The organism is Zunongwangia mangrovi (assembly GCF_900112105.1).
Lineage (GTDB): Bacteria > Bacteroidota > Bacteroidia > Flavobacteriales > Flavobacteriaceae > Zunongwangia > Zunongwangia mangrovi.
The window spans coordinates 862986-920656 of sequence record NZ_FOKV01000001.1 but is presented as its reverse complement, the minus strand read 5'-3'; the positions used below and the strand labels follow the sequence as shown (position 1 = coordinate 920656).

Annotated in this window: 57 protein-coding genes (2 of these 57 cut by a window edge); 18 read left to right on the top strand and 39 right to left on the bottom strand. The window is 36.4% G+C overall.

Features of this window, described 5'->3' with window-relative positions; genetic code table 11:
• Together leuS and BM201_RS04215 are read right to left on the bottom strand one after the other, a co-directional pair.
• A protein-coding gene (gene leuS / locus BM201_RS04220) for a leucine--tRNA ligase (protein WP_092540113.1) crosses the window boundary here: on the bottom strand, nucleotides 1-2233 show its 5' portion. Its footprint begins 584 nt before the window's first position; only the first 2233 of its 2817 coding nucleotides appear in the window; its start codon is at nucleotides 2231-2233; its stop codon lies off the left edge, out of view.
• 360 nt (nucleotides 2234-2593) lie between these two features.
• Complete coding sequence (locus tag BM201_RS04215) at nucleotides 2594-3520, bottom strand: ketopantoate reductase family protein (RefSeq protein WP_092540112.1); 927 nt, start codon at nucleotides 3518-3520, stop codon at nucleotides 2594-2596.
• Between the two features lie 180 nt (nucleotides 3521-3700).
• Here BM201_RS04215 and BM201_RS04210 point away from each other — a divergent pair, with 180 nt between their 5' ends.
• The 4 genes from BM201_RS04210 (at nucleotide 3701) to truB (ending at nucleotide 6484) form a co-directional block, all read left to right on the top strand.
• Nucleotides 3701-4579 (top strand): cell division protein FtsX, encoded by an 879-nt coding sequence (locus BM201_RS04210; protein ID WP_092540111.1) that lies wholly within the window; start codon nucleotides 3701-3703, stop codon nucleotides 4577-4579.
• Nucleotides 4580-4596: 17 nt separating this feature from the next.
• Nucleotides 4597-4851 (top strand): DUF3098 domain-containing protein, encoded by a 255-nt coding sequence (locus tag BM201_RS04205; protein WP_092540110.1) that lies wholly within the window; start codon nucleotides 4597-4599, stop codon nucleotides 4849-4851.
• A gap of 3 nt (nucleotides 4852-4854) precedes the next feature.
• The gene (locus BM201_RS04200; RefSeq protein WP_092540109.1) at nucleotides 4855-5649 is read left to right on the top strand and encodes an undecaprenyl-diphosphate phosphatase; all 795 of its coding nucleotides are present in this window, start codon (nucleotides 4855-4857) and stop codon (nucleotides 5647-5649) included.
• Between the two features lie 115 nt (nucleotides 5650-5764).
• Nucleotides 5765-6484: a tRNA pseudouridine(55) synthase TruB gene (truB, locus tag BM201_RS04195; RefSeq protein ID WP_092540108.1), complete on the top strand. Its 720-nt coding sequence runs from the start codon at nucleotides 5765-5767 to the stop codon at nucleotides 6482-6484.
• On the opposite strand, the gene BM201_RS04190 is transcribed toward truB, so the two are convergent.
• A complete protein-coding gene (locus BM201_RS04190; RefSeq protein WP_092540107.1) occupies nucleotides 6481-7032 on the bottom strand; it encodes a DUF3575 domain-containing protein in 552 nt (183 codons plus the stop codon). The two genes, truB and BM201_RS04190, sit on opposite strands and share 4 nt — an antisense overlap.
• Nucleotides 7033-7269: 237 nt before the next feature.
• On the opposite strand from BM201_RS04190, the gene BM201_RS04185 reads away from it, so the two are divergent.
• Together BM201_RS04185 and BM201_RS04180 are read left to right on the top strand one after the other, a co-directional pair.
• The gene (locus tag BM201_RS04185; protein ID WP_092540106.1) at nucleotides 7270-7983 is read left to right on the top strand and encodes a hypothetical protein; all 714 of its coding nucleotides are present in this window, start codon (nucleotides 7270-7272) and stop codon (nucleotides 7981-7983) included.
• Between the two features lie 3 nt (nucleotides 7984-7986).
• Complete coding sequence (locus BM201_RS04180) at nucleotides 7987-8565, top strand: DNA-3-methyladenine glycosylase I (protein ID WP_092540105.1); 579 nt, start codon at nucleotides 7987-7989, stop codon at nucleotides 8563-8565.
• Between the two features lie 4 nt (nucleotides 8566-8569).
• Here BM201_RS04180 and BM201_RS04175 read toward each other — a convergent pair whose 3' ends face one another.
• The 4 genes from BM201_RS04175 to BM201_RS04160 all read right to left on the bottom strand — a co-directional run bounded on the left by BM201_RS04175 (nucleotide 8570) and on the right by BM201_RS04160 (nucleotide 11041).
• Nucleotides 8570-9004: a putative periplasmic lipoprotein gene (locus BM201_RS04175; RefSeq protein ID WP_139219125.1), complete on the bottom strand. Its 435-nt coding sequence runs from the start codon at nucleotides 9002-9004 to the stop codon at nucleotides 8570-8572.
• A 44-nt stretch (nucleotides 9005-9048) separates the two neighbouring features.
• Complete coding sequence (gene aat / locus BM201_RS04170) at nucleotides 9049-9687, bottom strand: leucyl/phenylalanyl-tRNA--protein transferase (protein ID WP_092540103.1); 639 nt, start codon at nucleotides 9685-9687, stop codon at nucleotides 9049-9051.
• A 97-nt stretch (nucleotides 9688-9784) separates the two neighbouring features.
• On the bottom strand, nucleotides 9785-10159 hold the full coding sequence (locus tag BM201_RS04165; protein ID WP_092540102.1) for a DUF3127 domain-containing protein: 375 nt from the start codon (nucleotides 10157-10159) through the stop codon (nucleotides 9785-9787).
• A gap of 6 nt (nucleotides 10160-10165) precedes the next feature.
• Nucleotides 10166-11041: a flavin reductase family protein gene (locus tag BM201_RS04160; RefSeq protein WP_092540101.1), complete on the bottom strand. Its 876-nt coding sequence runs from the start codon at nucleotides 11039-11041 to the stop codon at nucleotides 10166-10168.
• A gap of 117 nt (nucleotides 11042-11158) precedes the next feature.
• Here BM201_RS04160 and BM201_RS04155 point away from each other — a divergent pair, with 117 nt between their 5' ends.
• Nucleotides 11159-12310: a sensor histidine kinase gene (locus BM201_RS04155; protein WP_092540100.1), complete on the top strand. Its 1152-nt coding sequence runs from the start codon at nucleotides 11159-11161 to the stop codon at nucleotides 12308-12310.
• Here BM201_RS04155 and BM201_RS04150 read toward each other — a convergent pair.
• The 3 genes from BM201_RS04150 to greA form a co-directional block, all read right to left on the bottom strand.
• On the bottom strand, nucleotides 12307-12711 hold the full coding sequence (locus tag BM201_RS04150) for an acyl-CoA thioesterase (RefSeq protein WP_092540099.1): 405 nt from the start codon (nucleotides 12709-12711) through the stop codon (nucleotides 12307-12309). The genes BM201_RS04155 and BM201_RS04150 overlap by 4 nt on opposite strands.
• Before the next feature lie 2 nt (nucleotides 12712-12713).
• The gene (locus BM201_RS04145) at nucleotides 12714-13103 is read right to left on the bottom strand and encodes an HIT family protein (protein WP_092540098.1); all 390 of its coding nucleotides are present in this window, start codon (nucleotides 13101-13103) and stop codon (nucleotides 12714-12716) included.
• 109 nt (nucleotides 13104-13212) lie between these two features.
• Nucleotides 13213-13689 (bottom strand): transcription elongation factor GreA, encoded by a 477-nt coding sequence (gene greA / locus BM201_RS04140; RefSeq protein WP_084841214.1) that lies wholly within the window; start codon nucleotides 13687-13689, stop codon nucleotides 13213-13215.
• 292 nt (nucleotides 13690-13981) lie between these two features.
• Between greA and BM201_RS04135 the strand changes: the two genes are divergently transcribed.
• Nucleotides 13982-14431 carry a Rieske (2Fe-2S) protein gene (locus BM201_RS04135; protein WP_092540097.1) on the top strand — a complete coding sequence of 150 codons (450 nt, stop codon included), beginning with the start codon at nucleotides 13982-13984 and terminating at the stop codon, nucleotides 14429-14431.
• Between the two features lie 367 nt (nucleotides 14432-14798).
• Here the strand turns inward: BM201_RS04135 and BM201_RS04130 are convergent, their stop codons facing one another.
• Nucleotides 14799-17198 (bottom strand): TonB-dependent receptor, encoded by a 2400-nt coding sequence (locus BM201_RS04130; RefSeq protein WP_092540096.1) that lies wholly within the window; start codon nucleotides 17196-17198, stop codon nucleotides 14799-14801.
• A 286-nt stretch (nucleotides 17199-17484) separates the two neighbouring features.
• Here BM201_RS04130 and BM201_RS04125 point away from each other — a divergent pair, with 286 nt between their 5' ends.
• The gene (locus tag BM201_RS04125) at nucleotides 17485-19932 is read left to right on the top strand and encodes a hybrid sensor histidine kinase/response regulator (protein ID WP_092540095.1); all 2448 of its coding nucleotides are present in this window, start codon (nucleotides 17485-17487) and stop codon (nucleotides 19930-19932) included.
• On the opposite strand, the gene BM201_RS04120 is transcribed toward BM201_RS04125, so the two are convergent.
• The 7 genes from BM201_RS04120 to BM201_RS04090 form a co-directional block, all read right to left on the bottom strand.
• Nucleotides 19922-21271, bottom strand: a complete 1350-nt coding sequence (locus BM201_RS04120; protein ID WP_092540094.1) for a sigma-54-dependent transcriptional regulator — start codon at nucleotides 21269-21271, stop codon at nucleotides 19922-19924. The genes BM201_RS04125 and BM201_RS04120 overlap by 11 nt on opposite strands.
• Nucleotides 21272-21606: 335 nt before the next feature.
• Nucleotides 21607-21948 (bottom strand): hypothetical protein, encoded by a 342-nt coding sequence (locus BM201_RS04115; protein WP_092540093.1) that lies wholly within the window; start codon nucleotides 21946-21948, stop codon nucleotides 21607-21609.
• Nucleotides 21949-22568: 620 nt separating this feature from the next.
• Nucleotides 22569-22973: an alternative ribosome rescue aminoacyl-tRNA hydrolase ArfB gene (arfB, locus tag BM201_RS04110; protein WP_092540092.1), complete on the bottom strand. Its 405-nt coding sequence runs from the start codon at nucleotides 22971-22973 to the stop codon at nucleotides 22569-22571.
• Nucleotides 22966-24504: a DUF4301 family protein gene (locus tag BM201_RS04105; RefSeq protein ID WP_092540091.1), complete on the bottom strand. Its 1539-nt coding sequence runs from the start codon at nucleotides 24502-24504 to the stop codon at nucleotides 22966-22968. Before BM201_RS04105 ends, arfB begins: the two co-directional genes overlap by 8 nt.
• A 382-nt stretch (nucleotides 24505-24886) precedes the next feature.
• Nucleotides 24887-25516: a nicotinamide riboside transporter PnuC gene (gene pnuC, locus BM201_RS04100; RefSeq protein ID WP_175486973.1), complete on the bottom strand. Its 630-nt coding sequence runs from the start codon at nucleotides 25514-25516 to the stop codon at nucleotides 24887-24889.
• A 4-nt stretch (nucleotides 25517-25520) separates the two neighbouring features.
• Complete coding sequence (locus BM201_RS04095; RefSeq protein WP_139219123.1) at nucleotides 25521-25706, bottom strand: hypothetical protein; 186 nt, start codon at nucleotides 25704-25706, stop codon at nucleotides 25521-25523.
• A gap of 77 nt (nucleotides 25707-25783) precedes the next feature.
• The gene (locus BM201_RS04090; RefSeq protein WP_092540089.1) at nucleotides 25784-26152 is read right to left on the bottom strand and encodes a winged helix-turn-helix transcriptional regulator; all 369 of its coding nucleotides are present in this window, start codon (nucleotides 26150-26152) and stop codon (nucleotides 25784-25786) included.
• A gap of 141 nt (nucleotides 26153-26293) precedes the next feature.
• Between BM201_RS04090 and BM201_RS04085 the strand changes: the two genes are divergently transcribed.
• Complete coding sequence (locus BM201_RS04085) at nucleotides 26294-27181, top strand: SDR family oxidoreductase (protein ID WP_092540088.1); 888 nt, start codon at nucleotides 26294-26296, stop codon at nucleotides 27179-27181.
• 172 nt (nucleotides 27182-27353) lie between these two features.
• Here the strand turns inward: BM201_RS04085 and BM201_RS04080 are convergent, their stop codons facing one another.
• Together BM201_RS04080 and BM201_RS04075 are read right to left on the bottom strand one after the other, a co-directional pair.
• A complete protein-coding gene (locus BM201_RS04080; protein ID WP_092540087.1) occupies nucleotides 27354-28061 on the bottom strand; it encodes a phosphoglycerol geranylgeranyltransferase in 708 nt (235 codons plus the stop codon).
• Between the two features lie 5 nt (nucleotides 28062-28066).
• The gene (locus tag BM201_RS04075; protein ID WP_092540086.1) at nucleotides 28067-28699 is read right to left on the bottom strand and encodes a 4'-phosphopantetheinyl transferase family protein; all 633 of its coding nucleotides are present in this window, start codon (nucleotides 28697-28699) and stop codon (nucleotides 28067-28069) included.
• A gap of 61 nt (nucleotides 28700-28760) precedes the next feature.
• On the opposite strand from BM201_RS04075, the gene ahcY reads away from it, so the two are divergent.
• Entirely contained in the window at nucleotides 28761-30077 is a 1317-nt protein-coding gene (gene ahcY, locus BM201_RS04070; RefSeq protein WP_092540085.1) for an adenosylhomocysteinase, read from the top strand.
• 74 nt (nucleotides 30078-30151) lie between these two features.
• On the opposite strand, the gene BM201_RS04065 is transcribed toward ahcY, so the two are convergent.
• A complete protein-coding gene (locus BM201_RS04065) occupies nucleotides 30152-30604 on the bottom strand; it encodes a hypothetical protein (RefSeq protein WP_092540084.1) in 453 nt (150 codons plus the stop codon).
• Between the two features lie 230 nt (nucleotides 30605-30834).
• On the opposite strand from BM201_RS04065, the gene BM201_RS04060 reads away from it, so the two are divergent.
• Nucleotides 30835-31851 carry a hypothetical protein gene (locus BM201_RS04060; RefSeq protein ID WP_092540083.1) on the top strand — a complete coding sequence of 339 codons (1017 nt, stop codon included), beginning with the start codon at nucleotides 30835-30837 and terminating at the stop codon, nucleotides 31849-31851.
• Between the two features lie 94 nt (nucleotides 31852-31945).
• Here the strand turns inward: BM201_RS04060 and BM201_RS04055 are convergent, their stop codons facing one another.
• The 4 genes from BM201_RS04055 to BM201_RS04040 form a co-directional block, all read right to left on the bottom strand.
• Nucleotides 31946-32290 carry a Dabb family protein gene (locus BM201_RS04055; RefSeq protein ID WP_092540082.1) on the bottom strand — a complete coding sequence of 115 codons (345 nt, stop codon included), beginning with the start codon at nucleotides 32288-32290 and terminating at the stop codon, nucleotides 31946-31948.
• A 261-nt stretch (nucleotides 32291-32551) separates the two neighbouring features.
• Entirely contained in the window at nucleotides 32552-33580 is a 1029-nt protein-coding gene (locus tag BM201_RS04050) for a phytase (RefSeq protein WP_092540631.1), read from the bottom strand.
• A 101-nt stretch (nucleotides 33581-33681) separates the two neighbouring features.
• Nucleotides 33682-36537: a TonB-dependent receptor gene (locus BM201_RS04045; protein ID WP_175486972.1), complete on the bottom strand. Its 2856-nt coding sequence runs from the start codon at nucleotides 36535-36537 to the stop codon at nucleotides 33682-33684.
• A gap of 165 nt (nucleotides 36538-36702) precedes the next feature.
• A complete protein-coding gene (locus BM201_RS04040; protein WP_092540081.1) occupies nucleotides 36703-38265 on the bottom strand; it encodes a tetratricopeptide repeat protein in 1563 nt (520 codons plus the stop codon).
• Between the two features lie 175 nt (nucleotides 38266-38440).
• On the opposite strand from BM201_RS04040, the gene BM201_RS04035 reads away from it, so the two are divergent.
• The gene (locus tag BM201_RS04035) at nucleotides 38441-40636 is read left to right on the top strand and encodes a M28 family metallopeptidase (protein ID WP_092540080.1); all 2196 of its coding nucleotides are present in this window, start codon (nucleotides 38441-38443) and stop codon (nucleotides 40634-40636) included.
• Nucleotides 40637-40762: 126 nt separating this feature from the next.
• Here BM201_RS04035 and rpmA read toward each other — a convergent pair whose 3' ends face one another.
• From rpmA to BM201_RS04020, 3 genes are all read right to left on the bottom strand, one after another.
• Entirely contained in the window at nucleotides 40763-41023 is a 261-nt protein-coding gene (rpmA, locus tag BM201_RS04030; protein WP_092540079.1) for a 50S ribosomal protein L27, read from the bottom strand.
• Nucleotides 41024-41051: 28 nt separating this feature from the next.
• Nucleotides 41052-41531 carry a 50S ribosomal protein L21 gene (gene rplU, locus BM201_RS04025; protein WP_092540078.1) on the bottom strand — a complete coding sequence of 160 codons (480 nt, stop codon included), beginning with the start codon at nucleotides 41529-41531 and terminating at the stop codon, nucleotides 41052-41054.
• 131 nt (nucleotides 41532-41662) lie between these two features.
• The gene (locus BM201_RS04020; RefSeq protein ID WP_092540077.1) at nucleotides 41663-42127 is read right to left on the bottom strand and encodes a DUF4199 domain-containing protein; all 465 of its coding nucleotides are present in this window, start codon (nucleotides 42125-42127) and stop codon (nucleotides 41663-41665) included.
• Nucleotides 42128-42301: 174 nt separating this feature from the next.
• On the opposite strand from BM201_RS04020, the gene BM201_RS04015 reads away from it, so the two are divergent.
• The gene (locus tag BM201_RS04015; RefSeq protein ID WP_092540076.1) at nucleotides 42302-43624 is read left to right on the top strand and encodes a M16 family metallopeptidase; all 1323 of its coding nucleotides are present in this window, start codon (nucleotides 42302-42304) and stop codon (nucleotides 43622-43624) included.
• Between the two features lie 17 nt (nucleotides 43625-43641).
• Nucleotides 43642-45708: a M16 family metallopeptidase gene (locus tag BM201_RS04010; protein ID WP_092540075.1), complete on the top strand. Its 2067-nt coding sequence runs from the start codon at nucleotides 43642-43644 to the stop codon at nucleotides 45706-45708.
• Between the two features lie 60 nt (nucleotides 45709-45768).
• On the opposite strand, the gene BM201_RS18320 is transcribed toward BM201_RS04010, so the two are convergent.
• The 6 genes from BM201_RS18320 to mutY form a co-directional block, all read right to left on the bottom strand.
• On the bottom strand, nucleotides 45769-46323 hold the full coding sequence (locus tag BM201_RS18320; protein ID WP_317039137.1) for a DMT family transporter: 555 nt from the start codon (nucleotides 46321-46323) through the stop codon (nucleotides 45769-45771).
• Between the two features lies 1 nt (nucleotide 46324).
• A complete protein-coding gene (locus BM201_RS18315) occupies nucleotides 46325-46675 on the bottom strand; it encodes a DMT family transporter (protein WP_317039136.1) in 351 nt (116 codons plus the stop codon).
• A gap of 66 nt (nucleotides 46676-46741) precedes the next feature.
• Nucleotides 46742-47308 carry a gliding motility lipoprotein GldD gene (gldD, locus tag BM201_RS04000; protein WP_092540074.1) on the bottom strand — a complete coding sequence of 189 codons (567 nt, stop codon included), beginning with the start codon at nucleotides 47306-47308 and terminating at the stop codon, nucleotides 46742-46744.
• Nucleotides 47305-48627 carry a gliding motility-associated protein GldE gene (locus BM201_RS03995; protein WP_092540073.1) on the bottom strand — a complete coding sequence of 441 codons (1323 nt, stop codon included), beginning with the start codon at nucleotides 48625-48627 and terminating at the stop codon, nucleotides 47305-47307. Before BM201_RS03995 ends, gldD begins: the two co-directional genes overlap by 4 nt.
• A gap of 21 nt (nucleotides 48628-48648) precedes the next feature.
• A complete protein-coding gene (locus BM201_RS03990) occupies nucleotides 48649-49179 on the bottom strand; it encodes a single-stranded DNA-binding protein (RefSeq protein WP_092540072.1) in 531 nt (176 codons plus the stop codon).
• A 100-nt stretch (nucleotides 49180-49279) separates the two neighbouring features.
• Entirely contained in the window at nucleotides 49280-50332 is a 1053-nt protein-coding gene (gene mutY / locus BM201_RS03985; RefSeq protein WP_092540071.1) for an A/G-specific adenine glycosylase, read from the bottom strand.
• A gap of 143 nt (nucleotides 50333-50475) precedes the next feature.
• On the opposite strand from mutY, the gene BM201_RS03980 reads away from it, so the two are divergent.
• Both BM201_RS03980 and BM201_RS03975 read left to right on the top strand, forming a co-directional pair.
• Complete coding sequence (locus BM201_RS03980; RefSeq protein ID WP_013073853.1) at nucleotides 50476-50766, top strand: HU family DNA-binding protein; 291 nt, start codon at nucleotides 50476-50478, stop codon at nucleotides 50764-50766.
• A gap of 338 nt (nucleotides 50767-51104) precedes the next feature.
• The gene (locus BM201_RS03975) at nucleotides 51105-52643 is read left to right on the top strand and encodes an Rne/Rng family ribonuclease (RefSeq protein WP_092540070.1); all 1539 of its coding nucleotides are present in this window, start codon (nucleotides 51105-51107) and stop codon (nucleotides 52641-52643) included.
• A gap of 62 nt (nucleotides 52644-52705) precedes the next feature.
• Here the strand turns inward: BM201_RS03975 and BM201_RS03970 are convergent, their stop codons facing one another.
• On the bottom strand, nucleotides 52706-54139 hold the full coding sequence (locus BM201_RS03970; RefSeq protein WP_092540069.1) for a serine hydrolase: 1434 nt from the start codon (nucleotides 54137-54139) through the stop codon (nucleotides 52706-52708).
• Nucleotides 54140-54196: 57 nt separating this feature from the next.
• Between BM201_RS03970 and BM201_RS03965 the strand changes: the two genes are divergently transcribed.
• Nucleotides 54197-54679: a regulatory protein RecX gene (locus BM201_RS03965; RefSeq protein ID WP_092540068.1), complete on the top strand. Its 483-nt coding sequence runs from the start codon at nucleotides 54197-54199 to the stop codon at nucleotides 54677-54679.
• Nucleotides 54680-54741: 62 nt separating this feature from the next.
• On the opposite strand, the gene BM201_RS03960 is transcribed toward BM201_RS03965, so the two are convergent.
• The 4 genes from BM201_RS03960 to BM201_RS03945 all read right to left on the bottom strand — a co-directional run.
• Nucleotides 54742-55614, bottom strand: a complete 873-nt coding sequence (locus tag BM201_RS03960; protein ID WP_092540067.1) for a cupin-like domain-containing protein — start codon at nucleotides 55612-55614, stop codon at nucleotides 54742-54744.
• The gene (locus BM201_RS03955; protein WP_092540066.1) at nucleotides 55614-56483 is read right to left on the bottom strand and encodes a cupin-like domain-containing protein; all 870 of its coding nucleotides are present in this window, start codon (nucleotides 56481-56483) and stop codon (nucleotides 55614-55616) included. Before BM201_RS03955 ends, BM201_RS03960 begins: the two co-directional genes overlap by 1 nt.
• Before the next feature lie 8 nt (nucleotides 56484-56491).
• Entirely contained in the window at nucleotides 56492-57589 is a 1098-nt protein-coding gene (gene bioB, locus BM201_RS03950) for a biotin synthase BioB (protein ID WP_092540065.1), read from the bottom strand.
• 80 nt (nucleotides 57590-57669) lie between these two features.
• On the bottom strand, nucleotides 57670-57671 hold a 2-nt sliver of the coding sequence (locus BM201_RS03945; RefSeq protein WP_092540064.1) for a beta-ketoacyl synthase N-terminal-like domain-containing protein. The gene runs 1156 nt beyond the window's last position; only 2 of the gene's 1158 nt are visible here; the start codon falls outside the window, past its right edge; only part of the stop codon is in view: it crosses the right edge, with 2 bases visible at nucleotides 57670-57671.

Sequence of the window (57671 nt, the reverse complement as noted above, 5' to 3'; positions counted from 1 at the left end):
GCCCAAGGAACATCTCGTACATTCTTAAAGTATCAGCCCCAAAGTCTTCACAAATATCATCTGGATTAACCACATTATATTTGGATTTCGACATTTTTTCAACCTCTCTACCTACAACATAAGCGCCGCCTTCTTCAGTAATAAATTCGGCATCCTTAAATTCTGGTCTCCAGTTTTTAAAAGCTTCAACATCTAATTCATCCGAAGAATTTACAAACGCTACAGGAGCATGAATCGGCTGCACCGATTCACCGTCAATAAGGCTTTTAGAAACAAATTTATTCTCACCTTCAAGTCTATACACAAATGCACTGGTCCCAAGGATCATTCCCTGGTTGATCAACTTTTTAAAAGGTTCTTCTACTTTTAAATGTCCGCGATCTTTTAAGAATTTGGTCCAGAATCTGGAATATAGTAAATGCCCGGTGGCATGTTCACTTCCTCCAATGTATAGATCTACATTTTCCCAATAATCTAATGCCTCTTCAGAAGCAAAAACATCACCATTACCAGCATCCATATAACGGAATAAATACCAGCTACTGCCAGCCCAACCCGGCATGGTGTTTAGCTCTAAAGGAAATACGGTTTCATCATCAATCTTATCATTACTCACCACTTTATTCGCAGCAGTATCCCAGGCCCAATCGGTCGCGTTGCCTAATGGCGGCTCACCAGTTTCGGTTGGGAGATATTTTTCAACTTCAGGTAGATGCAAAGGCAAATGTTCTAAATCTATCATTTGCGGCAGACCGTTTACGTAATAAACCGGGAAAGGTTCTCCCCAATAACGCTGACGAGAAAATACCGCATCTCTTAATCGATAGTTGGTTTTGCCGTAACCTGCGCCTATTTCTTCTAATTTAAGAATCGCTTTTTGTAGCGCCTCTTTATATTCTAACCCGTTTAAGAAATCTGAATTTGCGATTACCGTTCCTTCTTTTCCGCTATGGGCTTCTTCAGAAATATCGGCGTTTTCAAAAATATCTTTAATCGGGATTTCAAAATGCTTGGCAAAATCATAATCACGTTGATCACCACATGGCACAGCCATTACCGCACCGGTTCCGTAGCCTGCCAACACATAATCTCCAATCCAAATTGGCACTGGTTCTTTAGTAAACGGATGCTCGGCATAAGCCCCAGTAAATGCTCCAGAAATCGTTTTTACATCTGCCATTCGCTCACGTTCACTACGTTTTGCGGTCGCTTCGATATAAGCCTCTACTTCTTCTTTTTGAGCATCTGTTGTAATCTCTTTTACCAGCTCATGTTCTGGCGCAAGGGTCATAAAAGTTACCCCGAAAATCGTATCCGGACGGGTGGTAAATACACCGACTTTATGATCTGTTCCCTGAATTTTAAAATCTACATGCGCCCCAACAGATTTCCCGATCCAGTTACGCTGACTTTCCTTTAAACTTTCTGTCCAATCGATGTCCTCTAATCCTTTAAGCAAACGCTCTGCAAATGCAGAAATTCGCATGCTCCACTGGGTCATCTTTTTACGAATTACCGGATAGCCACCACGCTCTGAAACTCCGTTTACGATCTCGTCATTCGCCAATACTGTTCCCAGTTGTGGGCACCAGTTTACTTCAGTTTCAGCAAGATAAGTCAGCCTGTATTTTAGTAAAATTCGTTGTTTTTCTTCTGAAGAAAATTTGTTCCAAACTTCAGCTGAAAAATCTTCTACATCATCATCACAAGCCGCTTTAATTCTTGTATTCCCTTCCGCAGCAAAGATTTCTTGTAATTCAGAAACAGGTCGGCTTTTATCAGCTTCCAGATCGTACCAGGATTCAAAAAGCTGAATAAAGATCCACTGCGTCCATTTGTAATACTCAGGATTACTGGTACGCACTTCTCTACTCCAATCGAAACTAAACCCAATTTTATCTAATTGCTCACGATATCTTGCAATATTGTCTTTGGTTGTGATCGCAGGATGCTGCCCGGTTTGAATCGCATATTGCTCTGCTGGAAGCCCAAAACTATCATAACCCTGCGGATGCAAGACATTAAAACCTTTATGGCGTTTGTAGCGCGCATAAATATCACTGGCGATATAACCCAGCGGATGCCCAACGTGCAAGCCGGCTCCCGATGGATAAGGAAACATATCCAAGACGTAATATTTTGGCTTATCTGAGGAATTTGATGCTTTAAAAGTTTGGTTTTCTGCCCAATACTTTTGCCATTTGGCTTCAATTTCGTTGAAGTTGTAGTTCATTTTTGTTTATTTCTGAATGTCCTAAACGGACTTTATTTTTATCAGAATTCTACTTGATTTGAATTCCGTAATTATCAATAGTTAACAATGGCTGCAAATTTACAATTTTAAACTAGTCGCAGCAATTAAGTATGGAAATAGGTTTAGCTGGATAGTTGACAGTTTACGGTTGAAGGTTAACAGCTGTTCGTATTAATAATTAGAGAATCTTGATGAGATGCTGAATCAAGTTCAGCATGACAGGGAGATTCAGCATTCTATATTTATAATCATGATTCTTTAAGCTTGTTTCCTTCTTATCTCAAAAGTTTATTTTCTCAAGTCTAAACTCTAGCAGCGCAGCGATCTAAATTCTGAATTCTAACTCCTTCTGGCTTCCTTTTCCATTGGCAATAGTGCACGATAAATAAATTCGTTTACCGGAGTGTCAACACCTAGTTTTTTCCCCTGCTCTACAATATACCCATTAAAATTTCCTAATTCTGAAGGGCGACCTGCCATGATATCTCTTTGTGTGGAAGCAGTAGCCGTTATTCCCTGGTTACCGATAAACTGATACAATTGCGCTACATCTTCATCATTAAAATCTACCCCTTTTGCCTGGGCAATCGCCTGAATTTCGAGTCCGGTTTTCTTTAAAATACCCTGCAAATAATCGTCCTCCCACATTTTACCAATACTCACTCTGGTTAAGCCTCCCAAACCGCTAACGGTAGCAATAAAACTGAATTTCTTCCAAATCGCTTTATGAACATCATCTGGAACAATTCCCTTAAAGCCAGAATTGTTGAAAATTTCCTTCAATTTTAAAACCCGCTTAGATTTTTCATTATCTAGCTCGCCAAAAATGATTTCAGGATCAAATTGGAAGTGATTGATCACTCCCGGGGCTTCTTTTTTACTATAAATTCGGCAAAAACCAGCTAAAACATTCTTTTTAGGCAATACTTCCTGAAGCTTTTCCATATTATCGGCGCCATTTTGCAGTGGCAACACCATAGTTTCTTCAGTAATGATCGATTTTAGATGTTTCGCGGCATCTTTTATTTGCCAGGATTTTAACCCAAAAATCACCAAATCTGGAGATTCAATTTCACTAATATCGTCGGTTGCTTTTGCAGGCTTTATGGTAAAATCACCATTTACACTTTTAACTATTAGTCCGTTTTCCCTTATAGCCTTTAAACTTTCGTTCCTGGCAATAAAAGTAACATCGTGACCCGCCTGTGCAAGCCTACCGCCAAAGTAACCGCCTACTCCGCCGGTGCCGTATACAAGAATTTTCATAGTTTCAATTTTCTTTTTCTAAAATTCGAGTTTCAACTCAAAAATTTAATAGCATTTTCACACAAAATGAATCTTATTCTTCCAAATTTACGCTTATCAGAATAATTAATAAAGTTTGGACGTTAAGAAAGTCTTGAAACCGTTTACTTTATTATTTTTACAAAAAATTGGTAGCTGTTTATGAGCACATCTTTTGAAAGATATCAAAAGCGACGTTTAATTTCATCCTATTTCTCTGTAGTACTAAGTATCGCATTGGTACTTTTTCTATTGGGAATGCTGGGATTATTAGTTTTAAACACCAAGAAAGTAGCAGATCATTTTAAAGAGCAAATCGCCCTTACGGTGTATTTTAACGATGATGCTAAAGATGAGGCCATGCAGAATCTTACTAAAAGTTTAGATACCGCTTCGTACACACGATCGGCAACTTTTGTATCAAAGGAAGAGGCTGCAGAACAAACCAAGGAAGCTATTGGCGAAGATTTTATGGAGTTTTTGGATTATAATCCGCTTCAGAATTCGATCGATGTTTATATGATTGCCGATTTTGTTTCTTCTGAAAAAGTAGAAGAAATTGCTACAAAACTTTCAGAAAATAGTGCCGTAGACGAAGTTGCTTACGATAAGCCATTAATTTCTTTGCTGAATAACAATCTTAAAAAGATAAGTTTCTGGGTATTAATTGTTAGTGCTTTATTCACTTTTATAGCAGTCTTACTTATTAATAGCTCTATTAGATTATCGGTTTACTCGAAGCGTTTTACAATAAAAACTATGCAAATGGTTGGTGCTACCAAAGGATTTATTCGCCGCCCGTTTATTTGGAATAGCGTAAAACTGGGAATTATCGGCGCCATTGTAGCACTTATAGGAATGGCTGCAGTGATTTATTATCTAAACAATAGTTTTGCTGAACTAAACCTGCTAGCCGATAAAAAACTTATATTAGCCTTATTTGGTGGTGTTTTTTTAACCGGAATCGTAATCACCTGGTTAAGCACATTTTTTGCAACCACCAGATTCTTGAATTTAAAAACAGACGAGCTTTATTACTAAAGCTAAAAATATAAAACATGAACAATAAAGACGAGATCCAACAACAAGACAAAAATTTTGTATTTGGTAAAAAGAATTACAAATTCATGTTTATTGGTCTGGCGGTAATCGCTTTAGGATTTATCTTGATGGCAGGCGGCGGTAGCGAAGATCCTAACGAGTTTAACGAAGCTGTTTATAACTTTCAGCGTATTCGCCTTGCCCCAACCATCGTTTTGATTGGTTTTGGGATTCAGGTATTCGCCATTTTAGTAAACCCAAACAAAAAATAGAATTTGGATACTTTAGACGCCATTATCCTGGGAATTATTCAGGGATTAACTGAATTTTTACCCGTTTCTTCCAGTGGACATTTAGAATTAGGAAAAGCTATTTTAGGAGACAGCAGTTTGCCTGAAGAGTCTATGATGTTTACGGTTGTTCTTCATTTTGCAACGGCTTTAAGTACGATCGTTGTTTTTAGAAAAGACATATTCGATATTTTTAAAGGACTTTTTCAGTTTAAATGGAACGAGGAAACGCAGTTTTCAGCGAAGATCATTATCTCTATGATTCCTGCTGCGCTTATTGGTGTTTTCTTTGAAGATTATTTAGAAGAACTTTTTGGCGGAAGTGTTGTTTTTGTTGGCTTCATGCTGGTAATTACTGCACTTTTACTTTGGCTTGCAGACAAAGCAAAAGATACGGGGAAACCGGTAAGTTTTATGAATGCTTTCGTGATTGGTGTTTCACAGGCGATCGCCATGTTACCGGGAATTTCACGTAGTGGTTCTACCATATCTACTTCTGTTCTTTTAGGGAATGATAAAACTAAAGCAGCGCGTTTTTCATTTTTAATGGTGGTGCCGTTGATTTTCGGTAAGATCGCTAAAGATTTAATGGATGGAAATATCACCGAAGAATCTGTTGGTGGCTCACATCTTATTATAGGTTTTGTTGCCGCATTTTTATCCGGACTTGTGGCCTGCACCTGGATGATCTCTTTGGTTAAAAAGAGTAAACTTTCTTATTTCTCTATTTACTGTTTTATCGTAGGAATCATCGCCATTGGCTTTGGTTATTTTGCATAACTCATTCTGAATTTATTGCTGAAGATCTAAGTAGAAAATTCAACAAAAACTGAAATTATTACCTACGATTCTAAATTTGTATTTAAGTTTGAAGCTTTAAACAGATTTTGTATTTATGGATCATCCTATTATCTCTGCGGAAGAATTTAAAACCGGCCAAATCTTACTTTTTGATAAGCCACTAAACTGGACGTCTTTTCAGCTGGTTAATAAAGTACGATGGATGATTCGCAAAAGCTGTAATATTAAAAAGATAAAAGTTGGCCATGCCGGAACTTTAGATCCATTAGCAACCGGACTTTTAATTATTTGCACCGGAAAATTCACCAAAAGAATTCCGGAGCTACAAGGGCAAATTAAAGAATATACCGGCACTTTTCAACTAGGAGCAACAACGCCTTCTTACGATCTGGAAACCGAAGTAGACGAAACTTTCCCTACAGATCATATTTCAGAAGAAAATATAGCAGAAACGACCAAAAGCTTTATTGGCGATATTGAACAATATCCACCGGTTTTTTCAGCATTAAAAAAAGACGGAAAACGACTTTATGAATATGCACGAAAAGGAGAAAAAGTTGAGATCACACCAAGAACGATTAGCATTGAAGAATTTGAAACCGATGCTTCAGATTTTCCTAATATCAACTTCAGGGTAGTTTGCAGTAAAGGAACATACATAAGAAGCCTTGCTCACGATTTTGGTAAAAAACTTGAGAGTGGCGCGCATCTTTCAGCATTAAAAAGAACTAAAATTGGCGATTTTAATATCGAAAATAGTTTAAATCTTGATGACTTTGATAAGCAATTGCCAGGTCCAATTTCAGGTTCTTAGAAGCGTTTTCCAATCGTGATCCCAACACGTGGATAAACTTCAGCAGCTTTTTGATCCCCAAATAATCTACCAGCACCAGCATAGATCTCACCGATATAGTTATTACGAGTTAAAAGCTTAAAACCAACAGCCGCACCCAATCCAAAATTGGTCGTTTTTTCGTCGTAAATAGTATGTTCTTCAATGATCATATCATCTTCGTAATAAAAATCATAGCTAACATAATAATCATGGTAAGTAGCAACGGCGGTATTGGCTTCAATAAAAAAGCCTGCATTTTTCTTTTTCCCGAAAAACAATCGGTAATAAGGACTAAAAATAAAACGCAAAGCCATATCCTCTTCGCTATCCAAAGCTATAGCCAGGGAAGCCCCAACACTGCTATTATCCTCTAAAAAGTATTCGTAAGTAATTTCTGGAACTCCGGAGACAGACATGGCCAAATTTAGCTTTAATTCCTGATTAGTGTCGTCGAATTCCTGATCTTCCTGCGCACTAATGATCGATGATACACTAAGAAAACTTAGTAATAGTAAGATTTTTTTCATTATTTGATTGATGTGATTTTAAGATACATCTACGAATATATCAAAATAAACAACTAATCTATGATTTATTTACTAACATTACTTAAAATATAGCAATTTATTCTATTATCAACTCACTTTACTCAAAATGTAAGTTTTAATAAGCCGATAAAGTCTTAACTAACTCATGGGAATATAAATTCTAAAAAATGCTAACTTTCCTCCAAAATAGAGAATAGCGATCTACGTTTATACTACATGCAGTTTATAGAAAAACATAAAGCTTTATTATTAACCATTTTGGTCTTTCTAATATTGATTTTGGTGCTTTTCAACTGGCATTTGGGTAGTAGTGCCAGAAAAAATCAGGAATTTCTGGTAGATCTTGACTCTTTTACTGGGTCTTTAAAACAAAAACAGGAAGAGCCACAACCTGAAGAAAAACCTGAACCTACCGACTCAAAAACGCAAACGCACCGGGCTTTTGATCAAAATAACGAGGCAAGAGAAGCGAATTTCGATAAACAGCTAAATGATATTTTCGAGAGAAATTCGGCTTCACAAACCGAAACTTCAGAGAATAGCGAGACCTCCTCTTCCGGAAATTATGCCGCAGGAAGATCTGGTAAAAAAACACAAAAAAGATCTGATGGAAATAATACAAACACCAAAACCTCAACACAATCTGGAAATTTAAGAGACAGTTCTATTTCTTTTAATCTTAGGGGAAGAACAGCGGTAGACATTCCTAATCCTATTTATACTTGTAGTGTTCCTGGAAAGATCGTGATCAATATTAAGGTGAATGAAAACGGTCGTGTAACGGCTACTTCGTTTAATGAAGCAAGTTCTTCTACAGATAATAAATGTTTGGTTGAAAATGCTTTAATTTATGCTTCTGAAGCTATCTTTAGCGAATTATCGGGAAGAGATAATCAACCAGGAACGATTACCTATCAATTCAAACCTTAAAAAATGACTGAAAAACATAGATGTGGCTGGTGTCTGGGTGATCCTTTATATGAGACTTATCATGATGAAGAATGGGGCGTACCGGTGCACGACGAGCAAAAGTTATTTGAGTTTTTAATCCTGGAAACCTTTCAGGCAGGTTTAAGCTGGATCACGATCTTACGCAAACGAGAAAACTTTAGGGAAGCTTTCGATGATTTTGACTATAAAAAAGTTGCTAAATATTCCGAAGAAAAAATTCAGGAATTATTGCTGAATCCGGGCATCATCAGGAACAAATTAAAAGTAAGGAGTGCCGTTACCAACGCACAGCTTTTTATGAAAATTCAGGAGGAATTTGGCAGTTTCGATAAATACATTTGGAGTTTTGTAGATCACAAACCTATACAAAATAAGGTTGAGAACTATAAAAATGCTCCTGCTACTACTGAAGTTAGTGATAAGTTAAGCAAAGACCTCAAAAAACGCGGATTCAAATTTGTTGGTTCTACGGTTGTTTATGCGCATATGCAGGCCACCGGAATGGTTAACGATCATGAAGTTTCTTGCTTTCGATACGAGGAAGTAAAAAAGCTTTCTTAGTCGCCTAACGATGTTCCTCTAAAATTCTATACTGAATATCTACTAGCGTTAACACCGGAATCTCACCAGACCCGGCTTGCAGATCTCCTTCATCGTAAGTTCTTAGTTCTGAAAATTCTTGCGTACAACTACTATTAGCACTTAAATAATTACAGGGATTTTCACCGTTATAACGCTGAGTGGTCACACTAAAATCTTCCACACCTTCCTGCCCAATATAAATCTGTGGATAACCCTCTACATCAAAATCTGACTCGTTATAGAAAGTCATTCGGTATTCCATTAAAGTAGTCATCGCTTCAGTATCGATTTCATAATTAAAGTAGTCTACTTCCACAAAAATTTCAGCAGGTGTTAATACTTCTGGTTCGTCGTCATCGATGTTTGAAGAACATGCGCTTAAAATAGCTAAACCGAATAAGAGGAATATTTTTTTCATCTGATTTTTGATTGATGAAGGAAATTTAATCAAAAAATCCTTAGCTACTTCAGAAATTTCAAAAACTCATTTCTGGAAATTTCTTCAGCTCCCAAACTTTCTAAATGATCTGTATGGACCTGGCAGTCTATAAGTTCTACTCCTTTCTCCTGAAGTTTCCTCACCAAACTTATAAAACCATATTTAGAAGCATTGCTTACTCTCGCAAACATACTTTCGCCACAAAAAACCTTCTTATTTTTTAAGTAAATACCATACAATCCGCCAACGATCTTACCATCCTGCCACACCTCTACAGACTGTGCGATTCCTTTTTTATGCAAACCCGTGTAAGCCTGTTTCATCTCTGGTGTGATCCAGGTTCCTAATTGACCTTTTCGTTTTATTGCAGCGCAATTTTCTATAACGGTTTCAAAAGCTTCGTTATAAGTCACTTTAAAAGCTTCTTTCTTAAGCAATTGTTTCATGCTTTTCGAAACTTTTAATTTCTGCGGAAATAATACCATTCTTGGATCTGGGCACCACCATAAAATCGGTTGGGATTCGTCATACCAGGGGAAAATTCCTTTAGAGTACGCTTCCATTAACCGGCTTTGTGTTAGAGAGCCGCCAACAGCCAGTAAACCTTCTTCTGAAGTGTATGCGATATCGGGAAAGGGTTCAAAAGGTTTGAGAATCTGCAAAACTGAGGTAATTTTTTCTATTCAGAAATGTACAAAAAGAAAAAAGCTTAGCACGTTAATCGCGTACTAAGCTTTTCGTAAAAATATGTCTCAATTTCTAGAAAGGAAGATCGTCGTAATCTTCATCTTTAAAATCTTGTGCTGGCTCAAATTGATCTGCCGGTGGCGGTACATTTTGGCCTCCTGGCTGTGATGGCTGTAAGTTTTCGATTCTCCAACCCTGGATAGAGTTAAAGTATTTGGTTTCTCCCTGCGGACTCACCCATTCTCTACCACGAAGATTAATGCCAACTTTTACCGGCTGCCCAACCTGATAACTATTTAATAGATCTGTTTTATCCTGAACAAACTCGATCATTAAATGTTGTGGATATTGCTCCTCTGTAGTTACAACTAATTCTCTCTTTCTAAATCCGTTATTACCAAAAGTTTTGGTATCTCCAATTAATTTAATCTTTCCTTGTACTTCCATCTTCGTTTAATAATTTGCTAGTAATAATTTCCACGCTTCTATCACTTTCCCTTTATCCAGCAATAACTGCGCCTGTTTATGAATTGCTTCTGTTTCTTTCGCTGCAATGATTTCGGTAAACAAATCATCTTCAGAAACATATAATTTCGCTTCTTCTAATGTTGGTAATTCTTCTACATTACCCAACTTACCAAGATCATTTCCTGTTAAGATACTACTTTCTCTAATTTCCTGCGGAATTGCATCTACACCAATTCCTAAATTAGTGATAGGTTTTGGCACTTCAAACATGCCGTCTTTAGCCCTGGTGTACCAGTTTCCACCCATTCGTGCAACCTGATCGATCTTTATTTGGTCGATATAGCCATCTTCATCCAGTATCTCTTCTTTTATGTGAGTTTTTAAAACTTCACAAACTACAAGATTTCCTGCGCCACCTTCCTGCCCAAGCTCGATGATCTCGTTGACCTTACATTCAAATTGAACCGGAGATTCTGCCACCCTAAATGGCCTCACCAGATCTGATTTCTGCATTGTGAGCCCAGATTTCTCAAACTCATTCACGCCTTCAGCATAATCTGTACTGCTTAAAGACATTTGCTGCACCATATTGTAATCTACAATATTGATCACGCACTCTTCAACCACTTTAAGGTTTAAGAATGTATGTTTAAGGCTTCCATCCTTTCCTCTTCTTACTGGCGAAAACACCAAAATTGGCGGATTGGCACTAAACACATTAAAAAAACTGAAAGGTGCCAGATTTGGCCCTCCTTCAGCATCTAAAGTGCTCGCAAAAGCGATGGGTCTTGGCCCAACTGCCCCGCTTAAATACCTGTAAAGAGCGCCAGATGGCGATTCCTTAGAATCTATACTTAACATGCATCGATTTTTCACAAAGGTAACAATTAGGTTAAGGAATATAAAGCATGCCTACACAATAATATTCACATTAAAACGCTTATATTTAACCGCTTTTAAAATGGAGGGGAACTCTTTATGAATTTTAGTGACGAACGAAAGTTTAACCGTTGGTTTATCATATTTGCTGGATTGGCCGTTATTATTTTAGTTTTATGGAATACCACCATATTTTTTAACCGGCTAAAAGACGAGGAACGTACCAAGATGAGCATTTGGGCTGAAGCGCTTTTAGAGTTAGATCGCGCCGATAGCAACCAGAATTTGAGTCCGCTTATACTAAATGTTTTAAACAGTAATACAAGTATACCTACCATACAAACCGACGAAGAAGGAAATATTGTATCCTCGCATTTTATCGACCCCGATAAAATAGACACACAAGAAAAAGCCGAAAATTATCTTAACGATCTAAGAGCAGAAAATGAGCCTATCATAATGCATTTAGACAGATTTAGAACGCACAAAGTTTACTATGGCAATTCTCCTGTTTTAAACAGTTTAAAATATTATCCGCTTGGGTTGGTAACTATTGGTTTCTTAATTATTGGTGTCATTTATTTCTTTTATACTACGACCAAAAATAGCGAGCAAAACAAGCTTTGGGCAGGGATGGCGAAAGAAACAGCGCACCAGATAGGTACTCCATTAAGTTCTTTAATTGGCTGGACAGAGATCTTAAAGCAGGAGAAAGTAAACGAAACCTATGTTACCGAAATGGAAAAAGACATAGAGCGTTTACAAACGATAACCGAGCGTTTCTCCAAAATAGGATCTGCTCCACTTTTAGAAGAAACAGATCTTGTAGAACAAACACGCCAAAGCTACCAGTATTTACAATCCAGAAGCTCTAAACTTATCGAGTTTCAGCTTCAGGTACCAAGAGAGAAAATCATTGTTAATCTAAATACCCAACTTTTTAGCTGGACGATAGAAAACCTGGTAAAGAACGGCATCGACGCAATGCGAGGTAAGGGAAAAATTACCATCGAAATTAAACAAAATGAGAAACAGGTTTTCGTTTATGTTCACGATACCGGGAAAGGTATTGACAAAAGCCGATTCAAAATTATTTTTGAACCCGGACAAACTACCAAAAAACGTGGTTGGGGACTTGGTTTATCTTTAGCAAAACGAATTGTGGAAGAATACCATAATGGCCGAATTAGAGTTGCGAAAAGTGAAATTGGCGAAGGCTCTACTTTTGAAATTATGCTGAAAAAAGCCTAATATCGATTTAATATTCCCCTAAGATCTTTAGGAATTGGGAGTGTTTTATTTTCACTGAAATTATAAAAAACCGAAACATCTTTTCCAACTGCACAAAGCTGATTTTCTTCGTCAAAAATATGATGTTCGATCTTAAAACTTTTGTTCCCAATTTCAGCAATTCTGGTTTTAATAGTAGCATTTCCCGGATAATGCAAAGCTTTCTGAAAATCGCAATGTGTAGAGACTAACATTGCTCCTTTATTTTCTTCAGCATACATTTTATGCAACCCGGTGGCTTCCCATAGATTCACTCTTCCAGATTGCATAAAACGCATAAAACTAAGATTATTAACATGGCGGTACATATCAAGATCGCTCCAGTCTATCCTTAATTTTAATTCAAGCTTAAAATCTTCCAAACTTATAAGTTTACGTGTATAGATTCTGCCAATTCTTTAAACTCATCGTCACTCATTTCGTAATGATTCGCAAAATCCATATCACTCATATCGTTAAGCGGAATTAAATGTACATGCGTATGTGGCACTTCAAGACCAACGACAGCAACTCCAACACGCTTACAAGGCACTGTTTTCTCTAATGCCAGTGCTACTTTTCTGGAAAAACGCATAAGCTCCATATACATTTGTTCTTCCATATCAAAAATATAATCTACTTCCCTCTTCGGAATACAAAGCGTATGTCCTTTACAATTTGGGCGAATATCTAAAAAAGCCAGAAACTGGCTATCCTCTGCAATTTTATATGCAGGAATCTCTCCCTTAACTATTTTCGTAAATAAACTGGCCATAATTGATTGTTTTGATTAGTATTATAAAATTAAAAATCCTTTTCCTGAATCTCCGTTAAAAGATTAAGAAAAGGACTTTGATATATCTTAATTAAAAGTTTACGGGCACTTATTCACGCCATATCTCTAAAACCTCGAATTTCATCACACCGCTAGGCACAGCAATATCTGCAACCTCACCAACCTTTTTACCTAATAAACCTTTACCTATAGGAGAATCTACAGAAATCTTACCCGTTTTAAGGTCGGCTTCACTTTGGGCTACCAGTTTATATTTAACTTCTGCCCCATTACTTTGATTTTTGATCTTTACATGAGAATGGATTAGCACCTTAGAAGTATCTAATTGGGACTCATCAATCACACGTGCATTAGCAACGACTTCTTCTAATTTTGCAATTTTCATTTCTAAAAGTCCCTGCGCTTCTTTTGCTGCGTCATATTCTGCATTCTCACTCAAATCCCCTTTATCCCTAGCTTCAGCAATAGCTTCAGAGGCTCTTGGACGCTCTACATCTTTAAGTTGATTTAATTCATCCCTTAATTTTTTCAGTCCTTCTGCAGTGTAGTAAGATACTTTACTCATAACTTCGTCGTTTTTATAATTGGTAAAGGGCCTTTATTGAGAGGCCTGTTTCCAAAAAATAATATGTTTTTAATGATTGTTTTAATCTAATGGCCTTTTTAAAAAGGCTTAGTGAATAAAAAGATATTCAACTAAAGGAGATGTATAAAGTCCCGCGGCTTGACTGCGAACTTCGTATTTAAAAGCTGCATGATCATTAGATTACTGTTTATTAATAAAAAAATCCCACCTATAATGGGATTGATACTAACAAATATAAGAAATTTACATTTGCGATAAAAAAAGAAATTGAATGAAGCGTTTTTTATTTTTCAGCCTATTAAGCATTTTAATTACAGGCTGTTCCAGTAGTGACGATGGCCGTAATAACAACCCAAATTTAGTCGATATAAATTTTAGATTACAGTTAAATTTGGATCTGCCACAATACAATCAACTTAATTTTCCCGGAAATCAAATTGCGATCTACGATGATCTTGCAGGAATTGGCGGCGTAGTGATTTACAATGTAAATAACGACCTTTACCTGGCTTACGAATTAAGTGATCCTAATCATGTACCAGATGAAGATTGCCCAGGAATGACAATGAACGGCATTGAAGCTACCTGTAGTTGCGAAGGAAATGTTTACAACATTGTGACTGGTGAACAAGTAGAAGGTGATGGCGAATATGCTATGAAAGCTTATCGCGTAGAGAAAATTCAACAAGGTCAATCTATAAGACTAATTATTTCTAACTAATTATTTTCTAAAATTACCCGGAGTAGCATCTGATGCCTTTTTGAAAAAATTGAGATAAGGATTCTCAAAAACTCAAGTTTAAACGGTACGCAAATTCACTAACAAAATTAGATAAATTACAACTCAAATTTTAGAAGCTATCAAACCAATAATGGTAAAATTCAAACAGTAAACTACCCAGGAACATTATAGCCTTTGGCGGTGCCAATAAAAATGCCTGAAGATTTTTTCAAATTTCAGGCATTCAGAACTATAATAAAGTATCTTGGGACAAAACCACAAGGCACTCGTTAAAAATAAATTTTTAATTTCGAGGCAAGCTTCGAAGTATTATACCCTTTGGCGGTGCCAATAAAACAAACAAAATTTAAAATCTTAGAGTAACTCCGGCTAAAAAGTTTGTCGTTGCTTGTGGGTAATATCCTGCTCCGCCTAAAGTTTGTACGCCATTTGGCATATCTGGATCTTCCACATCGTAGGTATAGAAATAACCATTAGACACATACTCTTCACCAAAAATATTGTTTACCAAACCTGTAAAAACCACCTCTTTAAATAAAGGAGCATTTTCCCAAACATATTGAATATTAAGATCGTTCACGAAATAAGAATCCAGTTTAGATCCTTCTAACTCTAGATTGCTCATATATTGCTCGCCAACATATTTACTCAAAAAGTTTAGCTGAAGATTTTTAACCAGGGAAACACGTATCATGTTTCCGGCTACGATATTAGGAGAAAATGAAATCTCGGTATCTCCAAAGTTTTGCTGAGCACCATCAAAAACCGCTACAAAATCTCTATTTCTATTTCGGCTTACTGCGATGTTCGGGCGTAAACTCAACCATTTATTCACCCAGATATTTGCATCGACCTCTAAACCTAATCGGTAACTTTCTCCACTGTTTTTACGAATAGCTGCACCTTCTTCATCAATTTCTCCGGTAAGCACTAATTGATCTTTATAATTCATAAAATAAAGATTGGTATTCACCTGGTTTTTTCCCGACTTAAAACGCCAACCTAATTCGTAATCGACCAGTTGCTCTTCAGTTGGAGCAACCTCATCATTTTCAAAAGCATCTTCGTAATCAGATCGTGAAGGTTCGCGATGCGCCACGGCTACAGATCCATATAACTGATTTTCCTCGTTGAATTGATAAGTAAAGCCTCCTTTTGGATTAAAGAAATCGAAATTTGCATCGATAGGGAAATTAGCAACTTCTTGTGTTGGGCCGCTACCTTCGTAATTAATGGTTCTTAACTGCAAATCTCCATAAACAGCAAACCTATCTGTGATAGAAACCGTGGCTTTGGTATAGATATTAAAATCTGTTTTAACGGCATTATTTTCATAAAACGGCTCGTATGGATCGTTATTTCTAGCAAATCTTGTATAGATCACTTCGCCAAAATGGTCACCATCATAACGGTTCCAGCCACCACCAAAAATGGCATCTACCGTAGTGTTTTGATAATTTAAACTAAAAGTAGTTCCGTAGAAATGATTATCTAACCAGCTTGTATTTACAAGATCTGATGTGGTAACTTCTGACCCATCTGTCATAAAATTTGGCAATCCAAATGCGTTTAGACTTGCATCTTCCTCGTACTCCTCGTAATAACCTCTCCCGTAGGTATAATGCAAAGCAAAATTAGACGACCAGTTTTTATTGAACGTTTGATTCCACAGTAACTGGTAATGATCCTGCTGGTAATTATCGGTTTGATTGTCGTAATACCTCACATTCCCGTCCTCATCGGTATATTCTCCTGCCGGATTATACGTTCTATCACTTTCTAAAGTTGAAGCATCGATCCCATACCAGGCCTGGTAAGTTCTTTCTTTTCCGCCAAACATTAGTGCCTTTACCAAAGTTCCGCCATCTACATAACTTCCCTGAAGGAAATATGATTTAAGCTCAGATTCTGCTCTATCGATATATCCATCACTTTTAATCAAAGAAGCTCTCCCAGAAAATTCCCAGTGATCATTAAATAAACCTGTACTGAATTTTGCAGTATGTTTATGCGTATTATACGAACCGTAACTGTTAGCAACTTCAGCTGAAGCTTCTTCGTTATATTTATCGGTTAGAATATTTATGCTAGCCCCAAAAGCACCAGCCCCATTGGTAGAAGTTCCTACACCACGTTGCAACTGGATATTCTCTGTAGATGAAGCAAAATCACCCAGGTTTACCCAGAAAGTCCCCTGACTTTCAGCATCGTTATACGGCACACCATTAATAGTTACATTGGTTCTAGTGGCATCACTACCACGAACCCTAATCCCGGTATAACCAATCCCATTTCCGGCATCTGTGGTAGTTACTACAGAAGGCAGGTAATTCATCAAAACCGGGATATCCTGTCCAAGATTTCTTTCCTCGATTTCTTCATTGGTTAAATTACTGTAGGTAATTGGCGAATCTGCATCTACACGTATAGATTGTAAAAAGACTTCACTTAAAGCTTCTTCTAAACCACTAAGATCTACATCCAAAACCATATCTGACGTAAGATCGATATCAAAAGATTTTCGATTGCCGTACACAAACTGAATCGTGTGAGTTCCTTCATCTAAAGTTAGTTTGTAATTTCCGGAATCATCGGTGATCGTACCCGATTTTTTAGTTGTTGTGTAGACTGAAACGCCACTTAAAGCTTCACCTTCTCTCGTAACTTTCCCTGTTAGTTGGTATTGCTGCGCCATCGCTGCAAATCCACAGAGCATGGTTAAAAAACTGAATAATATGTTTTTCATTCGTAAAATGTTTACGAATAAAAGGGGCCATTATTCCATTAAAAATTTGGTTAAAAAATAAATCCTGAATTTCTCCAATTTCAATTTTGGAGCATATTCAGGAGTGCTGTAGTGCGCTTTGCACCTTATCCCTTGGCAGCATTACCTGCCCAGGTTCATTGGGTATAATCTCAGCCCGAAGGGCACCCCTTATGAGATTTGCTGCAAATGTAGAAAGCTTTTTTTGATTATGCACAATTATTGCAATTGATTTAAATGGCTTATTTTTGAGAATCGCGAAAAAGCTATGCAAAACACAAAAAGATCCATCACCCTAAAAGTTGTTGCCGGTTATCTACTTACCGCTGCTTTGGTTGTTGTTGCCGTTTGGTTTATTTATAACCGGGTAGTAATTTTTAGCAATATGGCGCAGAGCAATAGTAGCAACAACGCCCAACTATTTTTGGTAAGTGAAATTACAAGCGATCTTTATGAAACTGAAAATGTTAGCCGTCGCCTAATCCAAACCGGCACTAAAGAAGATATTGTTTTATACCAGGCACAACTGGATTCGATTAAGATGAATTTGGTTGAATTAGATGAAGCTTATGGGGAAAACAAACTGCATACCGAGCTGGATAGCATCTATAAATTACTGGATCTTAAAACCGAAAACCTTGAAGCCTTAGTAGATCTTCGTGAGCAAGAACGAAGCACGAATTACTATAAACAGGTAATGGAGGAGCTTAATCGTGTAAATGAAAGCTTTGAATCTAACCAGGGTTACGACGATCGCTTTAATGACTTAGAACCCTACCAAAAAAGAGTTTTAGTAAAATGGCTGGAATATGCCCGCGCGGATAATGCACAATCCTTGACCAACCAAACGGCAGATTCGTTGGTGAATTCAGTGAAAAAAGTTTTAAACGATTTTCAAAAAGCGAATCTTAGGTTTAGAAATACGATCATTGAAAAGGAAAATGATCTGCTGGATAATGATATGGTGCTTAACCAGCAACTAAGAAAAATCTTAGCCAATATCGAACAGGATGAGCGGGAAGCTTCTTTAGAAAGAACTGAAAAAGCACAACAAACTTTAGAGGATACCGTATCAATAATCATGATTTCAGGTATTGTTTGTGTAATCGTGATCCTGTTATTTTTAATGCTAATTATTCGAGATGTTGGGCGTAGCCAGCAATACCGAATCGAATTGGAAGAAGCCAAGAATTTTGCCGAAACCCTTTTAAAAAGAAGGGAACAGCTTATGGCGGCGATCACCCACGATCTTAGATCTCCCTTAAATACGGTAATTGGCTATTCTGAATTGATAAACAAAACTCAACTTGGCAATAAGCAGCGTCACTACCTAAGCCAAATTAATAAATCTTCAGATTTTATTCTTCACTTGGTAAATGATCTTCTGGATCTATCGAAACTTGAAGCCGGAAAAATGTCGGTTGAAAATTTACCTTTCAATCCTAAAAAACTAATTACAGACACCGTACAAAATAATGTTCCTGCCAGTTTAAATAAAGATTTGGAGGTGATTATTGATATTTCTGAAGAAGCCGATGCGCAATATTTAAGTGATCCCTTCAGAATAAAGCAAATTATCGCCAACCTGGTAACCAATGCTTTTAAGTTTACTGAAAAAGGAAAAATTATCGTCACTGCTGGAATTCAGCAAAAAATAAAAGAATCTCAGGAATTAATCATCAAGGTAAAAGATACCGGAATTGGTATTTCAAAAGAAAAGCAAGAGATCATTTTTGAAGAATTTAGCCAGGAAAATAGTGGGATCGAGAAAAAATACGGTGGCACCGGGCTTGGACTTACAATCACCAGGAGCCTTACTTCTTTACTAAAAGGTGAAATTAGCCTGCAAAGTGAACAGGGTGAAGGAAGTGAATTCACCATCATCATCCCGGTAGAGCAATCTAAAATTAAGAAGAAACCACTTGCAGAGAAAGAAAAAAAACTGACTCGAAAAACATCGAATATCGACTTCGGAAATAAAAAAGTTTTGGTTGTCGATGATGAACCGGCGCAATTAGCACTTACCTTAGAATTTCTAAAAAGCCATAACCTAGAATTCGATACTGCTGAAAATGGTAAAAAAGCATTGGCACTTTTGGATGAAAATCGATATGATTTAATCCTTACCGATATCCAAATGCCGATAATGGATGGTTTTCAGCTAATGAATTCGATCAAAAAAGATGAGAACCTTTATAAAACTCCGGTTATTGCCTTATCGGGCCGGACCGATATGAAGGATGAAGTGTATACGCTTACCGGTTTTACCGCGAAGCTCACCAAACCTTTTAAACCAAAGGATCTTTTATTAAAAATAAGCGAGGTTTTTAATATCGAACCAAAAACTAAAGAAAAAGCGCTTGTTTTTAAAGACGATTTTGTACCTCAGCAAAATGAATTTTATAATCTTGAGGACATTTATATGTTTTCTGGCGAAGACAAGGAAGCGATGTTTATCATCATCAAAGCATTCTTAGAAAGTTCAGAAGAAAATATTGAGAAAATAAAATTCCACAAAAACGAAGGTAATTATGAAGCTATTGGCCAGATAGCACACAAAATGTTACCGATGCTAAAACAAATGAGAATCACCCCTGTGATCCCGGTTTTAGAACGCTTAGAAAAGAAAGCCAATGTCTCTGATGCTGAAATTGACCAATTGATCCAGCAATTACAAAGGGTATTAAGAGAATTGGAGTCTGAAGTTACAGTTTAATATCGTACTGCTTCAATTTATTATAAAGCGTTTTACGATCTATTGATAGCATTCTTGCCGCTTTACTTTTATTACCTCCCGTTTTTTCTAAAGCTTCCAGAATTAGTTTCTCTTCGTTCTTGTTTTTAAAAAGCCCGTAATCCTCTTCGCTTTTTTCTGCAGTTGCAATTTCGTGTGGCAAGACTTTCATTGGAATTAATTTATCCTGAGTAAGTAGCACAGCACGTTTTACCATATTCTTTAATTCACGAAGATTCCCTGGCCAAGAGTAATTTTTAAAAGCTTCTACGGCATCATCAGTAAAGCCAACCACTTCTTTTTCTAATTCGGTATTTGCCTCTTCTAAAAAGTGATCTGCAAAAAGCATAAGATCTTCTTTTCGATCTTTTAGGGAAGGTACTTTTACAGAAAATTCATTTAAACGGTGATAAAGATCTTCTCTAAACTCTCCATCTTTTACAGCTTGAGAAAGATCTTCGTTTGTAGCGGTTACCACACGAATATCAACCTCAATTTCTTTATTACTTCCAACAGGTTTAATTCTGCGTTCCTGCAATGCTCTTAATAGTTGTACCTGCAGTTCGTAGCTTAAATTTCCTATTTCATCTAGAAATAAAGTACCGCCATTGGCCGCTTTAAAATGCCCAGTTTTATCATTAATTGCCCCCGTAAAAGAACCTTTTATATGCCCAAAAAATTCACTGGAAGCAATTTCTTTTGGAATTGCACCACAATCTACCGCGATAAATGGAGCATCTTTACGTTTACTTTGACGGTGAATGCTCTTTGCTACATTTTCTTTACCTGTACCACTTTCACCGGTGATCAAAACCGACATGTTTGTTGGCGCCACAAGTTCGATGTAATCATTGAGTTTTCTGGAGGCATCACTAACTCCTTTTATATACTGCGCGCTATTATCTACCTTCTCTTCCTTAGTCTTAGTTGTTCGCTTTTTTGGAATCTTTTGTGCTACAACTTCAGTATCTAAAGCATTCTCTATAGTTTGCAAAATCGACTCTGGCCTAAAAGGTTTACTCACATAATCAAAAGCACCATCCTTCATTGCCTGAACTGCCATACTTATTTCAGCATAACTTGTCATTACGATAACCTGGGTAGAAGGATTATTAGATTTTACCTCTTTTAAAATATCTAAGCCATCATTATCTGGAAGTCTTACATCGGTAAGAACAAGATTGAATTCAGATTTAGAAATTAATTTTAATGCATCATTACCCGAGAAACAAAGTTCTGCTTCGTAACCTCTTTTAGACAAAAATGTTTTAAGCATGGTACCGAAGGGAACATCGTCTTCTACTATGAGAATCTTTGGCATAATCTAATTTTAATAGAGAGTTCACAAATTTATGAAACATATACCCAATTACGTAAAAAGAAAATATAAAAAAAGAGGCCGTGAAAGACCTCCTTTTAATCTAAATTAGAATATAACCTAAAAGTTTACTCCCATTTTAAACGGGGAATCGGTTAGAAAAAATCGCCAAATTTAATATGTATTCTTACAGACTTTCCTATATGTGTTAGTTAGTAGTATTAAGATTGCCCTAAAAACACTCACTAACCGATTCGAATCCGCCGCCGCAAAGTTGGAATCTTCGTAACTCGGCATCACTTTAACATCATTATTAATGCTATTTCAATACGCTAATACTAGTTGGCATCAATTACTTCATCTTCCTTTAGCCATTCTCCATCTGCTGTAGCATAAACAGTTTTTACCTCACCATCTACGGCTACGTTTAGTTTGTAAATTTTCTTCTCATTTTCAAGTTTAACCCAAGCTTCAGATGCTACTGCATTAAACTCTGTCATCGTTGCATCTTTAACGGGCTGTGGTAAAGCTAAAATATCGATCATTTCGAAGCCTACCATTTCTGGTGCTACTTCTACTTCTTCTTTAGTTTCTTCAACTGGTTCTTCCTGCGCATGCATGGTCTGAGTGGCAAAAAACAATCCTGCGATTGCCATTACCGAGAAAACTGATTTTTTCATAATAGTTAGTTTTTATGTAAATAGTGTTGGTTTCTTAGTTTCTTATGGTTGATAATTATAAAGAAAAAACTGTACCTAATGACGAAGACGGCACATAAAACACTGACATTCATAATATTGGAATAAATATGAAAAATCTGAAATTTGAAAGTTTTGTAGAAATTATGAGGTTTTAAGAAATCATTATGTAGAAATGATGCGCAGCAAGCAATTTTGAAATGTGTGAAAGCCTAAATAGCTTTTTCATTTTATAACACTTCAAAATAATGGTTTTAAAAATTAACACGAATAACAACGAATCTCAAAGCGAAACCACTTTTATAGATTCAAAAAGAAGCAATGGATGGTTTTTCTAAAAAAAGAGGCCACCACAGCCTCTTTTAATCCGAAAATCTAAATTATACAACAGCTGTTTACTGCTGTGTTAGTTATTCAAAATCCTTCAATAACCCTAACTACTTTAATATAAGGCAAAATCGTGCCATAACGCCTACAGGCTAAAAACTTACTTAAACCCTTACATTTAAACAAATTGAGCTCAAAAGTGTAGAATATTGAATAATCAAAACTGTAGAATTCTACACATCAAAATTCCACAGGTGTAGAATTTTTACACAGTTTTATTTTAATGGATCTTTTCGATTCTGTTTTTTCTCAGACTGAATCTTCTTCGCTCTCAGCCTTTTTAGTTTAGCCATTTTTCCGGGCTTTGTTCTTTTTCGAACTTTTGGAGCTTTCGTGCCAGATTTGATCATGTCTATAAACTGACCAATCACGGCATCTTTATTTTTATGCTGACTTCTAGAATTACCATTTTGAAGAATAAGAACCTGGTCTTTGGTAATTCTTGTAGAAAATGTTTTTAGCAAGCGCTCTTTTTGAACTTCAGAAAGTACAGAAGATGCTGCTATATCAAAATACAACTCGACTTTAGAAGCTGTTTTGTTAACGTGTTGCCCACCGGGACCACTACTTTTTACAGCTCTAAAGTCGAGTTCTTTTATTAAATCTTCCTGATTAATCATTTAATGGCTGGTGACTCTCTTTTAAAAGATCTGCCACTGTTTTTACCGGATTAAATGTGGTTACAGGTACTTCAACAAAAACAGTATTCCACTTTGCCATGGCACCATTCCATAAACCAGGACGCTCCAGTGCTTTTAGTGGTTTCCCATCTTTGGTTTTATTTGCAATAAAGCTCATGTTTGGATCTACATATTTATCAAGATCGTAAGTGGTTCCATCTGCTTTTCTAACACTACAAACGATATCCACAGGGTTAAAATGTGTAGATTCTTTAACGATTTTCACCTGTTCTGGGTTATCGTCATCTATTTGAGCTCCTTCTATGATTTGTAAGGATACTTCTCCCTCTTCATCTTTAACCAAAAACGGACCTCCACCTGGCTCTCCTTCATTCTTCACCATTCCGCAAATTCTAAGCGGACGATCTAATTTTTCTAATAATTCTGAAGCCGACTCAGATCCTGTTAGAGACTTTACGAATAGTTCTTCAGCAAGAAATGTTGACGCCTCCTTTACATCCTCATCAGATGGGCTAGACTGAAGCTTCTCGATCAAACAAAAAGCTTTTGCTTTCAATTCTAAAAGTTTACCCGCCAACATCTTTTTGTAATCTACAACATCACCAAGGTTAGACCAGGTTACTACATTATCAATATTTTTAACGAAGATAAGATCGGCATCCTGTTGATTTAGGTTATCGATCAATGCTCCGTGCCCGCCAGGACGAAAGAACATTCCACCTTCTTCTGTTCTAAAAGGTGTGTTTTCATCGTCTACAGCAATCGTATCGGTTTTTGGATCCTGGTAAGAATAGGTAATTTCGAACTTAGAACCTGTTTTCTCTTCAACTCTACTTTGAACTTTATCGAATTCAGCTTCAAATTTTTCCTTATCACTTTGTCCAACAGTAAAGTGTGATTTTACCACTCCTTTACTTTCAGCATATTTCGCAGCTTCATAAAGATGTTCTTCAAAAGCAGTTACAACAACATTATCATATTTGTGGAATGGCACCAAACCTTTTGGTAGATCGCTCAACCCAAGTCCTTTGGCATAAAGTACATTTTCAGCAATTAACTTTTTTTGCTCATCGTTACTAAGCTCATCAAAATCGCTATTATCTTCTTTTGCCGCAGCGACCGCATCCTTATAAAAAGGAAGCTTTTCTATATGCGTAAAAAATAATTGTAGGCTAGAATCTCCTTTTTCGTCCAGATATTCGCGTAATTCTTTTTCTTTAGGATCAAATTCTGCTACGAAATTATGAAGTGCTTTGAACATTCTTGTTGCTGCTCCAGATGCTGGCACGAATTTTAGCAAATCAAGCCCTTCTTTTTTGTGCTCGAAATCACGAATATATTCAGTTCTTGCTTCATCTGAGATGGCTGAAATTCCATTCCCTATCGTCGCAGCTTCCTGAATATCTACTTTAATATTCCCTCGCTTAAAAATTTCGATCTGTCTATTTACTTCTTCAGTACTTAATCCCTTGTCCTGAATTTGCAGGATGTCTGATTCGTTAAAATTCACGGTTTTGTTAGTTTTTAGTTAGTTGATTAATTGTTGATATTATAATTTGCAGCCGTTCTTATTGACCACTTTTTAATTTCTTATCTACATTATTTGATTTTTTTGAGGAACACTGAAATTTGAAGAACTTTGCTCCTTTTTACTCAGATTTTTTACACCGATAGTAAAATTCTAAGGCTTGTCAATATACGTTAAAAAATAGACTTTTTAGGCCTCTATTAACGCATATTTAATAATTTGAAGATTCCATAAAGGTTTTTAAACAGCTTCTTAACAGCACTTTAGTCGAATAAAAAATCCTGCTAAGTTTCAACCAATATCACCTAGCCTTAACATAAAATTTAAAGACTTGCGTACCACTTTATCTGGAATGTTGAGTTCGTTAGGAATCAACATGACTTCCTAAATTTCTCTTCCAGACTAAATATCCCTGGATAGCCAAAATTGTAAAAATCACGTATTGCAAAGAAAGCATTCCCAAGCCACGATAGGCGTATAAGGGAACAGTAATAAGATCGGCAAAGATCCAGAGCGTCCAGTTTTCTAACTTCTTAATCGCCATATACCACATCGCAGTGAAAAACACTCCTGAAGTGAAAATATCGAAATAATTCGCTGTTTTTATTTCGTAATCGAAAGCACGATATACCGCATAAGTAACGATCATGGTTAACAAAAACATCCCAAAACCGACCAATTTCTCCTTCGCGTTTGTTCGTGTAATTGGAACTACCGGCTCGCCATCCTTTTTCCTCGCCCAGTTGATCCAGCCATAAATACTCATTACCGAATAATAGAAATTCATCATCATATCTCCATAATATTCAGCCTTAAACAATAAGTAAACGGTTATTACAGTTGCAATTAACCCAGTTGGGTACACGTAAATATTCTCTTTTTTAGAGTAATAAACACTTAAGATCCCAAAAATGAAGACAATAGCTTCAAGAATAATATTCAATGCGGCTGCTCCCTCGTAGTAATCCAGAAAAAAATCAGAAATCTGCTCCATAATCCTATAAACTGAATGATTTTAAACTTAGATTTTCAGTATAAAATGGCCTACATACAGCAACCTGAAATTCGATAATTTTAAAAGCTTTTTTTATAATTTCTAAAATTGAAGATTTACCAGCCTCATAAAAACTAGGAATAAAATCGAAATCAAAAACCGACTGATTATGGTTTAAAAAAACTTGCATGAATATCATTCTAAATTCTTCAAAAATAAGCATAATAAAATCTACGACATCCCTTAATCCCGAAAGAAAATACGTACTTATTTCACCCCGCTTAAAGATCGATTTTCGGTAATTTCAACCATATTCTCATTAGCCCATTGCACCAGGCTTTCTATTTTTGGTAACAAACTTAAACCAAGTTCGGTAAGCGAATATTCTACTTTTGGTGGCACCTGCGGATACACTTTTCTGGTTACTAAACCATCTGCTTCTAACTTTTTTAGAGTTACCGCCAGCATTTTTTGAGATACCGTACCAATCATTTTCTGTAATTCGTTAAATCGAAGCTTATCGTAATTCCCTAAAATCAAAATAACCAGTGTAGACCATTTATCTCCAAAACGATCTAAGATATTTCTAACCGGGCAACTTTCGGCCTCTGCAAAATTTATTTCATTTTTTTTCATTTTAAACCACTGATTTTCAATATTAATAACTTCAAGGTAAGTTATTTACTTAACCGAAACTTCTTGTTTAAAAGTAGAACAAACATTACTTTTACTTACCAAAAGTAACTAAATTTCTATTAGTAATTAAATAAAATTGAAATGAAAAAGACATTAATCACCGGTGCAACCGGAAGTTTAGGACAACTTCTTGTAAACGCACTTAAAAGTAAAACTGAAGTAAGTAACATTGCTGTTTTAGTAAGGGATACTGAAAAAGACATCGTAAAAGAATACCAATCTCAAGGTTTGGATATTCGTGTTGCTGATTACGAAAACTTAGAAAAACTAACTGCCGCTTTTGAAGGTATAGAGCAGGTATTTTTAATCTCCGGTAACGATCTTGGTGCTCGTTTACAACAACACAAAAATGTGGTTGAAGCTGCTAAAGCTGCAAACGTAAAACACATTTTCTACACCAGTTCAGTTAGAAAAACTGAAAGTAAAGACGCTCCTTTAGATCCAGTAGTAAGCGGACACGCACAAACTGAAGAAGCTATTTTAAATTCTGGCTTAGATTATACAATTCTAAGACATAATCTTTACAGCGAAGTAGTACCAATGTTTATTGGTGATAAAGAGCAATTATTGAAAACAAAATCTGTTTACTTACCAACCGAAAATGGAAAAGTAGCATTTGTTCCAAGAAAAGATTTTGCTGAAGCTGAAGCAAATATTCTTGTTTCTCCTGAAGATTACACCAATAAGATCTACGAATTTAACGGAAGTGAACAGGTTTCTTTTGAAGAGATCAGTGAAATACTAACCGAAGTTTTAGGTGAAAAGATCGCTTATGTTTCTCCAAAAGTAGATGAATTTGAGTCTCAAATGAAAGCTGCCGGCCTACCAGATCCTATCGTAGGAATGTTAAGCATGTTTAGCCAGGGAGTTGCTAATGGTGAATTTAATTTTGATAAAACAGATATCGAAAAAGCACTTGGCAGAAAAACCCAGACTTTAAAAGAATTTTTAGGCGAAGTTTACGCTTAGTTAGTATTGAGTATTTAGTAGTGAGATATTAGATTTGAGACAATTTGCTAATGAGTTAATTTGTTGATGTGTTGGTAAAAAAGCTGAAAGCTTATTACTGAAAGCTGTTAGCTGAAGACTTATCAACAATATATCATTTAATTTCTCACTACTCTGTACTCACTACTTAATACTAAGTCTCAAATTCCCCATTTTCAAAAGCGGTTCCTATCACTACTAAATCGGCTCCGGCTTTATAAGCCTTTTCTAATTGATTTGTATTTCGAATACCGCCACCAACAATTAGCGGAATATTTAAATCCTTTTTTACCTCAGCGATTATCTGTTCAGAAACCGGTATCATTGCTCCGCTTCCCGCTTCAAGATAGATCAATTGTTTCCCCATCATTTGTCCGGCTAGTGCTGTGTTTTTGATCAGCTCTATTTTACTTTGATCTATAGGTTGCGTTTTACTCACTCTGGCCACAGCACTTTGATTGCCGCCGTCCAACAATAAATATCCCGTAGGAATAATTTCCAGATCAGCATTCAGCAATTTTGGCACTGCTTTTATGTGCTGCTCGATAAGATATTCAGGATTTCTACCAGATAGCAAGCTTAGTAACAAAATACCGTCTGCTTTTTCGGTGATCTGCTCTTTATCGCCGGGAAACAGAATCACCGGTAAATTAGTTTTAGCTTTTACAAAGTCTACGCAAACTTCAGATTCTTCTGCAGTAACGGTGCTACCTCCAATAAAAATATGAGTAACCGATTTGGGGAGATTTTCGATAAAATCGGCATATTTTTCCGTAGAAAACTTTTCAGGATCAATTAAAACCGCAAGTAGTTTTTTATTGGATTTCGATGCTTGGATGATGGCATCTAAAAGTGTAGGCATCAATTTTAATTTAGCAGAAACGTATAAACACAGGTAAATCCTTCAAATTCTAAGAACTCCAGTTCATACTCGGTTTTTTCGCCTTCAAAAGTAACAGTTCCGCTAGTAATGGCATCTTCAAAATCAAAATCTTTAATATAAATATGCTCTAAAAAGCCTAATCCCGGCTGGGCGTGCACTTTATAGATCGATTCTTTACTGCCCCAAACGATGGTTAATTTCCTGATAATTGCTTCTTCGTTTGCCAGCGTGTGATATTCTTTAAGTGGCGTAAATTTATTGGCAATCTTGATTATTTTATCGCGTTGTTTTTCAATATCGATCCCCACAGGGCGATCACTTACAATAATGGCCGTAAAATTAAATGAGTGGGTAATCGAAATATATTTATCATCACTTAAATGTGGTTTTCCCAAATCATCATACCAAAGATCCTGATCTACATAACCGGCTTCTGCCATCAAATGCCGAATGCTCATAAAACCTCTTCGATGAATTTCAGATTTCATCCCAGATACTCTTGCGCGGCAATGTTCTGTAAGCGAAATCCCCTCACAAAGCCACTCAAAAGACTCTTCAACCTTCCAAATGAAGACTTTAGTTCCTTCCCGTGGTGTTATTGTTTTGAAAAGAGGCATGCCAGTTTATTAAATATTAATTACTTTTGCGCTTTAATTACAGATAATCAAATATAATAATATGTCTACGAATACAGTGCCTTATACGGCGTATAAAGTAAAAGATATTTCCCTGGCTGCATGGGGACGTAAGGAGATTGAACTGGCAGAAGCTGAAATGCCGGGACTAATGGCGCTTCGTGAAGAATATAAAGAAGAACAGCCATTAAAAGGTGCTCGCATCGCTGGTTGTTTACATATGACGATTCAAACTGCTGTTCTTATTGAAACATTAGTTGCTCTTGGTGCTGAAGTTACCTGGAGTTCTTGTAATATTTTCTCTACACAAGATCAGGCTGCTGCTGCAATTGCTGAAGCTGGGATCCCTGTGTATGCATGGAAAGGAATGAATGAAGAAGAATTTGACTGGTGTATCGAGCAAACACTTTTCTTTGGTGAAGATCGTAAACCTCTTAACATGATCTTAGATGATGGTGGAGATCTTACCAATATGGTTTTAGACAAGTATCCAGAACTTGCTAAAGATATTAAAGGACTTTCTGAAGAAACTACTACAGGAGTTCACCGTCTTTACGAGCGTATGAAAAACGGAACACTTCCTATGCCGGCGATAAACGTAAACGACTCGGTTACAAAATCTAAATTCGATAATAAATTTGGATGTCGCGAGAGTGCTGTAGATGCTATTCGTCGTGCTACAGATGTTATGCTTGCTGGTAAACGTGTAGTTGTTTGTGGTTACGGAGATGTTGGTAAAGGTACCGCTGCTTCTTTTAAAGGAACCGGTGCGATTATTACTGTTACTGAAATTGATCCTATTTGTGCATTACAAGCTGCAATGGATGGTTTTGAAGTAAAACGTCTTGAAACCGTAGTTGGAAAAGCTGATATCGTGATCACTACTACCGGAAACAAAGATATCGTTCGTGGTGAGCACTTTAAAGCCATGAAAGATAAAACCATCGTATGTAATATTGGGCATTTTGATAATGAAATTGATGTTGCCTGGTTAAACAATAATTACGGTGAAACTAAAGATGAAATTAAACCACAGGTAGATAAATATACTGTAGATGGTAACGATATTATTCTTCTTGCTGAAGGTCGTTTGGTAAACCTTGGTTGTGCAACAGGTCACCCAAGTTTTGTAATGAGTAACTCATTTACAAACCAAACTTTGGCACAAATCGAACTTTGGAATAACACCGATAAGTATGAAAACAAAGTTTATATGCTACCTAAGCATTTAGATGAAAAAGTTGCGGCACTACACTTAGAAAAAATTGGTGTAGAATTAACGAAACTTGATGAAGACCAGGCTAAATATATTGGTGTTGAGGTTGAAGGACCATTTAAACCTGAATATTACAGGTACTAATTAGAGACTAGAGACTAGAATTATAAAAAATCCCGCTCATTTCTGAACGGGATTTTTCTTTTTCAGAATAATTTTCATTTTACTTTTTTATAGTAATAGTAAAGACCATCACAACTCAGAGCATTACTATTTATTAATTGATTATCAGAAAAGTGTAGGAATTCTGTCTTAGATTGGTTGCTACAACTTGCTATTAGAGCAGATTCTTGAGAATATTCCAGAATTATAAAATCACGCTCGTCTATAAAAAAAGTGCCTTCTGCTGTGATTAATTCATCTTCAATTTCAGCTCTTTTCTGAAACGTAGAATCTTCATTAAAAATATAATACTCTGTACCATCTTCAACATTAATAATTTCGGCATTAGGGATCATTGAAGTTCGAATCCCAACTATTACCCATTCCTGAGGAAAATCTGAAGCTAAAAAATGCTCTATAGTAAATTCTTCAGGTACCGGCTCATCTTTATCGCAAGAGATTAAAATGAACGAAAAAACACAAAACACAAGTGTAAACAATCTTTTCATTTCTTAGGATTTGTTAGTTAGATACTATAAACAACAAAAGGTTGCGTAATTTTTAGACTAAAGAGTAATTAAATGTTGTAATAAAGTTAACGCCTATTCATTTCGAAATCTCAATTTCTTCAGAAGGCGTTAAAAAGTTTTAAACCTTCACAATCTAAGGTTAAACCAACTTTTTCGATAAAAATTATCGAATGCGTAATCGTATTTTAGAAGTTCTAAAATAACAATCTATGAAAAATTTTAAACACCTTTTTTTAGCAGGCTTAACCACAATTACATTAGCCTCTTGTAGTGATGACGATGATGCAATGATCGAAACCGACGATGGAATGGAAGTAGATGCGCCTATGCTTTTTGCTACAACTCATTCTGGAAATATCGCTGGATACAACTTAGATACTGGCGATTCTTATACCGTAAGTTCTGATGCTAACGATGCAGAAGGAATTATTTACGACGACGATGCAGATGCCTTGATCGTTGCTTCCAGAGATCCTCTAGAAATTCAGTCTTACAGTGATGTGAGCATGTGGGACGATATGTCTAACGAAGCTATGGCAGACTTTACAAGTTCTAGCGATGTTATGAGTCCGCGTGATATTGCTGTATCAAACGATATGGTTGTGATCGCCGATAATGCCGATACCAACGGTGACGATGACGATACTCCAAACGGACGTTTCTTTATTTATACAAGAACTGCAGATGGTATGACGCTTAGAAATACCGTGATGGTAGATTTTAACGTATGGGGAATAGAATTTGTTGGAAATACACTTTACGCTGTTGTAGATCAAACTAACATGTTGGCAAGTTTCGATAATTTCCTTTCTAATTCTGGAGACGGAATGGTAGACGCGACTAAAATGATCGCATTAGAAGGGATTGTAAGAACACATGGTTTAGATTATGATGATGGAACAATGATCATGTCTGATATTGGAAGTGCAGACTCAGATTCTGATGGTGCATTACACGTAATTATGGATTTTGACGATAAATTCAATGATACTGAAGACGGAGCAACGCTTGCTGTAGAAGAGCAGGTAAGAATTGCCGGAGCAAGTACTATGCTTGGTAATCCTGTAAACGTTTCTTATGATGAAGATTCTGGAATGATCTACGTAGCTGAATTAGCTAACGGAGGCGGAAGAGTTCTTGCTTTTTCAGATGAAGACTCTGGAGACGCTACTCCTGCCATCAACAATATGTTAAGCGGAGTTTCTGCTGTATATTTTGAAGACTAATTTTATATAATTTCTGAATACAAAAAATCCTCGCAATGCGAGGATTTTTTTGTTTTTATTGGCTCCGCCAAAGGGTAGAATATCCTGAGCCACTTTACTTAACCCCAACCGAATCATACACCTGCACTCGCTTCCACAAATGTTCCGATTCTTCGATGAATTTTAAATGTGCTTTCTCCTTCTGGTATTTATCCTGAATCTCTTTTGAAGGAAAACTAAGTATTAAAGAATAGGTAAACGATCCATCAACAACTTCTCTTGGTGTTCCCGCCGGCTCTCCGATAAATTTAGTCTTTGCATAAAGACTGTTTTCCATAAATTTATTCAGTGATTTTAGAAAATCGGCTCTATCCTGCTCGCTATCCGGATTATTAAGCCAAAAATAAACCACATGGGTAAAGTTCTTATCGAATTCTGGTGTTGCTTCCTGTGCTTTCATATTACTAAAGTTTAGGCAGAAAAAAAGCCCAAGGCATATTTTAAAAATTGTCTTCATTTTTATCGAATTTCAGTTTGCTTAAAAGTACAATTTTTAAACTTCAAATTAAGAAGCTCAGATCACGCCCGCCAGATACGAATCGAGAATTGGAGACAAGCCTAGAGGAATTAAAAAACTCCATGAGGGATTAGACTGAACTTTAAAATCAAAAAATGCCGGCAAACATAAAGCTTACCGACACTTTTCTTCAGAATCAAACATTTATTCTTCAGCCTTAACCGGCTCTTTTAATCTGCTTAGATCGTGATAAAAGAAATTCTTTTCATCATTATCATTCATAGAAACAAACAAACCATTAGGAAATTTATCACCTAAAGCTGCGGTGGTTACTTCACAACCATCAGTTTCTGTAGTTCCTAAATTTAATGCATACTCAAAACTATTATCTTCTCTACTGAAGAAATTAAAAGTTCCTTCCTGCTGATCTGAAACAATGATCTGTCCTTTTCCGTTTGGATAAATTGAAATAGCGATACCCTCGATATCATCTGTAAAATGCTCACCGCCAAACAAGGCTAATTCTTCATCACCCATCTCTGGCTCGGCATAATATTTTCTAATTCCGTGACCTTCATCAGAGCAGTAAATAAATCCAAGTTCGTCGTCTACTGCAATAGCTTCGATCTCTTTTTTTCCACTGAACATTCCAAATTCACGCACTACTTTTGGTGCTAAGTGATCTCCTGCAGGCTCTAATTCTATTTGATGCAAATAACCTTCTTTAGGACCATTTTTACGACCAACGATCGCATAGATTTTTCCCGATTTTGGTGATCTATAGATCGAAATTCCCATTGGCAGACTCATTTCGTTCTCACGAGTATCCTGAAATACTTTAAAACCACCGTTATCTAAAGGCTTCATATCTGGTACCGAAAAAATTCTAATCTGCTCACGTTCTCTTTCAGTAAAAATCATAATATCGGTTACCGTGCTGTCATTCAATTTTACATCGTACTCAACATCTACATTGTTAGGACGCTTAAAGTTTCTCATGGTTTTAGATTCGATAATCTTTCCATCAAGATCGAAAGCGTAAATTGCGCCATCTGTATCTTTATCTGTTCCAAAAACGATACTTTCTTCAGGGTTTTCGCTATTTACCCAAATTGCCGGATCGTCGGTGTCATGCAATGTTTTTTCTGTAACCACATCTGGAGCAATTTCTGGTAATTGTGTACCACATGAAGCTAAGATTAGGCATATTAGGATCGATTTTATTTTATTCATTTTATTTTTTTTGAATTTCAAGTACCATCTACAGGCTGGTAAGCCAAGACTTAAAATTGTATGTTTTTAATAATATTTTTTTCTACTGAATTGCTTGCGCTTTAGTACAGATCGTATTTAAGACCAAAAGTTAAACGCTGGCTGTAATACTCCATTTGCATGGTACGATTAGCAACACCCTGGTAATAACGTAATGGCTGATTGGTGATATTGTTAAGATCTGCAAAAATTCTTAAGTTCTTATTGATCGAATAAGACATATTAAAATCTAAGAAGAATTGTTCGTCATAATAACGATCTTCAAAAGCATTACCGCCTAGTTCATCTAAATAAGCATCAGAGAAGTTTGCAGAAAGTCTTGCACTAAAACGCTTATCTGAGTAAGAAAGTGAACCATTAAACATGTTTGGCGAAGAACCTGGTAAAGACAATTCATCTTCTCTTAGATCACCATCTTCGTTTCTAATTCCGTTTGCTTCAGAATGTAAATAGGTGTAATTAAGATAAATTCCGAAGTTTTTAGCGAATCCCGGCAAGAAATTAAGTTGTCTTTGGAAAGAAACCTCAGCACCATAAACGTTGGCTTCATCCCCATTTAAAGGTTGAAAAAGATCATAACCGGTTGCATCGTCTTCACTGATATAAGTGTATACAAAATCTTCGATATCCTTATAAAAAACACCTCCTGAAAGAATTCCTACAGAATTGAAATAATACTCTGCCATAAAGTCGAAGTTCATTGAAGTTGAAGGATCCAGATCTGTATTTCCAACAGAAATTTCTTCATCTTCGTTATTTACGGCACGGTAAGGCACAAGATCGATATAATTTGGTCTTGCTAAGGTATTGGTCCAGGCAAAACGAAGTATGGTATTATTGTTCACATTATATTTTAAATGAACACTAGGTAAAATATTCGTATAATCACTTTCGTCTGTAACCGGTGTCGCTCCTTCAAAATCTCCATCTTCGTTAAAAATCAACTCATTTCCTAAACTGCTAATATTGGTCGCTTCTAAACGCACACCCGCTAAGATCGAGAAGTTTTTAGATAGGTTTTGGTTTGCCATGATGTAACCCGCATACACATTTTCTTCAGCTTCAAAATTCTCCTGAAGATATTCGTCTGGAAGATCTTCACTACCAAATTGATCTGAATTTAGATCTAAAGAACCTAAATATTCTGGTGAAGTAAAGAAGCCAGGACGGTATTGCTCACCGGCAAGAAAATCGTTTCCATCTTTTCTAATAACATCGGTCTGAGACATATTTTCAAAACCATTTTCTGGTTCATACTCAAAGAAATTATTATCTCTGTTCTTATTTTTAAAACGACCTCTAACTCCAAATTTTACGATTCCAGATCCCTGATTAAAAAAGTCTGCCGGTAACTCGAAATTCGCAAAAACATTGATGTCTTCTTCTTCGGTATATTGATACTCTTCTGTAATCTCTTTTAATTCAAAGTCTGAAGGTGAAGCCGTATTTACCGGCGTTTGTAATGGTTCTTCCGGGTTAATCCCGTTATCAACTATATATTCGGTTTCCCAGCTTATATAACGCTCGTTAGGACGTTCTTCTGAAGCTTTTGCGTAAGACCCCATCCAATCGAACTTTAGATTCCCGAATAAATGATCTCCTCCTAAAGTATAATTTTGCATACGCTGATCTTCCAATCTTCGGTTTTGGATTCTTCCTCCAGGAATACCTCCTTTGGTTTCTCTTTCAGCTTCCGCAGGAAAACGAACTAAATTCCCGTTAGTGATCGTAAAATCTCCCTGGCTGATATCCTCACCATCCAAAATCTCTGAAGCATAAGCAAAGCGATTTTCACGATCGTCACGCCAGTTGTACATCGACTTAAAGTAAAGACTATTGTTATCGTTAAAATCGTAGTTTAAGTTTGCCGAGAAACTTCTTCTAACACGTTGCACTAAGTACTTTCTAATTTCAAAAGCGCTGGCATAAGGATTTACATCCATCTCCTGCAAAATATCCTCTCCTTCTGCATCCTGCTGGCCGGTGTTATATTCAAATTCGTTAGACCATTCAGCTTCAACATTATCAGATCCAAAATCGTTATCATTAATAGATGCTGAAACCATAAAGCCGAATTTCCCATCTTTAGTACGATCTCCCACTAAGAAAGATCCGCTAAGAATTCGTTTATCGGTAATAAAGTTGATCCCAGATCCTACGGTGGCCGCAAGTCTAAAATCCTCTGGTGCAGATCTGGTTACCAGGTTTACTGATCCACCAAGTGCATCGGCATCCATATCTGGTGTTACCGCTTTGCTTACTTCGATCGTTTGGATCATATCAGACGGAATAAGATCCATCTGTACATTTCTATTATCACCTTCAGCCGAAGGTATACGGCTACCATTAAGGGTAACCGAGTTAAGTTGTGGCGCCAAACCTCTTACAATAATATTACGTGCTTCCCCCTGGTCTACCTGCATGGTAATCCCTGGAATTCGCTTTACAGCATCACCAATATTAGCATCTGGAAATTTACCAATTTGCTCTGTAGAGACGATATTGGTGATATTCGGCCTGTTTTTTTGTGCGTTTAGTGCTCGAGCCTGGGCACTTAAACCACCACCTAATAATTGCACCGTTTCTAGAGTTGTGGTCGAAGAATTTAAAACAAGATCTACATCTAAAGTTTGGTTTGATGTCACCGTAACTTCTTTATTCAAATCTTCATATCCCATATATTTTACAACCAAAGTATAAGTTCCTTCAGGAATTTCTACCAGTGTAAAATTTCCATCAAAGTCGGTTGTAGTTCCTTTATTGATCTCGGGAATCATCACTTCTGCACCAGGAACATAAATTCCGGTTTCATCTGCAATGTTACCCTTAATTGCACCTGTTTGCGCCTGCGTAAAACTGAAATTTAAAGCTACAAAAAGCGTTACAAGTAAAAGTTTAAAGTAGTTTTTTCGATTCATTATTTTGATTTTAATAATACTCCAAAACTATATATTACAAGGCTTTACCTCTAAAAAGCTATAGCAACAAAGAGTTAACAAATCATTTTTTAACAGCTACATCAAGGCAACAATTAAGATTTCTTTACATTACAGTAACCTTCTCTAAAAAGAGGCCGATTTTCTTTAAAATTGAAGCATAAAATTCACTAATTCCTGCTTTTGTTCTATAGGCAGTTTTCTTCTTAAGCGATAACGCGCTACACGAACACTATCCGGTGTTACTCTTAAAATCGCTGCAATTTCTTTTGAAGATAAATTAAGCCGAAGCAACATTGCCAATCTCAACTCGGTTGAAGATAATTTTGAAGTCGCACGCTTTGACAGCTGTTTTACAAATTGCGGGTGTATTTCCTGGAAGAAACTCATAAACTCGTCCCACTCCTGTTCTTCAGCAAGACTTTTATCCAATTCCCTGGCCAGGCTTTTAATTTTAGGAACAGGATCCATCGACGATCTGGAAGCTAGATTTTGTAATGTTGAAGAAGTCTCTGCAATCATCTTGTTCTTTTGCGCCATATTAAGACTGTATTTTGAAAGCGATGCCGTTTTTAACCGAATTTCATCCTGAAGTTTTTTCTCTTCAATTGCCTTTCGATCCAATTCTACTTTTAGCAATTTCTGTTCGTACGCCTGAAGCTTAGCCGATTCCTGTCGTTTTCTATTATAAAAGAAAAATGAAATCCCACTTAATAATAGTAAAAGTGCAACTCCAAAAATCAATAGATTTTGATTGGCTTCGCTCACTTTATTTTCCTGTTTTAATAAAGCAATCTCAGATTCCTTTTGTTTAGTATCAAAAATGGTTTGTAGCGTATTCAGCTGCCTAAAATTCTGCGAATAAAAGCCCTCTTCCTGCAATTGTTCATATATTAATCGATGATCGTAAGCTTTTTTAAATTCGCCCATTAAAGCATACAATCTCGCCAAATCTTTATGCGCACTTTCTATTTGATGATGATCCTCAAATAATTCAGCCAGCTTTAAGGCCCTATTTGTATAGATCATCGCATTTTCATAATCACCCGTTTTACGATAAACGTCTGCCAGATTATTTACTACATTAATTCGCGCTTTGTGATTAAGCTCGCTAAAAACAGTATTCGATATTGTAAAGAATTTAAGTGCTTTTTCAAACTGCTCCAGATCTTCGTAAACACTACCAATATTTTCATTCACGATCGCAATTCCCAAACGATCTTTAGCTTCAGTATAAAGTTCTAAACTCTTGTTTTGGTGATCTAAAGCTTTCAGATAATTGCCTTGCTTCTCGTAAGTGGTACCTACAAGGCTTTCGGCCAGTGCAAGTTGCTGTTTTAGATTTTTTTCTTCGGAAATATCAATGCTTCCATTTAGATATTCTCGTGATTTCGCATAATTTTTCAGGTTGATATACGAAAGACCTATCTTATTTTTAATATCTGCTTCTAGCTTAGGAAAACCACCTTCTATTATTGAAAGCGCCTGATTATACTGCTCGATCGCCTGAGTATTGATTTCGACCGAATGATAATAATCCCCAAGTTGGACGTATTTTTTGGCGATTTTCGATGTACTTCCTTCTTCAATGGCTTTATTAAGTTCTCCTTTGTATTCAAAGAACAAGGAATCGTTATACTGAATCGACGCATTTTGACTCAGCATTAGGTTAAACATTAAAAGAAAGAAGAGTGAGAGAAGAGCTTTCATAAAACAACTTTAGAAAACCTGAAATATACTCTCTGAAATTAAAGTTATAGTTAGCTATTTATTATAAAACTGTAAAATTGATTATCAAATCCTCCAAAATAACTGATAAACAGCATCGCACCATATTTTCTTTTATCTTTAAGTACAGTTAAATAGTAACCATCAAAACAAAAGCATGAAAAAATCACTACTTCTGCTCCTCTTGCTTTGTTCTATTTTCAGTTTCGCACAAGAATCTATTATAGGATTCTCTAAAGAAAGTGCTGAAAAACAAATAGAATTAGAAAGTAAGTATGAAGCAAAACTTAAAACAACGAACCTGGATGAATGGATGCAAAAGCTTGCCGCCAGACCTCATTGGGTAGGCACCGAATTTGGAAAAGAAAATGTAGACTGGATCGCTGATAAATTTAAAAGCTGGGGCTACAAGACCAAAATCGAAGAATATCAGGTGCTTTTCCCCTATCCAAAAGTCAGACTTTTAGAAATGACTGCACCTGAAGTTTACAAAGCAAAATTAGAAGCTAAAGCAGTAGAAGGTGATCCTTATACTGCCCAGGCCGATGAACTTCTGCCAAGCTACAATGCATTCTCTACCGATGGAGATGTAGAAGCCGAACTGGTTTTTGTTAATTATGGTGTTCCTAAAGATTATGAGGAATTAGAAAAACTAGGGATCGATGTTAAAGGTAAAATTGTTATTGCAAAATATTATGGTTCCTGGCGTGGTATAAAACCAAAACTTGCCGCTGAAAAAGGCGCAATTGGATGCATAATTTATTCAGATCCCAAGGATGACGGTTATTATCGTGGTGACGTTTATCCAAAAGGTGCTTTTAAAAATAAAACCGGTGTACAACGTGGTTCTGTAATGGATATGCCTACCTATCCCGGTGATGTACTTACACCAGGCTACGCAGCTACAAAAAATGCAGAGCGGCTGGATCGCAGTGAAGCAAAAACGATCACCAAAATTCCTGTTCTTCCAATTTCTTATGAGGATGCTCAGCCGCTTCTTGAAGCTCTAGAGGGAAAAAATGCTCCGGAATCCTGGAGAGGTGCATTACCAATAACTTATAAAATTGGGCCCGGGCCGGCTAAAGTTCATTTAAAATTAGATTTTGATTGGAAATTAGTACCTGCATACAATGTAATCGCTACTTTAAAAGGAGAGGAATTCCCAGACGAATGGGTGCTTAGAGGAAATCATCACGATGCCTGGGTTCATGGGGCCAATGATCCTATTAGCGGATTGGTTGCTCTAATGGAAGAAGCCAGGGCTGTTGGCGCATTAGCTAAAAATGGAAATAAACCTAAACGTAGCATTGTCTATTGCGCATGGGATGCTGAAGAACCAGGATTAATTGGCTCTACAGAATGGGTTGAAGATCACATTAAAGAACTGCAGGAGAAAGCAGTAATCTATATTAATACAGACGGAAACGGAAGAGGCTTCTTAAATGTTGGCGGTTCGCATTCTCTGGAAGCCATGGTGGCTGAAGTTGCAAAAGCGGTTGAAGATCCACAAACTGAAGTATCGGTTTCAGAACGTAGTTTGGCTAGAAAAGTATTAAATGGTGGTGAAAACTCATTCCAACTGTATGCTTTAGGTTCTGGTTCAGATTACACACCTTTTATTCAGCATGCTGGTATTCCTTCTTTAAATCTTGGTTTTGGTGGCGAAAATGCAGGCGGAGAATATCATACGATCTACGACACTTATCCGCACTACAAACGCTTTAAAGATCCTAAATTTGAATATGGAGTAGCTCTGGCAAACACTGCAGGAAGAATCACTTTACGATTTGCCAATGCTGAGGTTTTACCAATGAAATTTAAGCCATGGTTCAAGACGATAAAAGATTATGTTGAAGAAATTCATACAAACCTAGACGAAATGCGCAAGGAAACTAAAACACATAATAAACTGGTAGAAAACGATATTTATCAATTAACTGCAGATCCTACAAAAGAGATCATTATTCCGAAGAAAAAAGAAATAGTGCCTTTCGTAGATTTTTCAGTATTACAAAATGCATTGACTAATCTTGAAGCGACTATACATGAATTTTCAGCAATAAAACTTGAGAACTTAAATGATAATAAGAAGGAAGAATTGAATGCTATATTGCAGAAAACAGAGCAACAATTTATTACTGATGAAGGATTGCCTAGACGGCCATGGTTTAAGCACCAGCTATATGCCCCAGGATTTTACACCGGCTACGGAGTTAAAACCTTACCCGGGATTCGAGAAGCTCTAGAGCAACGTAATTGGGAAGAAGCAAACGATCAGATGACGATATTAGCCAAAACATTAAATGATTTTGATGAGTATTTGCAGAATGCTATTTCTAAAATCGAATCGTAAATTATATAATATTAGTAAACTATTATTAGGCAAGCCTCTGGGAATTACAACCATTGGCGACACCAATAAAAAAGCCTTTCAGGAAATTCTGAAAGGCTTTTTTATATTGTAATTCTACTAAATTTCTTAAGCCTCGAAAGGAACTACAGAAACGTAAGACTTATTGTCTTTCTTTTTAGTGAATTTTACTAGACCGTCAATTTTAGCGTGTAAAGTGTGATCTTTACCAGCGTAAACATTTTCACCAGGATTGTGAGCAGTACCTCTTTGTCTTACAATGATGTTACCTGCTATCGCAGCCTGACCTCCGAATATCTTCACTCCAAGACGTTTCGATTCTGACTCTCTACCGTTCTTGGAACTACCAACTCCTTTTTTATGTGCCATGTTATTGGGTTTTTAGTAAGTTAATAATTTAGCTTAAAGCTTCGATTAATTCAGCTTTTTTCATTGAAGAATAACCTTCAATTCCTTTTTCTTTAGCCATTTCTTTAAGCTCAGCTACTGTGTGCTTGCTTAAATCGCTATCAGCTTTTTTCTCTTCTTTCTTTTCAGCTTTGCTTTCAGAAGCTTTTTTACCACCTTTTGCAGTGATACTTTCGATTACGATCTCTGTTAAATACTGGCGGTGACCATTTTTAACTTTGTAACCTTTACGTCTTTTCTTTTTGAAAACAATTACTTTGTCTCCTTTAAGGTGACGATTAATCTTTGCTCCTACTAGAGCACCTTCTATAGCCGGGGCGCCAACAGTAATGTTGTCTCCATCTCCTGTAAGAAGAACTTTATCGAAAGAAACGCTGTCTCCTTCTTCTCCTTGTAGACGGTGTACAAACACTTTCTGGTCTTTCGCAACTTTAAATTGCTGCCCTGCTATCTCTACAATTGCGTACATAGTGTCCTGTTAATTAATTACTTTCTAATTAAATATAGTTTCGCTTCTTCACAAAGCGGGTGCAAATATACTTCTAAATAATTAATTAGCAAAGGCTTCAGCAAAAATTGAATATTTTTTCTTACTCCCTTTTATAAGGTATGTTTTTGCCCTTCCTGCGTGTTCCAACTCTTTTTAAACAATTGCATAAACGCAAGCGTTAGTGCAAAAGTCGTAGCTGCTCCCATTGCATAAACTGTAAAAAGAACAACACCAAGACCTACCTGATACTGGCTTCTCCACATTGTAACAAATTCATCCAAAAAGTCTGGATTTAGTTCACTAGCATAAATTCCGAAGAAAATAGTAAAAAGTGTGGTACCTATAAAACCTGTGATAAGACCGGTTGTAAAACCTTCACCGTATTTGAATAAACCAGAATCGTTGTTTCTTTTCGCTTTTATGGCAGACCATAATCCAAATCCAACAATAAGACCATTCACAAAGCTAAATAAGGGATTAGTGTGTAGACCAACTAACGATAATGCCAGGAAATAAACTATTAGTCCCACAGCGATCATAACTCCAAATTTTGCGGCTATACCTATATTTTTCATAATATCTGTTTTACTGTGAAGTTCATAAAAAACAATGAAAAAGTATTCTAATAGCTTGTTAATTAGGATATTTAAAGAGTTTCTGTTAAAGAATTACCAAAATTTATTGTTTTGGGACGTAACAAAATTGTAACTTGACATACTAATTATTCGCATAACGATAAACTATACACAATGATTAACAAACTAAAGCTGGCCGCTGGCGCTCTGCTACTAAGCGCTGTTGGCTTTGCCCAGGAAGTTGAGTACACAGAATATGATCTCGACAACGGGCTACATGTAATTTTACACCAGGACAACTCGGCTCCTGTAGTAACCACATCTGTAATGTATCACGTAGGTGGTAAAGATCGTGAAGATGGCCGAACCGGATTTGCTCACTTTTTTGAACATCTTTTATTTGAAGGAACCGAGAATATTGAAAGAGGAAAATGGTTCGAGATTGTAAGTTCGCACGGTGGTAATAACAATGCAAGTACTTCACAGGATCGTACATATTATTATGAAACTTTCCCTTCTAACAATTTAGAGTTAGGACTATGGATGGAGTCTGAAAGAATGATGCACCCTGTAATTGGACAGGAAGGTGTAGACACACAAAACGAAGTGGTAAAAGAAGAAAGAAGAATGCGATATGACAATTCTCCTTACGGAAATCTTCTTTATGCCGTACAAAAAAACATGTTCGAAAAACACCCGTATAAAGATCCAAACGTAGGCTACATGGAAGATCTTGACGCGGCCAAATTAGATGAATTTCAAGCATATTTTGAAAAATATTATGTTCCTAATAATGCGGTTCTTGTCGTAGCCGGAGATATCGATGTTAAAGAAACCAAAGACATGATCGAAGATTACTTTGGCCCAATCGAAGCTGGTGAAGAAGTAACAAGAGATTATCCAAAAGAAGAGCCTATTACTGAAGCTGTTCATGCTGAATTTTATGATTCTAACATCCAGATCCCAATGGCGATCACCGGGTATAGAACACCAGAATTTGGAAATAAAGATTCTTATGTTCTTAACATGATCTCTACTTACTTAAGTGATGGTAAAAGCTCTAAACTGTACAAAAAGTTAGTAGACGAGCAAAATATCGCTTTACAGGTTGGTGCTTTTAACTTAGAGCAGGAAGATTACGGGATGTACCTGGTATATTCTTTACCACAAGGTGAAACCAGTCTTGATAGCATTAATACAGAGATAGAAGAAGAGATCACTAAACTTAGAAATGAGCTAATTTCTGAAAAAGATTTCGAAAAACTTCAAAACAAAGCTGAAAACAGTTACGTAAATTCCAATTCGAGCATTGCAGGTATTGCAAATTCTCTAGCCAGAAACTATCTTCTTTACGACAATACCAGTCTAATAAATGAAGAGATCGATATTTACAGAAATATCACCAGAGAGGATATTAAAGAGGTGGCTAACAAATACCTGAAGCCAAACCAGAGAGTGATCATCGATTACCTACCAGAAGAAAAGGAAGCGGAATAACATCAAATTAGACAAAAATGAATAAAAATATAATAGCAGTTGCAGTATTTCTTTTGGGAGCTGTAGGACTAAATGCTCAGGTTGACCGTAGTACCATGCCAGAGCCGGGACCAGCGCCAAAAGTAAAAGTAGAAGAGCCAGAAACCTTCGAACTTAAGAACGGTTTAACCGTGATGTTGGTAGAAAACCATAAACTACCAAGAGTTGCCATGTCTCTTAGGTTTGACAACCCACCGCATTCTGAAGGTAATAAAACCGGAGTAAGTGGTGTAATGGGAGAACTTTTAGGACAAGGCACCACCAATATGCCTAAAGATGAATTTAATGAAAGAGTAGACTATTTAGGAGCTAGACTTAACATTTATTCAGGAGGAGCTTCAGCAAATACACTTTCTAAATATTTCCCGGAAATTCTTCATTTAATGGCAGACGGGGTTATTAATCCTAAGTTTACCGAAGAGGAATTCGATAAAACTATCGCTCGTACCAAAGATTATTTAAAAAGTAACGAGAAAGATGTAGCTTACAATGCAAGTAGAGTACGCTCAGCTTTAGCATATGGAAAAGACCATCCTTACGGAGAATTCGAAACTCAGGAAACTATAGGAAATCTTAGCCTTTCAGATGTTAAGAATTATTACCAAACCTGGTTTTCTCCTGCAAACGCCTACCTTGTTATCGTTGGTGATGTAGAGAAAAAAGAAGTAAAAGACCTGGTAAAGAAAGAGTTTGCTGATTGGAAAAAAACAGCAATTCCTGAAGTTAATATTCCTGAAGTTAAAAATGTAGAACAAACCGAAATCGACTTTGTAGATATGCCAAACGCTGTACAAAGTGAGATCGCTTTAGTTAATACGATCAACTTACAGAAAAATCAGGAAGATTATTTTCCTGTAATGGTAGCTAACAAGATCTTAGGTGGCGGTGGTGAAGCTCGTCTTTTCCTTAACTTAAGAGAAGATAAAGGATATACTTACGGGGCATATTCAAGAACCGGAAACGACAAGCATGCTGCAACTTTCGTAGCAAGCGCAAGTGTTCGTAACGAAGTGACCGATAGCTCTGTAGTTGCATTTTTAGATGAGATCTATAAAATTAGAAATGAAAAGGTTTCTAAAGCTGAATTGGCAAATGCTAAAGCAAAACTTACCGGAGATTTTGTACTTAGTTTAGAGCAACCTTCGACTATCGCAGGTTTTGCAATGGAAATCGAAACTGAAGATCTGGATGAAGACTTCTATAAAGAATATCTTGAAAATATCGACGATGTTACTTTAGAAGATGTTCAAAGAGTAGCGAAGAAATATTTCCTTGCAGATCAATCTAGGATTGTTATTGCAGGTAAAGGAAGTGAAGTTGCTGATAAACTGGAAAACATGCAGTATAAAGGCAAATCTTTCCCTGTAAAATATTACAGTAAATACGGTGAAGAAATCGAAAAGCCAGATTATAACAAAGCTTTAGATCCTTCGGTTACTGTAGAAACTGTTTATTCAGATTATATAGATGCTATTGGTGGCGCAGAAGCAGCAAAAGCTATAAACACCATAGCTTTCACTGCAACTACTTCTATCCAAGGACAGGAACTGAGTTTAGAACAACGAAAAAGCAGTGCCGGAAAATTCTATCAAACTGTTGCCGTTTCTGGAAATGTTATGCAAAAGCAGGTTTATAATGGCGAATCTGGATATATGGAAGTACAGGGGCAAAAAATGCCAATGAACGAAGAGCAGGTGAAAGCCGTAGCTGTAGAGGCGAATACTTTTCCAGAACTTAATGTAAGCGAAGATGCTAAAGTAACCGGAATTGAAAACGTCGATGGTAGTGATGCTTACGCAGTAAAAGTAAATGAAAGCACTACAAATTATTATGATGTAGAAAGCGGACTAAAAGTTAAAACACTTACTACCGTTTCGCAAATGGGACAAACCATGAGCATTCCAACAACTTACAGTGATTACCAGGAAGTTGAAGGATTAAAAATGCCATTTACAATCTCTCAAAGCATGGGACCACAGTCTTTTGATCTTAAAGTTCAGGAGTATAAAATTAATGAAGGAGTAGAAGATTCAGATTTTGAATAATTTCGCTTAGTTATTATTAGATAATGTTAGATCAAAGCCGGCTTTTTTAAGTCGGCTTTTTTATGCTAGTCTATTTTTTCTTTTTATTGAAATAGCCTTTGCGCGATTCACGATCAAAACACCAATAATTACCAGCATCGCGAAAAACAACTGGTTTAAGCTAAAAACCTCATCATCCAAAACGCCCCAACCGAGAGCAATGATCGGCATCGTGTAGGTAACAGAACTCGTAAAAACAGGATTGGTAATTTGTACCAGGCGATTAAACAAGATCATCGCCACACCGGTTCCTAAAACACCCAAAATCGCTATAAAACCGACAGATTTTTGCAATTCTATATTCGTAAGATCTTCAGTGAAAAATCCAGACCAGATCAAAATTAAAAATGCCGGAACCAATAAGACCGCGAAACAACCAGAAGTTACCGCAACAGCCGGAATTCCGCTTAAATACTTTTTTAAGAGATTCACATTTACCGCGTAACAAACAGCCGCTAAAACACCCAATATCGAATATAGATAGTTCTCATTTCCATTAAAACTAGCATTACTTAAAATTAATCCGGCGGTTCCTATCAATCCCACAATAACACCAATGGCTTTATTGCTATTCATTTTATCCTGAAAGAACATAAACACCCAAAATTAGCGTCATAAGCGGAGTTACCGCATTTAAAATTGAAGCTATCCCGCTACTAATTTTGGTTTCAGCAAAAGCAAAAAGAAAAATAGGAAAGAAAGAACCTACAAAACCAGAAACAACGATCCATTTCCATTGTGCTGACTTCAGTTTAATAATCTTTCTAAAACCTACAAGGATTAAAAATAAGGCTGCAAAAATGACTCTAAAAGCACCAACCTGAAGTGGCGATAAACCTATTAGTCCTTTTTTGATAAGAATAAAAGAGCTTCCCCAAATTAAAGAGAGCACAAAAAGATAGATCCATTTAGTTTTTCCTGCCGCCATAGCCTTGAAATTTTGCGGCAAAAATCATAATTCTATATTAGAATCGGCATCTAAAATTTAAAAAAATTATTGCCAGCGAATGCTTTCCATTAAGCGTCTCATATCCTGCATTATATATTTTGCGGCCGGATAAATAGAATCGTAATTAGGTTGCGTATTAAAATACACTGATCCTGTTAAGAAATGTTTGGTACTATCTGTAATATAAAATTGTGCTTGCGATGCTGCATCACCCTGCAATTCGTAAAACATACCGTAAGCTTTATGAAGATCGTTAGTGTAGATATCTCCTTCTATAGCATCTGCTTTTATAGTATGCTCTAAAGGTAATTTTTGAGCATCTCTTAGTAAAGAATCGAGATTATTGGAGACTGGTTGATATGTAATAAATATAGATCCTTTTAAAAGCGGGTAATCCAGATTGATCCAACAGCCATTTCTACTTTTAGAAGGAACAACTTCAGCTAATTGGTTCTTTTCAAAAGTGTAAGGACAATCTAAATTTATTGGTCGATACTCTGGCTTTGGATAATTTAAAGCAAGCATCGCTTTAGGCTTAGGCTGAACCTCGTTTCCGCAGGAAACCATAAAACCAAAAATTATAAATACCACAACATATCCTAAATACCTCATGCAGGCAAGATCGTCAATTTAATTTGCTTAATACGTCTATCGTCGACTGCTTCGACTTTAAAATTATAATTCCCGAAATTAATAATTTCGTTCTGCTGAGGAAAATCTCCAGAAATTTCCAGCAGAAATCCGGCTAGTGTTTCCGCTTCACCTTTATTATCTTCAAACAAAGAAGGATCTTCTAACTTAATAATCTTATAAAAATCTTTAAGCGGAGTTCGGCCTTCAAAAACAAAGTTCAATTCATCTAATTTCGAATAAATAAGATCTTCATCATCAAACTCATCACTTATATCTCCTACGATCTCTTCGATAATATCTTCTAAAGTGATCAATCCACTGGTACCACCATATTCGTCTACCACAATGGCAAGGTGATTTTTCTTTTCTTTAAATTCATTTAAAAGATCATCGAGTTTCTTGTTTTCAGGCACAAAATATGGCTCTCTTAAAAGAGAAGTCCACTCAAAATCCTTTTCATCAATATAAGGCAATAGATCCTTGATATATAAAATACCGGTTACATTATCGATATTTTCCTTATAAACAGGAATTCTGGAATATCCATTTTCGATAATTACGGGTATAATTTCTTCGTAATTATCTTCGTCACTCAAAGCAAAAACATCCATTCTTGGTCGCATTACCTGCTTGGTGTCTGTATTCCCAAAAGAGACAATTCCTTTTAATATTTTTTGCTCTTCTTTGGTCGTATCCTCTTCGCTGGTAAGCTCTAAGGCTTGCGAAAGATGATCTATACTTATAAAAGAACGTTGCTTCCCTAACTTCTCGTGTAAGAACAGGGTTACAGATCGCATTGGCGTGCTTAAAGGCGAAAACAATGAATCTAAAAAGTTCACCGGTTGCGCCATAAAATTAGAAAACTGCACATTGTTTCGGCTGGCATAAACCTTTGGCAGGATTTCTCCAAAAAGAAGAATTAAAAAAGTAACAACACCAACTTCGAAAATCAGCTTAAGGTTTAAGCCAAAAACGACAACATCTAAACCGCTGAATAATTGATCTGAAACCGAATCAAAAAGTAGTACAATCGCAATATTAATAAAATTATTGGCAACTAAAATTGTAGCAAGAAGCTTCTTAGGCTTCTCTAATAATTTAATAACGATCTCCTGCGATTTTGTTCTTTTATTACCATCCTCGGTCATAAAATCTGCCGGAGTTAAAGAAAAGAATGCAACCTCTGCACCAGAGATCATGGCAGAGCATAACAAAAGCAGCAATAAAAATATGAAGCTTATTACCTGGGTATAATCAAACGCGGCCCATAAAATTATACTGGGGGGTTCTGGATCCAAATGCAATAAATTTAGTTAGACTTAAAATGGTAAATCATCCTCTTCCTCATCATTACCATTGAATGGCTGACTGGCAAAATTATTATTATTTCCCGAATAACCAGAATTACTGTTAGCGTTATTGTTTGCGCTATTTCCCGGGTAATTCGAGTTATTTTGTGTGTTCTGAGAGTTAGAAGCATTTTGCGAGTTATAATTCCCGCCATTGCTCTCTCCTTTAGGGGTTAAAAATGTAAACTCTGTACATTGAATTTCGGTAGAATAACGCTCCATTCCCTTATCATCTGTCCATTTACGAGTTTTAATTCTCCCTTCTATATAAACCTTATCTCCTTTTTTAAGGTATTTCTCACAAATTTCAGCGGCCTTATTTCGCACAACAACATTATGCCATTCTGTGTTATTTACTCGTTCTCCACTGGTTCTATTGGTGTAAACCTCGTTAGTTGCTAACGGAAAACGGCCAATCGAGCCACCGCCTTCAAAATAATGCATCTTTACATCATCCCCGGTGTGTCCTATAAGCATTACTTTGTTTAGCGTCCCTGTCATAAATATTTGTCTTTGATTTGTTTAAAACTTGTCTTTCTAAAATACAGAAAAAATCAATCTAATTTAAACTGAATTCTAATAAAATTGAAAAACGACAAAATTACAAGTTTTCTATGTCAATCTCGTTAAGAAAATTCTGAATTAACACCGGCACCGGATATTCCTTTACTTTTTCTGCGGAAATTCCCTCCTGCGGAAGCTTTTTAGCCTCTACAAGCCAGAAACGAGCATAAATATGTTGATGTGACAACTTATGAACAATCGCCTGATCATTATAAAGACTTACTGAAACATTATTTGCTTCAGTTAATTGCTGAAATTCGTTATTTTCTTCAATCATTTTTGCCTCTAGAGTATCACCTGCAGTTTCAATTAAAGGAAACTCGTATAACCCATGCCAAATACCCTTGCCTTTTCGTTGCTGAAGTAAGGTTTTATTTTCTTCCGAAGAAAACACCAGATAATTGAAATATCGCTTTTTGATCTTTCCCTTCTTAATTTTTACCGGCAAATCACCAATCTTAGATTCCTTAAGCGCCAAACAGCTATTATTAAAAGGACAGCTTTCACAAAGCGGATTTTTAGGTTTGCACTGCAGCGCACCAAATTCCATTAAAGCCTGATTAAAGTTTGATGGTTCTTTTTTATCCAAAAGTTCCATCGCTAAATCTTTAAATTCTTTAACACCATCTGTACTATTAATAGGAGTGTCTATATTAAAGTATCGCGAAAGTACCCGGTAAACATTTCCATCTACCACCGCAACAGGTTCGTTATAACTTATCGATGCAATCGCGCTGGCAGTATAATCACCTACTCCTTTTAGTTTTAGCAATCCTTTATAATCTTTAGGGAATTCCCCATTAAGCTCGTACGCCACATGTTTCGCGGTAGCATGCAAATTTCTAGCTCTTGAGTAATATCCCAATCCCTGCCATAACTTCATCACTTTATCCTGCGAAGCATCTGCAAGATCAAAAACACTTGGAAATTCTTCTATAAATTTCTTATAATAAGGTAATCCCTGCTCTATTCGCGTTTGCTGAAGCATAATTTCACTAAGCCAAATATTGTAAGGATTAGTGGTTTCTCGCCAGGGCAGATCACGTTTAGATTTTAAGTACCAGTTAATCAAAGTTTTAGAAAAATTCATAATTTAAAATGTCTTGGCGCAATATAAATTGTTTATTCCGTTATTATTTAATGATTTAGGTTTGAAATATTGAATATATAATTCTTATATTTGCCCCCTTGAAAATTAAGAACCCCAATTTATAAATATTAAATAGCACGAAAATGACGAAAGCAGATATCGTAGCGAATATTTCGGAGAAATTAGGAATGGAAAAAGGTGATGTACAAGCTACAATAGAAACCTTTATGGAAGAGGTTAAATCTTCTTTAGAAAGTGGAGACAATGTTTATTTAAGAGGTTTTGGAAGCTTTGTTGTAAAAACAAGAGCTGAAAAAACAGGAAGAAACATTTCTAAGAACACTACTATTAAAATACCAGCTCATAACATCCCAGCATTTAAACCAGCGAAAATCTTCGTAGAGGGTGTTAAGAGTAATGTAGATGTAAAATAAGCTATCCAGGATATAGCTTCTGGAATAATGAAATAAATTTATTAATTAAAACGTAACACTATGCCAAGTGGTAAAAAAAGAAAAAGACATAAGGTAGCGACGCACAAGCGTAAGAAAAGAAGAAGAGCTAACCGCCATAAGAAAAAGTAGTTTTCATACTACTTTTTTTGTTTAAAAGATTTTGTTTTAACAACAACGTTCTTTGACATCGAAATTTTAAAATCTTCAGGCCTTTATGGCTGCTATTAGATTTTTTAAAATTTCTTCAGGCTTCAAACACCTGTGATAAAATAATGTTTAATCCATCCCGAATTTTTCGGGCTTAAAAATCTAATAGAGTGGACAAAGAATTAATTATACGGTCCGAATCCTCTGCTGTAGATTTTGCCTTATTAAAAGATGGAAAACTTATTGAACTCAACAAGGATGAAGACGACAACAATTTTAATGTTGGCGATATAATGATCGCCAAGATTAGAAAGGCTGTCCCCGGATTAAATGCTGCATTTGTTAATGTTGGCTACACAAAAGATGGTTTTTTACACTATCATGATCTGGGCCCTCAGGTTTCATCCTTGCTTAAGTTCATAAAACGTGTAAGCACAGGTAAGTTAAAAGATTATTCTTTAAAGAATTTTACTTTTGAAAAAGATATAGACAAAAACGGTAGTATTACCGATGTCTTAAAGTCAAATCAGTCGTTACTGGTTCAAATCGTAAAAGAGCCAATATCAACCAAAGGTCCCCGCATTAGCAGTGAGTTATCCTTACCTGGTAGATATATTGTTCTTGTGCCTTTTTCTAACAGAATTTCGGTTTCACAAAAGATCGAAAGTAAAGAAGAAAAAGATCGTTTAAAACGCCTTGTAAAAAGTATTAAACCAAAAGGTTTTGGCGTTATCGTAAGAACCGTAGCCGAAGGCAAAAAAGTAGCAGAGCTGGACAAAGACCTACAAAATTTGATGGGTCGTTGGACAGCTATGTGTAAAAAATTGTATAAACCTCATTATCCTTCAAAGGTTTTAGGAGAATTACATCGTGCATCCTCTTTATTAAGAGACGTGTTCAATGACACTTTTACTTCTATCACTGTAGATGATGAAACGCTTTATACACAAATTAAAGACTATGTGAGCGAGATCGCTCCTAGCAAAGAATCAATTGTAAAATTACATCAGTCCAATGTTCCTATTTTTGAAAAGTTCGGTATCGAAAGACAGATAAAAACTTCCTTTGGGCGTACTGTATCGATGAGTAAAGGCGCCTATCTGGTTATAGAACACACAGAAGCAATGCACGTTATAGACGTAAACAGTGGAAACCGTTCTAATAAATCTAAAAACCAGGAAGATACCGCTTTAGAGGTAAATTTAATTAGCGCTACAGAAATTGCTCGCCAGTTAAGACTTCGCGACATGGGCGGCATAATTGTAGTCGATTTTATCGATATGGGAAGAGCTGAAAATCGCAAAACCCTTTACGACCACCTTAAAAAGGAAATGAGTGACGATCGTGCCAAGCACAAGATCCTCCCTCCCAGTAAATTTGGACTTATACAAATTACAAGACAACGCGTACGGCCAGAAATGAATATTAAGACCCGTGAGGAGAACCCTAACGGCGATGGTGAGATTGAGGCACCAATTATCTTAATACAAAAAATTAAAGCCGATTTAGATCGCCTGATCAAGAAGAATCATAAAAAGATCACGCTATCAACGCACCCATTTATTTCAGCCTTTTTAACCAAAGGCTTTCCATCTCCCAGATCGCAATGGTTTTTTGACCATAAGCGATGGGTTAAAATTATACCAAGAGATGCTTACACGTATTTAGAATACCACTTTCACGATAAAGACGGGAAAGTGATACGATAAAATTTAAAACGCCTTACAATTCATTTTGCAAGGCGTTTTTTTATACACTAATTTTAAATTTCTTACATTCTAATTTTGGTATAAAAGTTATTATACCGCTTCATTTTAATAATATTTCCATCTTCATCTCTTATAAAAGAAATGGATTCGCCTAACTCTCCATCTCCTCTTACCCTTCTAAACTCATCGTCCTTAATGTGCTTTAAAAAAGTTAGATCAGAACCGGGTGAAGAAGACGGCAAATATATTAGCGCTAATTTATCTCCCCATTTCCCAATATACATTTCGCTAGCCCAGGGCTGTGGATTAAAATGCCCCACGTAATCATCTAATTTCAACTCTTTACTATTTTCTGAATTAGATTCTACTTTTGATAAAATGGAATGAATTCCTCTAACATATTTAGCCGGACTTTCACCTCCAGCATTGATCATTACAGAATACGCCATTTTAGTCTTAGGATTAAGACTTACAACTGTTCTATAACCGGGGCAGCTACCACCATGGCCTACCCACTTGCTACCATCTGACCCTTTATAAACCGAAAAACCTAGTCCCCACATCGTATCAAAATCTGGATCTACCCATTGTACATTTTGCATGTATTTTAATGTTGAAGATTTTAAAACTTCATATCCGGTATCTTCATTTAATAACCTAAACTGCCAGGAAGCAAACTTTGCCAGGTCCAAAACATTTGAAGAAAATCCGGCCGCCGGGGTTATTGCATTTGCTTCAAAAAAATTAATCAAATCTCGATCACCATTACGCTTCGTAGCGCTATAACCAATAGCCATTTCTTTGCCATAGAGTTCCTTTGGAAGGAAACTTCGGGTATCCTTTAATCCTAAAGGCTCAAGGATATTCTCTTTAACATAAGCATCGTAATCTTTACCTGAAACTTCCTCTACTACTTTCCCTAAAAGCGCCAATCCTAAATTACTATACTGAAAGTAGGTTGAAGACGGATATAAAGTTTCCAATTCGGCTAGACCATCCTGAAAATTTTTATCCTTTGGAAACTCAAAATCTGGAGCACTCCAGTAAGATGCATTTGCCTCTCTTGGTAAACCTGCAGAATGGGTTAAAATAGCTCTAATCGTAATAGGACCACTACCTTTATATTTTTGTTTTAGATCGAACCAGGGTAAGATATCCTGGATTTCATCATCCAAACTTAGTTTCCCTTCTTCGTACAACTTCATTACCGCGATCGAAGTAAACAATTTAGAAATAGAACAAATACTGCAAATTGTAGAAGCCTCTGTTGCTATTTCTTCAGACATATTGGATTCTCCAAAACCGCCCTTCCAAATAATTTCCTGATCCTTTACCGCAACTGCGCTAATACCAGGTAGATTATCAAAATCTTTTTGAGCATCTAACCAAACCTCAACAAATTTTAATGCATCTGTATAATCTTTCTCCATTGCTTCTTGAGCGTTCATAGAGAAGCTGGCAAATAGCATTGACAGTAGAACGTAAATTTTCTTCATAAGTTTTACTTTAATTTTGTCTCTAAAATATAGAATTTTAGCTTAGTTTGCCTCACAATGGATACCAAGAAATCTTTTACCGTTAAAGAAGCTACCGTAAAATTGATGCAATTTTGTGCGTATCGCGATAGAACACACAAAGAAGTTGAAGAAAAATTAAGGAGCATGAATATGATTCCTGAAGCTCAGCAACAGATCATCATTCAGCTTATGCAGGAAAATTTTCTTAACGAAGAGCGATTCGCTAAAAGTTTTGCCCGTGGAAAATTCAGAATAAAAAAATGGGGAAAAAGAAGGATCACTAACGAGCTGAAATTACGTGGAATCTCACCCAGAAATATACAAACCGGACTAAAAGAAATCTCTGAAGCCGATTATCTTTTAACTTTCCACGAAATCTCAGAGAAAAAATGGGAGTCGATCAAGGAAACTTCAGTAATTAAAAAGAAAAAAAAGTTAGTCGATTATTTACAATATCGAGGTTGGGAAAGCCAATTGATCTTCGAAAAAGCAAATGAACTGGCAGATCAAAACGATTAAAAGTTTCAGAATAACAGATTCTGCCTAAAAATTTAAAAAGACTTCAGAATAAAAAAATACATCTAGCGCACGACTTTATTGGTGTTTTCCACTGCTTTTCGGTTTTTATAATCTATCCACTTTTGCCCACGCAATTTTCGCATGTAATTATCAAAATTTCGCATGATCACAAGATTATAAACCGCTTTCGATAAATTTAGAAAAGTACGCGGTGTAGCTCTTAAACTCATCGAAAACCCTGCAGTTAAATAAGTCATTTGATGCCAGTAACCTTCTGGCATATAAAGCGTTTCCCCATGATTTAATTCGGTTACATAGCCTTTGGCTTTCTTTAAAGCCGGAAACTTTTCAAGATCTGGACTTCTAAAATCTATATCTTCTCTGGAAATTAAAGCATGCGGAACTTTATATAAATATTTACTTTCTGAAGGTGGATAGATGATACACTGTTTTTTACCATGAAAATGAAAGTGAAGGATGTTCGCAAAATCAATATCATAATGCATAAAAACTTTGGAGTTCTTCCCTCCAAAAAACAACATTGGCAATTGTTTTATCATTCGTAAACCAATATCAGGAAACTTAAAATCTTTTTGTAGTGCAGGTACTTCTTTCATTAAATGATAAAGAAAAATACGGTAGTTGGTAGGTTTGGATTTTAAAAGATCGATGTAATCTGCCATTTTCATCTCGGCATGCGGCTCGTTAAATTTATACTCTGAAGTAATTGGCCTGTCGTCATACAAAGGCACTACTTTCTCACCTGCAAGCTCTTTTATATAATCCAGGTTCCATTTTTCGAACGCTGGCCAGTCTTCGATTAAATTTTCGATCACAACTGGCTTTTGCGGCTGCACATAATTCTTAACAAATTCTTCCTTAGAAATTCTTTTTACACGTGGAATTTCCGCTAACTGCAAACCTCCGTACTTCATTATTCGATATTAGCCTTTTTATGCGTGTTTTCTATCGCTTTTTTATTCTTGTAGTCTATCCATTCCTGTCCTTTCATTTTACGCATTAGATTATCGTAATTCCGCATAAATAAAAGATTATTTAGCACTTCCAGAACTTTACCGGGCGATCTAGGGAAAGATCTTAAGGTAAGTGATAAACTGGCGGTTTCATATTTTATAAAATGCCACCATTTACTTGGCATAAACAAACCTTCACCATGACCAAGATTAGCCTCAAAACCTTTTGCTTTTGCTAGCGCAGGATAGGTTCTAAAATCTGGATTATCCATATTGATTATTTCCATACTTACAATAGAGTGCGGAACTTTATACAAATATTTGGTTTGATCTGGTGGATATAGCAATACACGCTTTTTCCCAGAAAAATTAAAATGAAAATTATTCGCCAGATCCATATCGTAATGCATCACCACACTAGAGCCCTTACCACCTACAAATAAAACAGGCAATTTTTTAAAGAATTTCACTCCGAGATCTGGATATTCTATATCATTTAAAAGCTCTGGACAGTTTTGCAAAAGATTAAAAAAGAACATTCTAAGATCTGAAGGTCCTTTTTCGAGTATATCAAAGTATTCTTTAATTGGCAATTTCATGGCAGCACCATGAGAATTTTGTCTCCCTTTTGCCGGAGTACTATCATAAAGTGGCACTACAACTTCACCGGCTTTCTCTCTAAAGTAATCGAAACTCCAGTTTTGATAAGCCGGCCAGTTTTTAGCAAGATCTTCAAAAATTACCGGTCGCTGCGGAATAAAAAATTTCTTTTGAAATTCCTCTCTAGAAATTCCTTTTACTCTTGGTATTTCCTGAAGATCCAGCTGCATATTCAGATTTAAGCTTTCGCTTTAGCTTTTTGTTTTTCTTCGGTAATCTTATTACGCTCGATCGTATGCCCTGGTCTGGACCATTTTGGCTTTTCACCAAGCGAATTGTATTTAGATTCTGTTGCTTCTACCGTTTCTGGCTTCGACTTTTTAGTAAATGGCTTTTGTGGATTTAAACCTAAAGCTTTAAACATTTGCATATCTTCACTAACATCTGGGTTTGGCGTAGTTAGCAATTTATCCCCAGCAAAAATTGAATTTGCTCCGGCAAAGAAACACATCGCCTGCCCTTCTCTACTCATTTGCGTACGCCCTGCAGATAATCTTACCTGAGTTTCTGGCATTACAATTCTGGTTGTAGCAACCATTCTCACCATCTCCCAAATAGACACCGGCGCCTGCTCTTCCATTGGTGTTCCTTCAACAGGAACTAAAGCATTAATAGGTACAGATTCTGGTTGAGGATTTAAAGTTGAAAGCGCAACCAACATCCCGGCACGATCTTCCTCTTTTTCTCCCATGCCAATAATTCCGCCGCTACAAACTGTAACATTGGTTTTTCTTACATTATCGATAGTCTCTAAACGATCATCGAAACCACGGGTAGAAATTACTTCTTTATAGTATTCTTCAGAGGTATCTAAATTATGGTTGTATGCATACAAACCTGCTTCAGCTAAGCGCTGCGCCTGGTTTTCAGTAAGCATTCCCAGCGTACAGCAAACCTCCATATCAAGTTTGTTAATGGTACGCACCATTTCTAAAACATTATCAAACTCTGGCCCGTCTTTTACGTTTCTCCAGGCTGCTCCCATACAAACACGAGAACTTCCGGCAGATTTTGCACGTAAAGCCTGCGCTTTTACATGATTTACGCTCATTAGATCATTACCTTCAATATCGGTATGATAACGAGCTGCCTGTGGGCAGTAACCACAATCCTCTGGGCAACCGCCTGTTTTTATTGAAAGCAAAGTTGAAACCTGTACAGTATTAGGATCATGATGTTTTCTATGAACCGTAGCTGCTTCGTAAAGCAGTTCCATTAAAGGTTTATTGTAAATCTCTAAAATTTCTTCTTTGGTCCAGTTATGTCTTGTCGCCATGAAAATAGATTTATTCAAAAATAATCAAAACTTCGCTAAAAGAGCAGCGAGGCTTTTTCGCTCAATAGAGCAAAAACATATT

Bases quoted from the DNA above. Each gene is read 5' to 3' on its own strand.
- BM201_RS04020 (WP_092540077.1), bottom strand. From the start codon at position 42,127: ATGAAAAATATAGGTATAGCCGCAAAATTTGGAGTTATGATCGCTGTG.
- BM201_RS04130 (WP_092540096.1), bottom strand. From the start codon at position 17,198: ATGAAAAACATATTATTCAGTTTTTTAACCATGCTCTGTGGATTTGCA.
- BM201_RS04075 (WP_092540086.1), bottom strand. From the start codon at position 28,699: ATGCCTCTTTTCAAAACAATAACACCACGGGAAGGAACTAAAGTCTTC.
- BM201_RS04180 (WP_092540105.1), top strand. From the start codon at position 7,987: ATGACTGAAAAACATAGATGTGGCTGGTGTCTGGGTGATCCTTTATAT.
- BM201_RS04095 (WP_139219123.1), bottom strand. From the start codon at position 25,706: ATGCAAGTTTTTTTAAACCATAATCAGTCGGTTTTTGATTTCGATTTT.
- greA (WP_084841214.1), bottom strand. From the start codon at position 13,689: ATGAGTAAAGTATCTTACTACACTGCAGAAGGACTGAAAAAATTAAGG.
- BM201_RS04115 (WP_092540093.1), bottom strand. From the start codon at position 21,948: ATGAAAAAATCAGTTTTCTCGGTAATGGCAATCGCAGGATTGTTTTTT.
- BM201_RS04135 (WP_092540097.1), top strand. From the start codon at position 13,982: ATGAAGCGTTTTTTATTTTTCAGCCTATTAAGCATTTTAATTACAGGC.
- mutY (WP_092540071.1), bottom strand. From the start codon at position 50,332: ATGAATTTTTCTAAAACTTTGATTAACTGGTACTTAAAATCTAAACGT.
- BM201_RS04085 (WP_092540088.1), top strand. From the start codon at position 26,294: ATGAAAAAGACATTAATCACCGGTGCAACCGGAAGTTTAGGACAACTT.
- BM201_RS04080 (WP_092540087.1), bottom strand. From the start codon at position 28,061: ATGCCTACACTTTTAGATGCCATCATCCAAGCATCGAAATCCAATAAA.
- BM201_RS18320 (WP_317039137.1), bottom strand. From the start codon at position 46,323: ATGAATAGCAATAAAGCCATTGGTGTTATTGTGGGATTGATAGGAACC.
- BM201_RS04015 (WP_092540076.1), top strand. From the start codon at position 42,302: ATGATTAACAAACTAAAGCTGGCCGCTGGCGCTCTGCTACTAAGCGCT.
- BM201_RS04050 (WP_092540631.1), bottom strand. From the start codon at position 33,580: ATGAATAAAATAAAATCGATCCTAATATGCCTAATCTTAGCTTCATGT.
- BM201_RS03955 (WP_092540066.1), bottom strand. From the start codon at position 56,483: ATGCAGCTGGATCTTCAGGAAATACCAAGAGTAAAAGGAATTTCTAGA.
- ahcY (WP_092540085.1), top strand. From the start codon at position 28,761: ATGTCTACGAATACAGTGCCTTATACGGCGTATAAAGTAAAAGATATT.
- BM201_RS04155 (WP_092540100.1), top strand. From the start codon at position 11,159: ATGAATTTTAGTGACGAACGAAAGTTTAACCGTTGGTTTATCATATTT.
- BM201_RS04205 (WP_092540110.1), top strand. From the start codon at position 4,597: ATGAACAATAAAGACGAGATCCAACAACAAGACAAAAATTTTGTATTT.
- BM201_RS04045 (WP_175486972.1), bottom strand. From the start codon at position 36,537: ATGAATCGAAAAAACTACTTTAAACTTTTACTTGTAACGCTTTTTGTA.
- arfB (WP_092540092.1), bottom strand. From the start codon at position 22,973: ATGATTAATCAGGAAGATTTAATAAAAGAACTCGACTTTAGAGCTGTA.
- rplU (WP_092540078.1), bottom strand. From the start codon at position 41,531: ATGTACGCAATTGTAGAGATAGCAGGGCAGCAATTTAAAGTTGCGAAA.
- BM201_RS04065 (WP_092540084.1), bottom strand. From the start codon at position 30,604: ATGAAAAGATTGTTTACACTTGTGTTTTGTGTTTTTTCGTTCATTTTA.
- BM201_RS04040 (WP_092540081.1), bottom strand. From the start codon at position 38,265: ATGAAAGCTCTTCTCTCACTCTTCTTTCTTTTAATGTTTAACCTAATG.
- BM201_RS04055 (WP_092540082.1), bottom strand. From the start codon at position 32,290: ATGAAAGCACAGGAAGCAACACCAGAATTCGATAAGAACTTTACCCAT.
- BM201_RS03965 (WP_092540068.1), top strand. From the start codon at position 54,197: ATGGATACCAAGAAATCTTTTACCGTTAAAGAAGCTACCGTAAAATTG.
- gldD (WP_092540074.1), bottom strand. From the start codon at position 47,308: ATGAGGTATTTAGGATATGTTGTGGTATTTATAATTTTTGGTTTTATG.
- pnuC (WP_175486973.1), bottom strand. From the start codon at position 25,516: ATGGAGCAGATTTCTGATTTTTTTCTGGATTACTACGAGGGAGCAGCC.
- BM201_RS04175 (WP_139219125.1), bottom strand. From the start codon at position 9,004: ATGAAAAAAATATTCCTCTTATTCGGTTTAGCTATTTTAAGCGCATGT.
- BM201_RS04035 (WP_092540080.1), top strand. From the start codon at position 38,441: ATGAAAAAATCACTACTTCTGCTCCTCTTGCTTTGTTCTATTTTCAGT.
- BM201_RS04215 (WP_092540112.1), bottom strand. From the start codon at position 3,520: ATGAAAATTCTTGTATACGGCACCGGCGGAGTAGGCGGTTACTTTGGC.
- BM201_RS18315 (WP_317039136.1), bottom strand. From the start codon at position 46,675: ATGGCGGCAGGAAAAACTAAATGGATCTATCTTTTTGTGCTCTCTTTA.
- BM201_RS03960 (WP_092540067.1), bottom strand. From the start codon at position 55,614: ATGAAGTACGGAGGTTTGCAGTTAGCGGAAATTCCACGTGTAAAAAGA.
- BM201_RS04165 (WP_092540102.1), bottom strand. From the start codon at position 10,159: ATGGAAGTACAAGGAAAGATTAAATTAATTGGAGATACCAAAACTTTT.
- BM201_RS04185 (WP_092540106.1), top strand. From the start codon at position 7,270: ATGCAGTTTATAGAAAAACATAAAGCTTTATTATTAACCATTTTGGTC.
- BM201_RS04145 (WP_092540098.1), bottom strand. From the start codon at position 13,103: ATGGCCAGTTTATTTACGAAAATAGTTAAGGGAGAGATTCCTGCATAT.
- BM201_RS04120 (WP_092540094.1), bottom strand. From the start codon at position 21,271: ATGCCAAAGATTCTCATAGTAGAAGACGATGTTCCCTTCGGTACCATG.
- rpmA (WP_092540079.1), bottom strand. From the start codon at position 41,023: ATGGCACATAAAAAAGGAGTTGGTAGTTCCAAGAACGGTAGAGAGTCA.
- BM201_RS04210 (WP_092540111.1), top strand. From the start codon at position 3,701: ATGAGCACATCTTTTGAAAGATATCAAAAGCGACGTTTAATTTCATCC.
- BM201_RS04090 (WP_092540089.1), bottom strand. From the start codon at position 26,152: ATGAAAAAAAATGAAATAAATTTTGCAGAGGCCGAAAGTTGCCCGGTT.
- BM201_RS04010 (WP_092540075.1), top strand. From the start codon at position 43,642: ATGAATAAAAATATAATAGCAGTTGCAGTATTTCTTTTGGGAGCTGTA.
- truB (WP_092540108.1), top strand. From the start codon at position 5,765: ATGGATCATCCTATTATCTCTGCGGAAGAATTTAAAACCGGCCAAATC.
- BM201_RS04125 (WP_092540095.1), top strand. From the start codon at position 17,485: ATGCAAAACACAAAAAGATCCATCACCCTAAAAGTTGTTGCCGGTTAT.
- BM201_RS04060 (WP_092540083.1), top strand. From the start codon at position 30,835: ATGAAAAATTTTAAACACCTTTTTTTAGCAGGCTTAACCACAATTACA.
- BM201_RS03990 (WP_092540072.1), bottom strand. From the start codon at position 49,179: ATGACAGGGACGCTAAACAAAGTAATGCTTATAGGACACACCGGGGAT.
- BM201_RS04190 (WP_092540107.1), bottom strand. From the start codon at position 7,032: ATGAAAAAAATCTTACTATTACTAAGTTTTCTTAGTGTATCATCGATC.
- BM201_RS04160 (WP_092540101.1), bottom strand. From the start codon at position 11,041: ATGTTAAGTATAGATTCTAAGGAATCGCCATCTGGCGCTCTTTACAGG.
- bioB (WP_092540065.1), bottom strand. From the start codon at position 57,589: ATGGCGACAAGACATAACTGGACCAAAGAAGAAATTTTAGAGATTTAC.
- BM201_RS03980 (WP_013073853.1), top strand. From the start codon at position 50,476: ATGACGAAAGCAGATATCGTAGCGAATATTTCGGAGAAATTAGGAATG.
- BM201_RS03970 (WP_092540069.1), bottom strand. From the start codon at position 54,139: ATGAAGAAAATTTACGTTCTACTGTCAATGCTATTTGCCAGCTTCTCT.